This window comes from Pseudomonas sp. Marseille-Q0931 (assembly GCF_940789645.1).
Classification (GTDB): domain Bacteria; phylum Pseudomonadota; class Gammaproteobacteria; order Pseudomonadales; family Pseudomonadaceae; genus Aquipseudomonas.
In genome coordinates this window covers 1-57,671 of sequence record NZ_CALNWT010000006.1, presented here as the reverse complement: position 1 = coordinate 57,671, position 57,671 = coordinate 1, and the positions used below count along the sequence as shown (strand labels likewise).

Sequence of the window (57,671 nt, the reverse complement as noted above, 5' to 3'; positions counted from 1 at the left end):
AGGAAAAGCTGATGGTGTCGGGCATCGGATTTTCCGATCGCCAGGCGCCGGTTTTTCCCGTTGGACAGTGGCGGCCGTCGCGCTCGACAGTGAATTGGGTGAACGCTCCCTGGCGCCGTTCTGGCGCACCCCCGGTGTGTCCCGCACCCGGGGGCTTTTGCGTTCCTTTCGAGTCGACTCAGTACCTGGCCACCAGTCTACGGGGGAATCCCAGTGAAGACCGCACCCTGTCTGTCCGCGTTCTGCGCGTTGCTTGTCGCTTTACCCATGGCTTTACCCGTTTACGGCAGCGAACGCTGGTCGATGTCGGTGGAGCAGCCAGCCGGCAATTTCATCAGTCGCGTGGCGGTGGAGTTTGCCAGGAATGTTCGCCAGGCGACCAACGGCCAGCTGAACATTCGCGTTCACCCCAACTCCACGCTGTACCGCCGCCCTGAGGTGAAGGCAGCGGTGACCCGTGGTGATATTCAGCTTGGCGACGTGTTCATGTCTGCGCTGGGCAATGAGGATCCGATTTTCGAGCTGGACAGCCTGCCGTTTCTCGCCAGCGACTACGAGCAGGCCCGCAAGCTCTGGGCGGTAAGCCGTGAGGCGGTGGAGCGGCGCCTGCTGGCCGATGGCGTGCGCCTGGTTTACGCCGTGCCGTGGCCGGCACAGAGCCTGTTCAGCAATCGCCCGCTGCAGGCCGTCGAGGATGTTCGCGACCTGCGCTTTCGCAGCTACAACCCGACCATCTCGCGCCTGGCCCATTTGCTCCATGCCCAGCCGACGACCATCAACACCGAGGATGTGCCGCAGGCGTTTCGCGATGGCCTGGTGGATATCATGCTGACCTCCAGCGCCACGGGCATGGACCTGCGCGCCTGGGACTTCGTCTCGCACTTCTACGACGTGCGCGCCTTCATCCCGAAGAACATCGTCATCGTCAACGAGCGTGCCTTCCAGCGTCTACCCGAGGCACAGCGTCGCGCATTGCTGCATGCCGGTGAGCGTGCCGAGCGGGCAGGGTGGGAATTGTCCTGGGCATTGACCGGCTATCAGACGCGGATGCTCGCCAGGCGCGGCATGACCGTGGTGCAGGACATCGACCCGCAACTGCGTCGGGAGTTGACTGAGGTTGGGCAGCAGATCACCGAGGAATGGTTGGCGCGTGCCGGCGAGGAACACGCGCAGATCATCGCGGCGTATCTCGATGAGCAGCCACGCTAGTCATGTAAACATGAATGCCCGGCCGGCGGTATACCGGCCGGGCGCTCGTCTCACTCAGGCCAGGCGGAACTGACTGGCGCTGCGCCCCAAAGCATCGACCTGCGATGACAGCCCCTCGGTGTGATCACCCAGGGTATGGCGAAGATCCTTGCTTTGCCCGGTATGCACGTGGATGGTTTCCATCTTGTCGGCGATGTCCTCGGTGGTGGTCGAGACCTCCTCGATGGCCACCACGACCTGGTTCATTTCGCCTGTCAGTCGCTCCATCGCCGAGGTGATGGAGGTGATCGCATCGGCCACCTGAGCGGCATGTCGTTCGCTGTCGGCGGCCAGGTTCAGCCCGTTGCTCATCAACTGGTGCATGTGCCGGGTCTGCTGCTGGAACTCACCGACGATGGCGCTGATATCGGTGGTCGCCGCGACGGTCTTCTGCGCCAGGGAGCGCACCTCATCGGCGACCACCGAGAAGCCTCGACCGGCCTCGCCGGCACGGGCAGCCTCGATGGCCGCGTTGAGCGCGAGCAGGTTGGTCTGATCGGCGAGGCTGTTGATCACGTCGACGATGCCATTGACCCGTGCGCTGCTCTGGCCGAGGGCGTCGACCTGGCTATGGGTGTCCTGAATCAGCTGCGCCAGGCGACTCATGCTGTCGACGCTGGCGGCGATCACCTCGCCGCCGTTGCGCGCGGCATCGTAGGCGCTGGTGGTGGCGCTACCGACTTCGGCCGTACGTTGCGCCATGTCGTTGAGAGTGGCGCTGATCTGGTGCGAGGCCGAGGCAGCCTGCTCGGTCTGCATTTCCACCTGGGTGCTGTTGTCGCCCAACTGGCGCATGGCGTCGCCCAGGTGGTTATGCAGGCGGCTCAGTTCGCCATTGGCTCGCACCACTTCGGCAACGATGCCGCCGATGCCTTGAATCATGCGATTGGCAGCGTCGGCCAACTGGTTGAATTCGTCGCGCGGGTTGCTGCCCACCGGCAATTTGCCAGTGAGATCGCCGGAGGCGACCTGGCTGAGCAACTGAATGACGTTACGCAGCCGAGAGACCAGGGTGCGTGAGGCCTGAAGCAGGGTGAAGCAGAGCAGGGCGGCGACGGCGAGGAAGCTCAGCCCCATCATCCAAAGTGCCGACAGGCGCGCCTGTTCGGCCTCCTGCGTACGGCGCAGCAACAGGCCGCTTTGCAGCGCCTGCGCCTGCTCATCGATACGCGCCTGCAGTTGCTCGCCGAGCTGGCGCAGGTGCTGATTGGTCGCATTGATGCGCTCGATGCTGCCGTTGGCATCGGCGAAGGCCTGCGCGTAGCCCTGCACGTTCTTGCCGATCGGCGTGTCCTGCCATTCCAGGTCAGCGATCTGCTCCTGCAGCTTGCCGATGGCCGTCAGGGCGATCTGCGCGAACGCCGGGTCGAAGGTCGACAGATAGTCGCGCTGGCCGCTCAGGGCGCCGGTAATGAAGGGTTTGATCAGGTCGAAACTGATTGCCTCCAGAGCCTTGCCTTTCTCGCTCAGCACTTTGCGCTGGCCTTCAAAAGGCGTCAGCCCCAGCGCCTGGTTGAGGCTCAGCCATTGGCGCTGCTGGGCCAGCTCTTCCAGCAGCACGGACTGAATCTGCTGGGCATGCTGCAAGTTGGCGTCGTCTTCCAGCGCTTGCGCCTGTGTCAACAGTTGTCCGACGAGTTCCTGCAGTTCACCGAGGCCCTCATCGAAGGCTTGCTGCCGCTCTGGGGTGATCTGCTGGCGCAACGCGTTCTGCCGCCACCAGCGGTTCATCAGCTCGGTACTGGCGCTGGCGTAGGCGGCTGCCTGTTCCCTTGCCTGTAATGCACTGCTGACGCTATGGCTGGCCCACAGGGAGGCAATGGCCATGAGCATCAGGCTGATCAGGGTGAGCGCGATAAGGGCGCGGAATTTTTGTTGCCAGGACAGTAAAAAGCTCACGATAACGCCTCGCCATCTTCTTCAGGATGATTCTCAGGAATCGGCAAGTTGTCATACAACTTTATTAAAAGTCTATGGCCTTCTTGCTTTCCGAGAAATGCGAACGGGGCCGCGAGGGCCCCGTCATCGGTTGAGTGCTTACCAAAGCGGCAGGGTATAGCTGAGAATCAGGCGATTCTCGTCGAGATCGTTGGCGAAATTGGAGCGAACGGTGGCGTTACGCCATTTCAGCCCCAGATTCTTCAGCGGGCCGTTCTGCACCACATAGGCGATATCGGTATTGCGTTCCCATTCCTTGCCTTCACTGCTGCGGCCGGCGACTTCGACGTTGTCACCGTAGATATAGCGGGTCATGAAGGTCAGACCGGGTATGCCGATGCTGGCGAAGTTGTAGTCGTAGCGGACCTGCCAGGAGCGTTCCTCGACGTTGGCGAAGTCGTTGATCTGCACGAAGTTGACCAGGAACGGGTCGCTGCTGGCGATGTACGGGAACGGGTCGTCACCGCTCATGCGCTGGTAACCCGCGCCGAAGGCATGACCGCCCAGGCTGTAGGTGAACATGGCACCGAAGGCCTTGTTGTCGAGGTCGCGGAAGTTGCCGTCCTCGCGGCTTTGCGAATAGCGCAGGTCGCTCTTGAACGACTGGCCATCGCCCAGCGGCAATACATGCACCAGAGTGCCGTAGTACTGCTGGTAGATGTCCTCCAGGGTGCCGTAATGCAGGCCGGCGGTAAGCTGCGGAGTGATCTTGTACTCGCCGCCGCCGAACACGAAGGAGTCGCTGCTGCCGCCGATGCGGTTGCCGGTCATCTCGGTGTAGTCGGTGGAGCTGTTGGCCTTGATGCGGTTGATCTTGCCGCCCTGCAGGGTCAGGTTGTCGATCTCCTGAACGTTGAGCAGCGCGCCCTGGAAAGTCTGCGGCAGCAGGCGCGAGTCGTTGGCCGAGACGATCGGGCTGCGAAAGTGCAGGGCGCCAGCTTTCAGCGTGCTGTTGGAGACCTTCACTTTAGCGGTCAGGCCGAGCTTGGAATACTCGTCCTGCGAACCGCCGGAACGGTCGGCCGGGAGCAGGCCGCTGCCAGCGGTGCCGTCGCCGGAATCGAGTTTCAGGCCGAGCATCCCCAATGCATCGATACCGAAACCGACGGTGCCTTCGGTGTAGCCCGACTCCATGCGCAGCAGAAAGCCCTGCGCCCATTCCTCGGCCTTGTCACGGGCGCCGCTCTGGCGGAAATCACGATTGAAATAGAAGTTGCGCAGCTCGACGCTGGCTTTGCTGTCAGCGATGAAATCGGCATGCGCGAGGGTTGGCAGGCCGCCGCCGAGCAGCAGTGCGGATGCCAATGGGTAATGGGGTTTCATGGTGCAGTGTCTCCTGTTGGGAGCGCGCAGCCGACGTGAGCGGCTGCTTGGCAGAGCGCGTTTTGAATGATGTTGTTGTGGTCTGCGCAGAGCGCGGCGCCATTCTTCAAAGCGTTGTTCGGCGGCGTCCAACGAGAAAAAACAGGGGGCCAGCGATAGGAAAATTCATCGGCTGGGCGAAAAACCTCTGGCATACAACCTGCTACGCCTGAGGCAGCGTGGGCGCTGCCAATCAGCCCCTGAGAAGAACATTGCGAAGAGGCGTTGCGGCATGAACCTGAGATTTCTCGAAACCTTCGTTTGGGTGGCACGGCTCAAGAGTTTCCGCCTGACAGCCGAGAAGCTGTTCAGCACCCAGGCGTCCATTTCCAGCCGTATCGCTGCGCTCGAGGATGAACTCGGTACCCGCCTTTTCCTGCGCGACTCAAAGGGCGTATCGCTGACTCCGGAAGGGCAGAAGGTGCTCGAATATGCCGAGCGCATGATCGACACCATGCAGGCTCTGAAGCAGTCGATCAGCGACACCGGCAACATCCAGGGGCGCATACGTGTCGGCGCGATGGATACCGTCATTCACACCTGGTTGAGTCCGTTCGTAACACGGGTGATGGAGCGCTACCCCGCGGTGGAGATCGAACTGACGGCCGACACCGCGCGCAACCTCAACGAGCAATTGCTCAAGGGCTATCTGGATATCGTGTTCCAGACCGACATGGTCAACGGCGACAGCGTGCGCAATCTGGAGCTGGCTGCCTTTCCGGTGCGCTGGATCGTGCCGACCGGCTCGCTGTACCACCGCAGCTATGCCTCGATGGAGGAACTGGCCCGCGAGCGCATCATCACCTTCTCGAAGAATTCGCGACCGCATCAGGACATTCTCAACCTGCTGCATGCCGGCAGCGTCAGTGCGCCACGCATCAACTGCGTCAATTCCATCGCCGCGATGACCCGTCTTATCCGTGATGGTTTCGGCATCGGCGCGCTGCCGCCGGCGCTGGTGCATGACGAACTCAAGCAGGGGCTGCTGACCATTCTCGATGAGGTACCCGAGCCGCCGCCCTTGCCGGTAGTCGCCACCTGGCGCACGGGCGTGGGCCTGGAGCTCAGTGAAGACATCATCGCCCTGGCTTGCGAAGCACTCGATGTCTACGCCGAGGAAATGGGCGAGGCCTGCATGGCGCGAGTCGCGCCAGCGCCTGAGCAGCAGAGCGCCTGAACACCTTCATCGAACTGCTGCGGGCCCGGAAACGGTTGCCCGCTGCTGGTGCATTCGCAGCAGAAATGCCCCCTTTCATCCCATAACGATTTCCGATCATGCGCCTCCGGTTTTTCTAGTTGGACAGGGTAGGGCGATGCGCTGAGACTCGAAATCGTCTTCCAGCCGCGCCATGCGGCGCACAAAAAACAATGAACAGGAGAGCACCATGAAAAGCATCGCATCGCGTTTCGCCATGACCGCCCTGGCTTGCGCACTGGGCTTCGGCGCCCAGGCCGCCGAACGCTGGAACATGACCGCCGAGAACCCCGACGGCAATTTCATCACCACCGTGGCCAAGGAGTTCGCCCAGGATGTGGAGAAGGCCAGCAATGGCGAGCTGCAGATTCGTGTGCACGGCAACTCGGTGCTGTTCAAGCGTCCGGAGGTCAAGCGCGCCGTGCAGACCGGCCAGGTGCAGGTGGGTGACGTGCTGATGTCGGTGCTGGGCAACGAAGATCCGATCTTCGAGATCGACAGCGTGCCGTTCCTGGTGCGCAACTACGAGCAGGCCCAGGCCCTGTGGGCGGCGAGCCGCCCGGCGGTGGAAGAGCGCTTGAACAAGCAGGGCATCAAGCTGTTGTACGCCATGCCCTGGTCGCCGCAGAGCATCTTCACCAAAACACCGGTGACCAGCATGGATGACTTCAAGGGTATGAAATTCCGTGCCTACAACCCGGCCACCTCGCGCATGACCGAGCTGATGGGAGCCGTGCCGACGGTCATCCAGACCGGCGAAATCCCGCAGGCCTTCAGCACCGGCATGATCAACGGCATGCTCACGTCGCCGACCACTGGCGTGGACTCCCAGGCCTGGGATTTCTCCTCCTACTACTATGACGTCAAGGCCTTCATTCCGAAGAACTTCGTCATCGTCAACGCCCGTGCCTTCGCCCGCCTGCCTGAAGCGACCCAGACAGCGGTGCTGGAGGCGGCCAAGCGTGCCGAGGAACGTGGCTGGGCGATTGCCCAGGAGAAGACCGGTGAGCTGGTCAAGACCCTGGCCGACAATGGCATGCAGGTGGCCGAGCAGGCGCCCGCGGCGGTGGAGAGCGGCTTCGAGCAGATCGGCCAGACCATGACCGAAGAGTGGCTCAAGCGCGCCGGAGCCGATGGCAAGGCGATTCTCGATAGCTACCAGCGTTGATCCTGCCGCCCGCTGCGCTGATTGCGGCGGGCTTTTCTTGTGGCTTGCCCAGGGAGCCCGTAGTTCATGACCCCACTGCACAAGCTCTACACCCTGTCCGGATGGTTGTCCGGCGTGTTTCTCGTCCTGATCTGCCTGCTCGTCGTGGCGCAGATCGTCGCCCGCCAGCTGGGCACCATGGTGCCCGCTGCCGATGAGTTCGCCGCCTACGCGATGGCTGCGTCGGGCTTTCTCGCTTTGCCCTACGCGCTACAGCGCGGCGCGCACATCCGTGTGGAACTGATGTTGCGGCTGTTGCCTGCTGGCGGCCGGCGCGTGATCGATGTGCTGGCCACGTTGGTTGGTCTGGGTATCGCCGGCTATATGGCCTGGTACTGCGCGTTGTTCGTTCTGGAGTCCTACGAGTTCAAGGAGGTGTCTTCCGGTCTGTTGCCGATTCCCATGTGGTTACCGCAGCTGCCGATGTTGCTTGGCACGCTGATTCTGGTGGTGGCGATGGCCGAGCGCCTGGTGCTGACCTGCCAGGGCAAGCGCTTCGAAGCTGCCGAAGCCGGCACGGCGATGAGCGAGTGAGCCTGCGCGCTCGACCTTTAATTGCGGCCATCGCCGCACTGCATTCGTGAGTGAACCCGTGGACTACACAATCATTACAATCACCCTGCTGCTGGCGCTGTTCGTGCTGCTTGGCGGTGGCGTCTGGGTTGCCCTGTCGTTGCTTGGCGTCGGCATCATCGGCATGGAGCTGTTCGGTGGTGCGCCGGCCGGCTCGATTCTCGCTTCCACCAGTTGGGCTTCCAGCGCCAGCTGGACATTGACGGCACTGCCGCTGTTCATCTGGATGGGCGAGATTCTCTATCGCACCCGACTTTCCGAAGACATGTTTAACGGTCTGGCGCCCTGGATGCGTGGGCTACCGGGGCGGTTGCTGCACGTCAACGTGTTCGGCTGCGGCATGTTCGCGGCGGTCAGCGGCTCTTCCGCAGCGACGGCGGCCACCATCGGCCGTATCTCCCTGCCGGAGCTGAAGTCGCGCGGCTACCCCGAGTCCATCGCCATGGGCTCGCTGGCCGGTGCCGGCACGCTCGGCCTGCTGATCCCGCCTTCGATCATGATGATCGTCTACGGTGTGGCGGCGCAGGTCTCGATCTCGCGCCTGTTCGTCGCGGGCATCCTGCCGGGGCTGTTGCTGCTGGCCATCTTCAGCGGCTACCTGATGCTCTGGGCCGCCTGCAATCGCAGCAAGCTGCCGGAAGAGGACGAACGCCTGCCGTTCATGGACAAACTGCGTCGGGCCAAACTGCTGATTCCGGTATTGGGCCTGATCGTCGCGGTGATCGGATCGATCTACGGTGGCATCGCCACGGCCACCGAGGCGGCTGCAGTCGGCGTGGTTGGCGCGCTGCTGATCGCGCTTTGCTCAGGTGCGCTGACTCGTGAAACCTTCATGGCCAGCCTGATGGGGGCGGTGTCCACGTCGTGCATGATCTTCTTCATCCTGCTCGGTGCGGCGTACCTGACCTCGGCCATGAGTTTCACCGGCCTGCCGGCGGCGCTGGCTGACTGGATCATCGCCAAGCAGCTTTCGCCTTACCTGTTGCTGCTGGCGCTGACGCTGTTCTTCATCGCCCTGGGCTGCTTCCTTGACGGCATCTCCATCATCCTGCTCACCACTGCAGTGATTCTGCCGGCGGTGCAGGCCGCGGGGATCGACCTGCTGTGGTTCGGCATCTTCGTCATCCTGGTGGTGGAAATGGCGCAGATCACCCCGCCAGTGGGGTTCAACCTGTTCGTCATCCAGAACCTGACCGGGCGCAACCTGGGCGCCGTTGCGCGCGCCAGTTTTCCGTTCTTCCTGCTGCTGGTGCTGGCGGCAATCCTCATCACCCTGTTCCCGCAGATCGTGCTGGCGCTGCCCGAAGCCATGCGCGGCGCCTGACCGCTCGCCATGGCTCGTTCGCTCTCCGGTGGCGGGCCATGGCTTTTCTTTTTGCACCGTATCGGTGCAGCCTTGAAAGAAAATGTCGCAGCGCCGCAAGCGGCCTTCCGGTGTCCCTCGTTAAGCTCGTCGGCTATATGTGACCAGTCGGTCGCTCCCTTCGCCGGTCCGCATGCGACTCGCAAGTGTCATTGTCGCTTCATGGACTAACGTTGAACTAACACCCAGCGGCAGCGATCCAGACGTCCTGTCGAACCACCAGCCCAATGGAGCAAAACCATGGCGTTCTTTACGGCGGCCAGCAAAGCCGACTTCCAGCACCAACTGCAAGCGGCCCTGGCACAGCACGTGAGTGAGCAGGCGTTACCTCAAGTCGTCCTTTTCGCCGAACAGTTCTTCGGCATCGTCGCCCTCGAGGAGCTGACCCAGCGGCGGCTGTCCGATCTGGTCGGTTCCACCTTGTCGGCCTGGCGCATGCTGGAACAGTTCGATCACGCCAAGCCGCAGGTGCGCGCCTTCAACCCCGATTACGAGAAGCACGGCTGGCAGTCCACCCATACTGCGGTGGAAATCCTGCATGGCGACATTCCGTTCCTGGTCGACTCGGTGCGCATGGAGCTCAACCGCCACGGCTACAGCATTCACACGCTGCAGAACAGCGTATTCAGCGTGCGACGTGACCAGAACGGTCAGTTGCTGGAAATTCTGCCGCGCGGCACCCAGGGCGAGGGCGTGCTGCAGGAAGCGCTGATGTTCCTGGAGATCGACCGCTGCTCCAGCGCTGCCGAGCTGAAAACCCTGGAGAAAGCCATCCATGAGGTCTTCGGCGACGTGCGCATGAGCGTCGCCGACTTCCAGCCGATGAAGGCCAAGGCACGCGAGCTGCTGGCCTGGCTGGATCGCGCCAAGCTCAATGTGGACAAAACCGAGCTGGATGAAATCAAGGTCTACCTCAACTGGCTGCTGGACAACCACTTCACCTTCCTCGGTTACGAAGAGTTCACCGTCGCGCCGACCGCCGATGGCGGCACCATGGTCTATGACGAGAAATCCCTGCTCGGCCTGTCCAAGCGCCTGCGCACCGGATTGTCCGCCGAGGAACTGCATATCGAACCGGAAGCGGTGGCCTACCTGCGTGAACCGCAGCTGCTGTCGTTCGCCAAGGCTGCGGTGCCCAGCCGCGTGCATCGCCCGGCCTACCCGGATTTCGTCTCCATTCGCGAACTCGATGCCAAGGGCAACGTGGTCAAGGAATGCCGCTTCATGGGCTTGTACACCTCGGCGGTCTACGCCGAGAGCGTGTGGAACATCCCCTACATCCGCCGTAAGGTGGACGTGATCAAGCAGCGCTCGGGCTTCGACAGCAGTGCCCACCTCGGCAAGGAACTGGCCCAGGTGCTGGAAGTGCTGCCGCGCGACGATCTGTTCCAGACGCCAGTGGACGACCTGTTCAACACCGCCCTGGCCATCGTGCAGATCCAGGAGCGCAACAAGATCCGCGTGTTCCTGCGCCGCGACCCGTACGGCCGTTTCTGCTACTGCCTGGCCTACGTGCCGCGTGACGTGTACTCCACCGAAACGCGGATGAAGATCCAGCAGGTGCTGATGGAGCGCCTGCAGGCCACCGATTGCGAGTTCTGGACCTTCTTCTCCGAGTCGGTGCTGGCGCGGGTGCAGTTCATCCTGCGCGTCGACCCGAAGAACAAGACCCAGATCGACCCGGTGCGTCTGGAGAAGGAAGTCGTTCAGGCCTGCCGTTCGTGGAAAGACGACTACGCCGGCCTGATGGTGGAAAGCCTCGGCGAAGCCCAGGGCACCAGTGTATTGGCCGATTTCCCCGGCGGCTTCCCGGCCGGCTATCGCGAGCGTTTCGCCCCGCATTCGGCCGTGGTGGACATGCAGCACCTGCTCAGCCTGAGCAACGACAAGCCGCTGGTGATGAGCTTTTACCAGCCGCTGGCGCAGGGCGACCAGCAACTGCACTGCAAGCTGTATCACGCCGACACGCCGCTGCCGCTCTCCGACGTGCTGCCGATTCTGGAGAACCTCGGCCTGCGTGTGCTCGGCGAGTTCCCCTACAAGCTGCGCCGCGCCGATGGACGCGAGTTCTGGATTCATGACTTCGCCTTCACCTACGCCGAAGGCCTCGACGTCGACATCCAGCAGCTCAACGACACCCTGCAGGACGCCTTCATCCATATCGTCGGCGGCGATGCCGAGAACGATGCGTTCAACCGCCTGGTGCTCACCGCCGCCATGCCCTGGCGCGAGGTGGCGCTGCTGCGCGCCTATGCCCGCTATCTCAAGCAGATTCGCCTGGGCTTCGATCTGAGCTACATCGCCTCGACCCTGATCAACCACGCCGATATCGCCAAGGAGCTGGTGCGTCTGTTCCGCACCCGTTTCTACCTCGCGCGCAAGCTCACCGCCGAGGACCTGGAAGACAAACAGCAGAAGCTCGAGCAGGCCATCCTGGCTGCGCTGGACAACGTCGCCGTGCTCAACGAAGACCGCATCCTGCGTCGCTACCTGGACCTGATCAAGGCGACCCTGCGCACCAACTTCTTCCAGGCCGATGCCAGTGGCGCGGCCAAGTCCTATTTCAGCTTCAAGCTCAGCCCGCGCCTGATTCCGGAAATCCCGCGGCCGGTGCCGAAGTTCGAGATTTTCGTCTACAGCCCGCGCGTCGAGGGTGTGCACCTGCGTTTCGGCGACGTTGCTCGCGGCGGCCTGCGCTGGTCGGACCGCGAAGAGGACTTCCGTACCGAAGTACTCGGCCTGGTCAAGGCGCAGCAGGTGAAGAACGCGGTGATCGTACCCATGGGCGCCAAGGGCGGCTTCGTGCCGCGCCGTATGCCGGTCGGCGGTTCGCGTGACGAGGTGATGGCCGAGGGCATCGCCTGCTACCGCATCTTCATCAGCGGCCTGCTGGACATCACCGACAATCTCAAGGAAGGCGAAGTGGTGCCGCCGCAGAATGTGGTGCGTCACGACGCTGACGACCCCTACCTGGTGGTGGCGGCGGACAAGGGCACCGCGACCTTCTCCGACATTGCCAACGGCATCGCTGCCGAGTACGGCTTCTGGCTGGGCGACGCGTTTGCCTCAGGCGGCTCGGCCGGTTACGACCACAAGGGCATGGGCATCACCGCCAAGGGCGGTTGGGTTTCGGTGCAGCGTCACTTCCGCGAGCGCGGCATCGACGTGCAGAAGGACAACGTCACCGTGATCGGCATCGGCGACATGGCCGGCGACGTGTTCGGTAACGGCCTGTTGCTGTCGCAAAGCCTCCAGCTGGTGGCGGCGTTCAACCACCTGCACATCTTCATCGACCCGAACCCGGACGCAGCTAAAAGCTTCGCCGAGCGCAAGCGCCTGTTCGAGCTGCCGCGTTCGAGCTGGGCCGACTACGACAGCAAGCTGATCTCCGAAGGCGGCGGCATCTTCCTGCGCAGCGCCAAGAGCATCGCCATCACCCCGCAGATGAAGGCGCGCTTCGACATCACGGCCGACAAGCTGGCGCCCACCGAGCTGCTCAACGCGCTGCTCAAGGCACCGGTCGACCTGCTGTGGAACGGCGGTATCGGCACCTACGTCAAATCCAGCAAGGAAAGCCACGCCGACGTCGGCGACAAGGCCAACGATGCGCTGCGCGTGGACGGTCGCGAACTGCGTGCCAAGGTGGTGGGCGAGGGCGGCAATCTGGGCATGACCCAGCTCGGCCGCGTCGAGTTCGGCCTGCATGGCGGCGCCAGCAACACCGACTTCATCGACAATGCCGGCGGCGTGGACTGCTCCGACCATGAAGTGAACATCAAGATCCTGCTGGGTGAGATCGTTTCGGGCGGCGACATGACCGAGAAGCAGCGCAACAAGCTGCTGGCCGAGATGACCGATGATGTGTCCGAGCTGGTGCTGGGCAACAACTACAAGCAGACCCAGGCGCTGTCACTGGCCGAGCGTCGCGCCCGCGAGCGCGTCGGCGAGTACAAGCGCCTGATGAATGCGCTGGAAAGCGCCGGCAAGCTCGACCGCGCCCTGGAGTTCCTGCCCTCGGACGAGGAGCTGAACGAGCGCGCCACCAATGGCCAGGGCCTGACCCGTCCGGAGCTATCGGTGCTGATCTCCTACAGCAAGATCGACCTCAAGGAATCCTTGCTCAAGTCCCTGGTGCCGGACGACGACTACCTGGCGCGCGAGATGGAGACCGCCTTCCCGGAAATCCTCACCGAGAAATTCGGCGACGCCATGCGCCGTCATCGCCTCAAGCGCGAGATCGTCAGCACGCAGATCGCCAACGATCTGGTCAACCACATGGGCATCACCTTCGTGCAGCGCCTGAAGGAGTCCACCGGCATGAGCGCGGCCAACGTCGCTGGCGCCTACGTCATCGTGCGTGACCTGTTCCGCCTGCCGCACTGGTGGGCACAGATCGAGGCGCTGGACTACAAGGTGCCGGCCGAGCTGCAGCTGCAACTGATGGACGAGCTGATGCGCCTAGGCCGCCGCGCGACGCGCTGGTTCCTGCGCAGCCGCCGTAACGAGCTGGACGCGGCCCGCGATGTGGCGCACTTCGCACCGCGTATCGAAGCGCTGGTCGGTCGTCTGGACGAACTGCTCGAAGGCCCGGCCCGTGAGCAGTGGCTGGCGCGCTACCAGAGCTTCGTCGAGGCCGGCACGCCGGATGAGCTGGCGCGCTTGGTCGCCGGCACCAGCCACCTGTATACGCTGCTGCCGATCATTGAAGCGGCGGATGTCACCGGCAAGGACACCAGTGAAGTGGCGACGGCGTACTTCGCCGTTGGCGGTGCGCTGGAGCTGTCCTGGTACCTGCAGCAGATCACCAATCTGCCGGTGGAGAACAACTGGCAGGCCCTGGCTCGCGAAGCCTTCCGTGACGATCTGGACTGGCAGCAGCGAGCGATCACCGTGTCGGTGCTGCAGATGGCCGAGGGGCCGCAGGAGATCGAGGCGCGCGTTGCCCTGTGGCTCGATCAGCATCAACGCCTGGTCGACCGCTGGAAGGCGATGCTGGCCGAGCTGCGCTCGGCAACCGGCACCGACTACGCCATGTATGCGGTTGCCAACCGTGAGTTGATGGACCTGGCGCAAAGCGCCTGAGGCGTCCGCTGAAATGAAAGAGCCCCGCCAAGTGCGGGGCTTCTTTTTGTGGGGGAGAAAGCTGTGGTCCGCTGACGCTAAGGGCGGGTTTGTAGCCGCAGCCTTGTGGGAACAGGCGGCGAGGGCGGGCTCTGTGGGAGCGGACTTGTCCGCGAACAGGGTGCAGAAGAAATATCGCGGCCGAGGCCGCTCCCACAGTTTCGTAGCCGGATTAATCCGGGGATTTCCGACCGTTGCCCCGGATTGCATCCGTGCTATCCGCTTCCTTCAGTTTGGGGATGAGCTTGTCGTGCGCTGAATGTGAGGGCGGGTTTGTAGCTGCAGCCTGTGGAACAGGTTGCGAGGACGGGCTCTGTGGGAGCGGACTTGTCCGCGAACGGGGTGCAGAAGAAACATCGCGGCCAAGGCCGCTCCCACAGTTTCGTAGCCGGATCCATCCGGGGATTTCCGACCATTGCCCCGGATTGCATCCGTGCTACCCGCTTCTTTCAGTTTTGGGATGAGCCTGTCGTGCGCTGAATGTGAGGGCGGGTTTGTAGCTGCAGCCTTGTGGAACAGGTTGCGAGGACGGGCTCTGTGGGAGCGGACTTGTCCGCGAACGGGGGTGAAGAAAACATCGCGGCCAAGGCCGCTCCCACAGTTTCGTAGCCGGATCCATCCGGGGTCAGGCTCAAGACCGCCCCCGGATTTCATCCGGGCTACGCACCCAAGCTCAACGCAGCATCTGCTCGACCAGGCGTTTCTCCTCGGCGAGTTCGCGTTGCCGCGCATCGATGCGCGAGGCCAGCTGGAAGTTGTTGCTGGCGCGGCGCTTGGCGAAGTCGAGTTGCTCGATGGCCTGGTTGTAATCGCCGACCAGGGCGAAGAACTCCGCGCGTGCCTGGTGCAGGCCGATGGTGTTGCCGCTCAGGCCGCGTACCTCGGCGACCTGATACCAGATGTCCGGGTCCTTGGTGCGGCTCTTGAGCAGATCGTCCAGGGCGCGTTCGGCGTCGGCGATGCGCCGTTGCTTGAGCAGCAGGTCGATTTGCGTCTGCTGCAGCGGGTAGTTGCTCGGGTAGAGGGCGAGCAGGCGTTTTTGCCGGCGCTCGGCGGCATCCAGGCGATTGGCCGCCATGTCCAGCTCGATCTGCGCCAGGTTGTAGGTGATGTCGTCCGGGGCCTTGCTCAGCAGCGGTGCCAGGGTTTCGCCGGCCTCGGCGAGCTGGCCGGTTTTCATCTGCGCCAGTACCAGACCGTAGCGAGCGGCATCGAGGCCGGGGTTCTCGTCGAGCATGGCGCGAAAGCGCTTGGCGGCGACGCCCGGGGTTTCCTCGTAGGTCAGTTGTACGCGGGCGCGCATCAGCTGGTAGCGCAGGCTGTCTTCACGCCCCTGGGCCGGGTACTGTTCGGCACGGTTGCGGGTATCGGCGATGCGCGACTCCGACACCGGGTGAGTCAGCAGAAATTCCGGCGGCTTGGCGTCGTAGCGGTATTGACGCATCAGCCGTTCGAACATCATCGGCATGGCACGCGGGTCGTAACCGGCTTTTTCCAGGTTGACCAGGCCGATGCGGTCGGCCTCCTGCTCGTTCTGTCGGGAGAAGCGCCGTTGCTCCTGGATGGCCGCGGCCTGGGTCGACATGATGGTGGCGATACCGGCGTCACCCGCACCTGCCGCCGCGGCGACGATGCCCGCGAGCATCGCGGCCATCAGCGGCAACTGCATGCGTTGCTGGGCCTCGACGCCACGGGCGAAGTGGCGTTGCGACAAGTGCGCCAGTTCGTGCGCCATCACCGAGGCGTACTCGGCTTCGGTCTGCGCATAAAGGAACAGGCCGCCGTTGACCCCGACGATCCCGCCGGGTGCGGCAAAGGCGTTCAACTGGGGGCTGTTGAGCAGCACGAACTCCAGGCGGCGGTCCTGCAACTGGCTGGTTTCCGACAGGCGATAGACGCTGGACTCGACGAAGTCCTTGAGTTGTGGGTCGTCCAGTTGCGAAACCTGACCACGCAGCAGGCCGAGCCAGGCGCGGCCTAGCTGGTGTTCTTGCTGCGGCGAGACGATCGAGGAGCTGGCGTCGCCAAGCGACGGCAGATCACTGGCGCCCGTATGGGCGGCGAACAGGCAGGCCAGCGTCAGCAGGGTGGGGCGCAGAAAAGTCATGCACTCAGGGCTCTCGAGACAAAGTCGTTACTGTAGCCGGCCAGCTACCGCGCTGGCCAGGGTTGCGGCGCCTTGGTTATCCTAGCCGGCCGATCAGGAGTAGATGATGACAGACGTACCGGCCTTCGATGCCGAACTCGATGCCTGCGGGCTGAACTGCCCGCTGCCTTTGCTCAAAGCCAAGCTCGAGCTCAATCGCCTGGCCAGCGGCGCCGTACTCAAGGTCAGCGCCACCGATGCCGGCTCGCAGCGTGATTTTCGCGCCTTCGCCAGTCTCGCCGGGCATGCGCTGCTGCATGAAGAGGTCGAGGCGGGTATTTATCGTTACTGGTTGCGTAAGGCCTGACCCGCGCTCGGTGCAGCAGGCTAGAAGATAGCGAGCGCTCTTTTGCAGATTTAAGGATTGTTGATGGTCAAGGTTATTCGCGACTGGTTGTACCGCTACTTCTCCGATGAGCAGGCCGTGGTGCTGGCGGTGCTACTGGTGTTGGGCTTTGCGGTGGTGCTGACGCTGGGCGGCATGCTCGCGCCAGTGCTGACCGGCCTGGTGCTGGCTTTCCTCATGCAGGGTCTGGTCAACGGCCTGGAACGTCTCAAGGTGCCGCAGGTGCTGGCGGTCTGGCTGGTGTTCACCCTGTTCATGGGCGGTCTGGCGGTGTTCTTGCTGGTGCTGATGCCGCTGCTGTGGCAGCAATTGAGCACGCTGTTCAATGAACTGCCGCGCATGGCCGCCGAATGGCAGGCGGTATTCCTGCTGCTGCCGGAGCGTTACCCGAACCTGATCACTGATGCGCAAGTTGTGCAACTGATCGACAGCACGCGTGGTGAAGCCGGCAAGTTTGGCCAGTGGGCGCTGTCGTTCTCCCTGTCCAGCCTGCCGGTGCTGGTCAGCGTGATGATCTATCTGGTGCTGGTGCCGATTCTGGTGTTCTTCTTCCTCAAGGACCGCGAGCAGATCGGCCAGTGGTTCCGCGGCTACCTGCCGCGCGAGCGTGCGCTGATCACTCAGGTGGCGCAGGAGATGAACCAGCAGATCGCCAACTACATCCGCGGCAAGTTCATCGAGATCATCATCTGTGGCGTGGTCACCTACATCGCTTTCGCCTACCTGGGGCTCAACTATGCGGCGCTGTTGGCCTTGCTGGTCGGGCTGTCGGTGGTGGTGCCTTATATCGGCGCTGTGGTGGTGACGGTGCCGGTGGCGCTGATCGGCCTGTTCCAATGGGGCTGGAGCGACCAGTTTCTCTACCTGATGGTGGTCTACGGCATCATCCAGGCGCTCGACGGCAACGTACTGGTGCCGCTGCTGTTCTCCGAGGCCGTCAACCTGCATCCGGTGGCGATCATCTGCGCGGTGCTGCTGTTCGGCGGGCTGTGGGGCTTCTGGGGCGTATTCTTCGCCATTCCGCTGGCGACCCTGTTCAAGGCCGTGATCAACGCCTGGCCGCGTACCGAGCTGGTGGCTGTCGAGTAAAGGGGCAATACGCAGATAGAAAGAAGGCCGCAATAGCGGCCTTTTTTCGATAGCGGCGAGGGTCAGGCCTTGTTCAGGGCCTCGGCCGCTGCCAGCACCTTGTCGACATGGCCGGCGACCTTGAGGTTGCGCCACTCCTGACGCAGCACGCCGTCCTTGTCGATGAGGAAGGTGCTGCGCACGATGCCCATGTATTCCTTGCCGTAGTTCTTCTTCAACTGATACACGCCAAACAGGTCGCACAGCTGGTGCTCCTCGTCGCTGATCAGCTCGAAGGGGAAGGCCTGCTTACACTTGAAGCTCTCGTGCTTCTTCAGGCTATCCATCGACACGCCGAAGATCAGCGTGTTGGCTGCCTTGAACTGCTCGAAGCGGGCACTGAAGTCCATCCCTTCGGTGGTGCAGCCTGGGGTGGCGTCCTTCGGGTAGAAATACAGCACGACCTGTTGGCCCTTGAGGTCGGACAGCTTGACCTGCTGGCCGCTGGTGGCCTCGGCCTGGAAGTCGGCAACGGGTTTGTCGAGTTCAACGGACATGGAAGCTCCTTCATTCATACGTCAACGGCGATCTCGCGAGCCAGAGCCATGCAATATCGACGGCGGCCCCGAAGCCGGTGAGGGCCACTCGGCGTCACGCTCGACTCTGCGAGTTGTAATGAGCACGCCGAGCCTGTTGCTAACGCAGCAGGGCCGGCGCGCAGCAGGGCGTCAGGGATTCTGCGGGCGCCAGGGTTCGATCAGTGCATCCAGGTTCAGCGCGTCGGCGAAGTCGAGGAACTGATCTCGCAGCCAACTGATCTGCGTGCCGGCCGGCAGCGTCACGGTCAGGGTGGCGTTGAGCATGGTGCCGCCGGTCTGTGGCGCCTGGTAAGTGTCGCAGGTCAGGCTTTCCAGCTCGACGCGGTGATCGATGAAGAACTGGCACAACTCGTTGAGAATGTCCGGGCGGTACACGGCGCTGACGTAGGCCACATAAGGCAGCGCCTGCGGGCGCACTTCAGCGGCGGCGCTGCGAACCAGGTCCACGGTGAAGTCATGCTTCTTGGCCAGTAGCGGCAGGCTCGACTCCAGGCGCGCCAGTGCATCCCAGCTGCCCGACACCTGCAGCACCAGGGCGCTGAATTCACCGTGACGGCTCAGACGGGTGCCGATCACCGCGCAACGGTTCTCGTGGCTGGTGCGGCTGAGCAGATTGGTCAGGGCCATGGCATCGCGGCCGAGAGCACTGATGACGAGGAATTGTTCGCGAACGGGGGGGGTGGACATGCAGCCTTCCTAAAGCGATGAACGATCCGCGCACGAGTAGCCGCAGATCAAAGGCAGCAGGTTAGCGAAAAGCGTCGCCAAGGGGAATGGCACCGCCATGTCCATCGGACGACGGCCAGCATCTATAAGGCCTGTCCGTTGCTTGTGCCGGACTGGTGGCCCCAGTACCATTACGGCTCAATTTTTCCGGCAGGAGCGGTTGCATGATTGCGGGCAGTATGGTGGCACTGGTCACGCCCATGGATGCGCAGGGTGGTCTGGATTGGGAGGCCCTGAGCAAATTGGTGGATTTCCACCTTCAGGAGGGCACCAATGCCATCGTCGCGGTCGGCACCACTGGTGAGTCCGCCACGCTGGACGTGGGTGAACACATCGACGTGATCAAGCGCGTGGTCAAGCAGGTCGCCGGTCGTGTCCCGGTGATCGCCGGTACCGGCGGCAATTCCACCCGCGAGTCGGTCGAGCTGACCCGTGCCGCCCAGGAAGTCGGCGCCGACGCGGCCCTGCTGGTCACCCCGTACTACAACAAGCCGACTCAGGAAGGCCTGTACCTGCACTTCCGCCATATCGCCGAAGCCGTATCCATCCCGCAGATCCTCTACAACGTGCCGGGTCGCACCGTGTGCGACATGCTGCCGGAGACCGTCGAGCGCCTGTCGAAGATCGACAACATCATCGGCATCAAGGAAGCCACCGGCGATCTGCAACGCGCCCAGGATGTACTGGATCGCGTCAGCAAGGATTTCCTCGTCTACTCCGGTGACGACGCCACCGCTGTCGAGCTGATGCTGCTGGGCGGCAAGGGCAACATCTCGGTTACCGCCAACGTTGCGCCGCGCGCCATGAGCGACCTGTGCGCGGCTGCCATGCGTGGCGAGGCGGCCATCGCCCGCGCCATCAATGACCGTCTGATGCCGCTGCACAAGGCGCTATTCCTCGAATCCAACCCGATTCCGGTGAAATGGGCGCTGCACGAAATGGGCTTGATGGGCGACGGTATTCGCCTGCCGCTGACCTGGCTCAGCCCGCGCTGTCACGAACCGCTGCGCCAGGCCATGCGCCAGTGCGGTGTATTGGCTTAACTCAAGGATTCTACGCATGAAGCGACTGGCCGGATTCTCCGCCCTTGCTCTGATCGTCTCCAGCACCAGCGGTTGCGGCTGGCTCTGGGGTGAAAATGGCTACTTCCGTGATCGCGGCAGCGACTACCTGGAAGCGCGCCAGACTGCACCGATGCAATTGCCGGCCGACGTCCAGGCCAAGCGCCTCGATCCGCTGCTGCCAGTGCCTGCCCAGGTTGCCAGCAGCACCGAAACCTCCGGCAAGTTCGACGTACCACGCCCGCAAGGCCTGCAGGTACGTGCCGACGAGCGCGAGTTCAGCCTGCAGCGCAGCGGCGACTCGCGTTGGGTGGTGGCCCAGCGTGTGCCGGCCGAAGTCTGGCCGCTGGCGCGTCAGTTCTTCGAAGACAACGGCTTCCGCATCGCCAACGAGCGCCCGCAGGTCGGTGAGTTCACCACCTCCTGGCAGCGTTTCGACGAACTCGCCACTGGCATGGCCAGCCGCCTGAGCAGCCGCGTTTCCGGTGTTGCGCCGGATGCGGAAACCCGCGTGCGGGTACGCATCGAGCCGGGCGTGCAACGCAATACCAGCGAAGTCTTCGTCACCAGCGCCGAGCGTCCTGCTGGCAGCACGGCCGATGTCGATTTCGCATCGCGTAGCGGCAATGCCAGCCTCGAAGCGGCACTGCTCGACGAAATGCTGGTGAGCATGGCCCGTGGCGTGGAGCAGGGCGGTTCCGTATCGCTGCTCGCCGCGCGCGACTTCGATGCACCCAGCCGCGTCAGTCTGAGCGAAGACGGTAACGGCAACCCGGTTCTCAACCTGGGCGCCGATTTCGATCGCGCCTGGTCCGGTGTCGGTCGCTCGCTGGAGCTTGGCGACGTACGCGTCGACGACCTCAACCGCAGCCTCGGCCTGTACTACATCAACATGGCCGAAGGCGCCCAGGTCAACGAGGAGAAGCCCGGCTTCTTCGGTCGCCTGTTCGGCAGCGCGCCGAGCAAGGAAGAGATCGAAGCCCGCGCCGAGCGCTATCAGGTGCGCCTGACTCCGGTAGGTGATGGCGTCCAGGTCACTGTGGAAAAAGATCTCAACACCATTGCCCCGGCCGATGTATCGCGCCGCGTGCTGAGCCTGATTCAGGATAATCTTGGCTGATCGGGTGCAACGCGCCTCCAGCCGTTAATCGATGGGCGAAACCCTACAAGGTTTCGCCTGTTTTGTTTGCCAGAAACGGAAATGCCGACATGAGCACACCCACCACCCTGAGCCTGAAGAAGATCTACTCGGGCAAGGTCCGCGACCTCTACGAAATCGACGACAAGCGCATGCTGATGGTGGCCACCGATCGTCTGTCGGCATTCGACGTCATCCTCGAACAGCCGATCCCGGAGAAGGGCAAGATCCTCACCGCGATTTCCAACTTCTGGTTCGACAAGCTGGCTGACGTGGTGCCCAACCACTTCACCGGTGACAAGGTCGAAGACGTCGTATCAGCTGCCGAGCTGCCACTGGTCGAAGGCCGCGCGGTCGTCGCCAAGCGCCTTAAACCCGTCGCCGTGGAGGCCATCGTGCGTGGCTACATCGTCGGTTCCGGTTGGAAGGAATACCAGAAGAGCGGCACCGTCTGCGGCATCGTGCTGCCGGCTGGCCTGAAGGAAGCGGCCAAGCTGCCGCAACCGATCTTCACCCCCTCGACCAAGGCCGCCGTGGGCGACCATGACGAGAACATCAGCTTCGAACAGTGCGAAGCCATCATCGGCGCCGAACTGGCCGCCAAGGTGCGTGACACGGCGATCAAGCTGTACACCACGGCAGTGGAATACGCCGCTACCCGCGGCATCATCATCGCCGATACCAAGTTCGAATTCGGCCTGGACGAAGACGGCACCCTGACCCTGATGGACGAAGTGCTGACCCCGGATTCCAGCCGCTTCTGGCCGGCTGACAGCTATGCCGAAGGCAGCAACCCGCCGAGCTTCGACAAGCAGTTCGTGCGCGACTGGCTGGAGTCCACCGGCTGGAACAAGCAGGCCCCGGCCCCGGCCGTACCGGCAGACGTGGCGCAGAAAACCGCTGACAAGTACCGCGAAGCGCTGACTCGCCTGACGGCCTGAGGCTGAAGCCATCAACTGAAAAGGCCGAGCACTGCTCGGTTTTTTCACAAGCGCCTGATAGAACAAGAAAAATTTTAAAAATAAGCTTCGCCAAAGCGTAATCAGCTGTTATCATGCGCGCCGCTTGGGAAGATGCCGGAGTGGTCGAACGGGACGGATTCGAAATCCGTTGTGTCAGCAATGGCACCTAGGGTTCAAATCCCTATCTTCCCGCCACATCAAAAGCCCCGAACCGTAATACGGTTCGGGGCTTTTTCGTGTCTGGGAATCAGCAGCCTTTGTTCCGGTGCTTTCCCGTATCAGTTGTTAATCCAAATCAGCAGGCTGATGCCGTTCGGGCACTTGCTCTGATTGGTCGCCCCATGTGCGATTGACGCGGCGGCCGCGTTGTACGGCTTCGCGTTTGGCGATCTCTTCGGCCCAGCGCAGTACGTGCGGGTATTCATGAACAGCGAGGAACTCCGCTGCCGAGTAGACGTTGTTCCTGACCACTTCGCCGTACCAGGGCCATACGGCGATATCGGCGATGGTATAGGTGTCGCCGGCCAGGTAGCGGTTATTGGCGAGGCGCTGGTTAAGCACGTCGAGCTGACGCTTGGCTTCCATGGTGAAGCGGTTGATGGCGTATTCGAACTTCTCCGGGGCATAGACGTAAAAGTGCCCGAAGCCGCCGCCCAGGTAGGGCGCCGAGCCCATTTGCCAGAACAGCCAGTTGAGGGCTTCGGTGCGGCCTGCCGGATCTGTTGGCAGAAAGGCGCCGAATTTCTCCGCTAGGTAGAGCAGGATCGAGCCGGATTCGAACACGCGGATCGGTGTAGCTGTGCTGCGGTCGAGCAGGGCGGGGATCTTCGAGTTTGGATTGACTCCGACGAAGCCGCTGGAGAACTGGTCGCCCTCGCCAATGCGGATGAGCCAGGCATCGTATTCGGCACCGCTGTGTCCCTGCGCGAGCAGCTCTTCCAGCAGGATGGTCACCTTCACGCCGTTAGGGGTGGCCAGGGAGTAGAGCTGCAGCGAGTGCTTGCCGACCGGCAGTTCCTTCTCGTGGGTGGCGCCTGCGACAGGGCGGTTGATCTTGGAGAACTGGCCGCCGGACGCTTCCAGATGTTGCCAGACCTTCGGCGGTACGTAGGTGGATTGGGTCATCGCTGCCTCGCTTTGTCGACGTGTGAGGGGTGCTGCCGCAGCCAAGACTATCTGGATTGCGCCCGACATTTGAATGCTGTCGGTGCATTTGAATCATCGGCTTGGTGATAGCGCATGTCGGCATAGATATCAGCAGGCGTTGGCAATCGCGGCTAGGCAGGAAAATGGCCGCGCGTTCGACCTGATCGGCTTCGGATCCTGTATGCGCAGCTGCTGCAGGAGTTTTGTGTTGCGCAGAGCAGTTTCAAGCTTCTCTCGACAGGCTTCGCCCCAAAGACATTGGCACAATGCCGCCGTCTGGACTAATCTCTGGTCAACCGGGCTAACGAAGTGGCCTACAGGCAGGACGCCGACCCCACACACTTCGTTAGCTCGGTGTTCATTGCTTGCGCTGGCCGATGTGAGGCGAGCGGAAAAACAAAGCCCTCCGAGAGAGGGCTTTGTCGTTTCTGCGATGCGCATCGTGTTGATAAAGCATCCCTGCTGCTTTTCCATTCCCGCCCTTAACCGTCATTGCTGATTAGCTTAGGCGATATCTGGCGTTTTGCCGTCTATCGTATGGCGGCATCAATCGGTGCGTTGCAGGTGCGACTTTCCCTCGCCACGGGCAATGAGATGTTCGGGCAGGTCGAGCAGGTCGGTGTCGTAGCTCTCCAGCGGTGGCGGGCGGCGTTCGAAGCGGGCACCCAGTACCAAGAGGCAGGGTGTCAGCAGCAGGGTCAGCACCGTGGCGAAGGCCAGGCCGCCGGCGATGGCGCTCGACAGTTGCGTCCACCACTGAGTCGAGGGGGCACCAAAGCCAAGGCTTGGGGTTACCAGGTCGACGTTGATGCTGAGCACCATCGGCATCAGGCCGAGGATGGTGGTCACCGCGGTGAGCAGCACCGGGCGCAGGCGCAGGCAGCCGGTTTCCAGCGCCGCTTCGCGCGGCTGCAGGCCCTGAAGGCGTAGCTGGTTGTAAGTGTCGATCAGGATGATGTTGTTGTTCACCACGATGCCGGCCAGGGCGATCAGGCCCATGCCGACCATGACGATGCCGAACGACTGGCCGTTGACCAGCAGCCCCATCAGCACGCCGGCGGTGGACAGGACGATGGCCGACAGTACCAGCGCCGCCTGGTAGAGACTGTTGAACTGGGTCACCAGGATGATCGCCATGAGGAAGATGGCGACGACGAAGGCGGTCATCAGGAAGGTGGCGGCCTCACGCTGGTCGGCATCTTCGCCGGCAAATTGCACCTTGACCTCGGCCGGTACATCGCCAAGTGCTTCGCGCAGCGCCCTGAGACGTTCGTCGAGGCGGGCGCCTTCAGCCAGATCGGCCTGCAGGGTGATGGTGCGATCGCCATCGACGCGGCGCAGAGTGCCGACCTTGGGTGCCGGCTGCAGGTCGACGAAGTTGCTCAGCGGCACCTGGCCGGAAGGCGTGTTGAGCGTCAGGCGGCCGAGTTGGTCGAGCGAACGCCAGTTGCCGGGCAGGCGCACGCGGATGTCGACCTCATCGGTGGCATCTTCAGGCCGGTAGGTGGCCAGCTTCAGGCCGTTGGTGATCATCTGCACCGCGTTGCCGACGCTGAGCACATCGGCGCCGAAGCGCGCGGCGGCCTCGCGATCGACCTTGATGCGCCACTCGATGCCGGGCAGGGCGCGGTCGTCCTCGATATCGACGAAACCGCCGAGACGCTGCATTTCGCCGCGGATGCGTTCGACCCATTGCTCGCCCAGCGCCGGGTCCAGCGAGCTGATCTGCAGCTTCACCGGCTTGCCCTCCGTGGGCCCCTGTTCCTGCTTGCGAAATTCCAGAATGACGCCAGGAATACCTGCGGTGCGCTGGCTCATTTCGGCGAGAATCTCCTTGGCTGGCCGGCGCTGGTGCCAGTCGACGAACTGGAACTGCAGGGTGCCGATCACGTCGGCGCCGAGCTGGCCCTGCTGGCCTTCCGGCTGGGCCAGAGAGCGTGCATACAGCGCCTTGACCTCACGCATGCCGATTACCTGTTTTTCCACCTGCTGGAGCAGGGCGTCCTTCTCCTGCACCGACAGATCACCGCGGGCGCGCAGCCAGATCTGCGCGCTTTCCGGCTCGACGTCGGGGAAGAACTCCACGCCATGGTTGAAACGCCCGTAGCCGACATAGATCAGGGCGATCAGCGCCAGCATGCCGAGTAGGGTCAGGCCTGGGCGCTTGAGCAGCGTCGCAAGCAGGTTACGGTAGGCGTTACCGGCGCGGTTGGCGGCGGGGGCTTGTGGACGCGCCTGGCCGCCAGTGACGGCACCGAGCACCGGCAGGAACACCAGCGCCATGGCCAGCGATGCCAGCAGGCAAAGAATTACCGTCGCCGGCAGGTACTTCATGAACTGGCCGACCACGCCGGGCCAGAACAGCAGCGGCAGGAACACCACCAGGGTGGTGGCGGTGGAAGCGATTACCGGCCAGGCCATCCGAGTGGCCGCGTTGGCCCAGGCCTGGCGCGGTGTCTGGCCCTGTTGCAGATAGCGGTCGGCCAGCTCGGAAACGACGATGGCGCCATCCACCAGCATGCCCGCCACCAGAATCAGGCTGAACAGCACGACGATATTTAGGGTGAAGCCGAGCATCCAGATCAGCAGGATGCCGCTGAGGAAGGCGCCGGGAATGGTCAGGCCGACCAGCAGCGCCGAGCGCATACCCATGCTCGCCACGACCAGAATCAGCACCAGAACGATGGCGGTCAGCACGTTGTTGAGGAGGTCGCCGAGCATGCTCTGCACCTCCTGCGACTGGTCCATGATGTAGCTGACTTCCACGCCCGGCGGCAGCAGGGGTTTGGCCTGTTCCATCAGCGCCTTGACCTGGTCGATGGTCTCGATGATGTTGGCGCCGCTGCGCTTGGCCACTTCCAGCACGATGGCCGGCTGGCCGTTGATGCGGGCGAAGCCGGTGGGGTCCTTGAAGGTGCGGCGGATGGTGGCGACGTCGGCAAAGGTGACCACGCTGGTGCCGACCACCTTGATGGGCATGCGCATCACGTCTTCGAGGTCTTCGATGACGCCGGGTACCTTCATGCTCATGCGCCCGGCGCCGGTATCCAGGCTGCCGGCGGCGACCAGACGGTTGTTGCGGCTGACCAGATTGAACAGCTCGTTGTAGTCGATGCCGTAGCTGTCCAGCACCTGCGGGTCGACGACGATTTCCAGCAGGTCTTCGCGGTCGCCACCGATTTCCACCGACAGCACCTCGGCGATGCCCTCGATGTTCTCCTTCAGGCGCCGGGCGATGTACACCAGTTCGGTTTCGGCAATCGGCCCGGACAAGCCCACCGACAGCACCGGGAACAGCGCCACGTTGACCTCGGTGACGGTCGGCTCGTCGGCCTCCTCGGGCAGCTTGCTGCGCGCGGTGTCGACCTTCTCGCGCACGTCGGCCAGCGCCACCTTGGCGTCGAAGCCGGCATCGAACTCCAGGATCACCGAGGCGTGACCCTCGCTGGACATCGAGCGCATTTCCTTGACCCCTTCCAGGCTGCGCAGCTCCTGCTCCAGCGGGCGCACCAGCAGGCGCTCGCCATCTTCCGGGCTGATGCCTTCGAGGGTCACCGAGACGTAGATCATCGGGATGGTGACGTCGGGATTGGATTCCTTGGGCATGGCGACGTAGGCCACCAGCCCGCCGCAGAGCAGGAACAATAGGATCAGGATGGTGGTGCGGCTGCGGTCGAGCGCGGCGGCGATCAGTGCGTGCATTTCAACTGCCCTCTGCCGCGAGTTGCGCATTCACCTGCTGGCCGGGCTGGACGAAGCCCTGGCCAAGGGTGATCAACGCCACCTTGGACGGCAGGCCGCTGACCCAGGCGCCCTGGTTGTCGACGCTGATCAGCTCGACCGGGGTGAACTCCACGCGCTGTGCATCGTTGACCCACTTGACGCCGTGGCGGCCGTTTTCGTCCAGGCTGAGCAGGGCGGGGGAAAGACGATGAGCCATGGCTTCGCCGGTCTGGATATGCAGGGTGGCGCTGGCCCCGGCCAGCCGCAGGCCGTCCGGGTTGTCCACCTTGACCTCGATGCGGAAGCTGCGCGAGCCCGGGTCGGCGGCGGCAGCGATGAAGTGCAGTTCGCCCTGCAGCGTGCGGCCATCAAGCAGCTCCACTTTCACCGGCTGGCCCAATTCGAGCTGGGTCACCTGCTGCTGGGCGATCTGCGCGCTGACCTTGAGGCGGTCGATGTCCACCAGGGTCAGCAGGCTCTGGCCGGGTTGAACGAAGTCGCCCAGCTCGACCATGCGCTGGTCGTAGATGCCGGCGAACGGTGCCCTGATCTTGGTGTTGCGTTGCTGCAAGCGGGCGCTGTCGAGTTCGGCGCGGGCCTTGGCCAGCTCGCTCTCCAGGCGCATCAGTTCGTTGGCCGAAACCAGGCTGCGCTCACGCAGGCGTTTGGCCGCGGTGACGTCGCTTTGCCGCTGACGAACATCGGCCTCGCTGCGCGCGACCTGGGCCGGACGGTCATCAGGCGAGAGGCTGAGCAGCACCTGGTCGGCGGCGACGCGGTTGCCCTTGTCCTGATCCAGATTCTGCACGCTGCCGCTGACCTGGGCGCGCAGTTCCACGCGGCGCCAAGCCTCGATCTGTCCCTGCACCACATGCTGGCGCTGCATGGGCTGAGCTGCCAGCCACGTCACTTCTACACGGGCCGGTTCGGCGCTCGTGGCCGGTTTATCGGGGTCGGCCTGTACCTCGTCGCGCGCGACGAAGCGGTCGCCGCTGAGCAGCCAGAGCAGCAGCACGATGGCGATAATGACGGCGATGATCCAGGGACGTTTGCTGAGTTGCGCGAACATGGCGATGGCTTACTCGTTGGTGGCGGGCGCTGCCAGCAGCGCGGCAGCCTGGCCCTGCAGGCCGGCGATGATGAAGTCGGTAACGCGGTCGAAGTACGCGCCCAGTTCGATGTATTCGGCCCAGTGCGCGAAACCGCCGGAGGCGATGCGCGTCATGACGCCGTTAACGCAGGCCTCCACGCCCCACAAAAGGTGTTGGCAGTGCGCGGGGGAGAGCTGCAGGTCGCTGAAGCTGTCTTGCAGAAGGCCGCTGAACAGCTTCATGTAAAGGCCTTCCAACTCGACGAACTGGGCGCGGTAGGGCGCTTCCAGGCGCTCCTGAAAGGCCGGGCGGTCACACAGCAGGCAAAGCTGCGCCTGCAGCGGGTCTGCCTGCAGCAATTCGAAGGCGCGGCGAATGACCCGGCGCATGGCAGTTTCTGTGGGCGCGTTGCGGGCGATGTCCTGCAGCTCGGCCAGATGCTGGCGCGAACAATCCAGCACCAGGCGCGCATAGAGCGCTTCCTTGCTGGAGAAGTGCTTGTAAACGGTGCCCTTGCCGATGCCGGCATGGCGCGCCACCTCGGCAATAGTGACGCGATCCCAGGAGTGATTCTGGAACAGCTGGCGGGCGGCTTCGAGCAGAGCGCTTTCGCGTTGCTGGAAGAGTTGATCCTGGTAGCGCATGGGCTTTCCACCAAAGATTGTGACCGGTGGTCATGCTATGACTGTTGGTCACGATGCGGCAAGGTGGGAGTTGTAACAAGGAAATTGCGGCTAGCGAATCAAACGCTTTCGTGTAGGAACCCGCCTCGGGGCGAAGTTGTGGTTTTGCGGGGTATTGCCGAACGCTTCGCAGCGGGGCGCCGGTTCCACACGTCAGTGGCGCCTGCGCTGTTCTTGTGTGGCAGTCCCGCCAAGGGGCGGATGCAGCTTTTCATCGGCGTGAACCAGCGTTCTGCCTAGCTGGCTCAGCGCGCCACGCTGACACCCTCAAGGCTGGCGAAGGAGGTGTCCTTGGCGGTCAGCAGGAAGTCGCGCATGAAGGGCGCGTCGAGCATGTCGCTGCGGATCGCCGCGTACAGCGTGCAGTACAGGCCTTTTTCGCCCAGACGCTTGGCGCTGACGTAGCCCCGCGAGCTGTATTCGTGCAGCGCCCAGTTGGGTAGGCCGCAGACGCCACGGCCGCTGGCCACCAGTTGCATCATCATCACCGTCAGCTCGGAGGTACGAACCTGCGCCGGCTCGACGTCGGCTGGTTCGAGAAAGCGGGTGAAGATGTCCAGGCGGTCGCGCTCGATGGGGTAGGTGATCAGGGTTTCACTGGCCAGGTCCTCGGGCTGGATAAAGGCCCTGGAGGCCAGGCGATGCTGATTGGCGACCGCCAGCTGGGCTTCGTAGGTGAACAGCGGCACGTATGTGATGCCGGCCAGCTCGATCGGATCTGAGGTCACCACCAGATCCAGGTCGCCACGGGCCAATGCCGGTAGCGGGGCGAAGGAGAAACCCGAGGCCAGGTCCAGCTCCACTTCCGGCCAGGCATCGCGAAACTGATCGATGGTCGGCATCAGCCACTGGAAGCAGCTGTGGCATTCGATGGCCATATGCAGGCGGCCGGCAGTGCCGCCGGCCAGACGCGCCAGGTCGCGTTCGGCGCCGCGCAGCAGGGGCAGGGTAGCGTCGGCCAGCTGCAGCAGGCGCAGGCCGGCACTGGTGAAGCGCACCGGCTTGGTCTTGCGCACGAACAACTGCAGGCCAAGGCGCTCCTCCAGCTCCTTGAACTGGTGTGACAGTGCCGACTGGGTCAGATGCAAGCGCTCGGCTGCCTCTACCAGGCTGTCGGTTTCGCGCAGGGCGTGCAGGGTCTTCAGGTGGCGTAGCTCGAGCATGGCGGTCTCTGTGAAGGTTTCACTCATCCAGCTTCGGAACTGGATGAATATGCTTCATACAGCCTACATGAGTAAATCTATAGATCAAGGCGAAAATCTTGAGTTTGTCTCACTCATGGCCGATGCCGAAAATGGCGCCATCTCGATTCATTGTGGAGCGTCAAGTCATGGCCCTGTCTCATTCCCTCGGTTTCCCGCGCATCGGTCGTGACCGTGAACTGAAAAAAGCTCTCGAAGCGCACTGGCAAGGCGAGCTGGATGAAGCCGGGCTGCGTGCGGTCGGTCAGCGCCTGCGCGCCGAGCACTGGCAGTTGCAAAAGGACGCCGGCATCGACCTGTTGCCGGTGGGCGACTTTGCCTGGTACGACCAGGTGCTCGGTCATTCGCTGGCTTTCGGCGTGATTCCCGAGCGCTTCCGTCCGGCGGACGGCAAGCCGACACTGGAGACGCTGTTCGCCATGGCCCGCGGCGTCACAAACAGCTGCTGCGGCGGCGCTCATGCGCAGGAGCTGACCAAGTGGTTCGACACCAACTACCACTACCTGGTACCGGAATTCAGCGCTGACCAGCAGTTCGCCTTGAGCTGGGAGCAGTTGTTCGAAGAGGTGGAGGAGGCGCATGCCCTTGGCCATCGGGTCAAACCGATACTCATCGGCCCGCTGACCTATTTATGGCTGGGCAAGGCCAAAGGCGCTGATTTTGACAAGCTGGAGCTGCTCGAGCGTCTGCTGCCGGTGTATGGCGAGATTCTCCAGCGCCTGGCTGCGCAAGGCGTGGAGTGGGTGCAGATCGACGAACCGATTCTGGTGCTGGATTTGCCGCAGGACTGGAAGAACGCCTTCGAGCGCGCCTACAACCTGATCCAGCGCGAACCCTGCAAGAAGCTGATCGCCACCTATTTCGGCGGCCTGGAAGACAACCTCGGCCTGGCAGCCAACCTCCCGGTGGATGGCCTGCATATCGACCTGGTGCGGGCGCCGGAGCAGTACCCGACCATTCTCGATCGCCTGCCGGCCTACAAGGTGCTGTCGCTGGGCGTAGTCAACGGCCGCAATGTCTGGCGCTGCGATCTGGACAAGGCCCTGGAGGTGTTGCGTCACGCTCACGAACGTCTGGGCGGGCGGTTGTGGGTGGCGCCGTCCTGCTCGCTGCTGCACAGCCCGGTGGACCTGGCGCGCGAGGATCAACTCGACGCCGAACTGAAGGGCTGGCTCGCCTTCGCCGTACAGAAATGCGCGGAGGTTGCCGTGCTCGGCAGGGCACTGGAGGCGCCGGATGATGCCTCTGTACAGGCTGCACTGGAGGCCAGCCGTGCGGTACAGGCTGCTCGCGCTGCATCGACGCGCATTCACAAGCCCGAGGTTCAGGCGCGTTTGGCGGCGACTCGCCCGCGTCATGCCCAGCGTCAGTCGCCATTCGCCGAGCGTATCGGCAAACAGCGCGAGCGCCTGCAGTTGCCGGTGCTGCCGACTACCAGCATCGGCTCCTTCCCGCAGACTTCGGCCATCCGCCTGGCACGCCAGGCGTTCAGGCAGGGCAAACTCGGCGCCGCCGATTACCTTGACGCCATGCACGGCGAAATACGTGAAGCCGTGAGTGTGCAGGAACGCCTTGGCCTGGATGTTCTGGTGCACGGCGAGGCCGAGCGCAATGACATGGTCGAGTACTTCGCCGAGCAGCTCGACGGCTACGCCTTCACCCGCTTCGGCTGGGTGCAGAGCTATGGCTCGCGTTGCGTCAAGCCGGCGGTCATCGTCGGCGACCTGAGTCGTCCGCAGGCGATGACCGTGGAATGGATTCGCTATGCCCAGAGCCTGACCGACAAGGTGGTGAAGGCCATGTTGACCGGCCCGGTGACCATGCTGATGTGGTCCTTCCCGCGCGAGGACGTATCCCGCGAAGTGCAGGCCAGGCAACTGGCGCTGGCGATTCGCGACGAGGTGGTGGATCTGGAGGCCGCGGGCATCAGGATCATCCAGATCGACGAAGCTGCGTTCCGCGAAGGCCTGCCGCTGCGCAAGGCCGCCTGGCAGCATTACCTGGACTGGGCCACCGAAGCCTTTCGCTTGACCGCCAGTGGCGTGCGTGACGAAACCCAGATCCACACTCACATGTGCTACAGCGAGTTCAACGACGTGATCGAGTCCATCGCGGCGATGGATGCCGACGTGATCACCATCGAGACGTCACGTTCGGACATGGAGTTGCTGGAGGCCTTCGAGCGCTTCGATTATCCCAACGAGATCGGCCCGGGCGTCTATGACATTCACTCGCCACGTGTGCCAGACAGCACTGAGATGCTCGGCCTGCTGCGCAAGGCGGCGCAGCGCATTCCACTGGAGCGGTTGTGGGTCAACCCCGATTGCGGCCTGAAAACCCGCGCCTGGCCGGAGACCGAGGCAGCACTGGTGAATATGGTCGCGGCGGCCAGGCAATTGCGTGCCGAGCTGGCCTGATGTTCCAGGTTGCCGTGGCTGAAGCTCCTCCCGCGTAGCGAGGGGCTTCATGGCGCGACGCTATGGCCGGCCGCTGTCGTCACCTGGCCGCCGACCGTTCGTCCTCCTTCATCAAACTGTCATGCTTGTGTGGCAGCGCAGTCGAACAACTTTCACCAGAATCGCGTTCCAGTGGGGTTCTGCGTTTCTGGTGTTTTCATGCGTGCATTCATTTTTTTGGTCGCGATGCTGTGCGGCCTGCCGTCTTTTGCGGCCAACCGTTGTGATATTTCCGGGCCAACCCGGTATGCCGACGTCGGCGACGTGCGCCTGGCCTACCAGAGTGTCGGTAGCGAGCGCGACCCGACGCTGCTGCTGGTCATGGGCCTGGGCGGACAGCTGATCCACTGGCCTGACGAAGTGGTCGAGCGCCTGTGTCAGCAGGGCTTTCGCGTCGTGCGTTTCGACAACCGCGATGTGGGGCTGAGCAGCTGGCGCAAGCCAGCACCGAGCATCAACCTGCCTTACGAAGTGCTGCGTTACCGTCTGGGGCTGTCGCTCGGCGCGCCTTATCACCTGCGTGACATGGCGGGCGATGCCCTGGCGTTGATGGATAGTCTCGGTGTCGATGCCTTTCACGTCCTGGGCGCGAGCATGGGCGGAATGATCGCCCAGCACCTGGCCGATCTGTCGCCGCAGCGCGTCCTCAGCCTGACGTTGGTGATGACCAGTTCGGGCGCGCAAGGCTTGCCGGCGCCCAGCGATGCCCTGGTGGCCCTGCTGGCGCGGCGTGAGGCGGGCAGTCGTGAGGCCGCTCTGCAGCAGCAGGCCGATCTGCTCGCGGCGCTCGGCAGTCCTTCGGTACATGATGATCGCGCCTTGCTGCTGCACCAGGCCGAAGTGGCCTATGACCGGTCGTTCAATCCCGAAGGCGTGCAACGTCAGTTGCTGGCGATTCTCGCCGAGTCGAGCCGGGTCGAGTTGCTAAATCGTCTGAAAGTGCCGACGCTGGTGGTGCATGGTACGGCCGACCCGCTGTTGCCGGTGATGCATGGCGTGCATGTGGCGGCGCATATCAAGGGCGCCGAACTCAAGCTGATTCCGGGTTTGGCGCATCGCTTTCAGGATGCCTTCAAGGAGCCACTGCTGGCCGCGGTGCTGCCGCATCTTGCGGCGCATCGGGAAGATCTGGGGCTGGCACGTTTGTAGCGATCGAGCGTTCAGAGCTCCTGATTGTGCTTGATCGCTTCGCGGCGCTGCAGGTTGTCGATGTGTTCGCTGCTGTGGCGCAGCAGCTTGTCGGACATGGCCATGCGCTCGATATAGCGCGTGATGCTCTGCTCTGCATCGTGTCGGGAGAGAAATGGACCTTCCAGCGTGCCTTCGCGGGTGGCAAAGAAATACTGGCCATTGACGGCGCTGACGCGAGAACTGCGGTAATGCGTGCCGGGTTGCGAGTCAGCGATACGTTGGCCGAACATGATGAAAGCTCCATCTGAGGGGCTGGATGATTCAAGCCTAATACAAGCGAAACGGCGCGCTTGGCAAAACGACAAATGGTCGATTTTGGCCGCATTTTTTTGCAGATTTAAGCGATTTTTTTGGATATTTGGCGCCAACCTGCCGGCAGGTCTGAATCTTGGGCAGTACAGTTGGGCTCGTCTGCCAGGCCGAACTGTTGCTGTGTCGATAACCTCACCTCTCCTAGAATGGTCGGCTGCGGACGACGTGCTCTGTCGACCGCTTGCCTGAGGTCACCATGCACATTTCCTCCGGCCGTTGGATGTACGGCCTGCTGCTCGCCCTGATCACTTCCGTGCTCTGGGGCATCCTGCCAATCAAGCTCAAAGAAGTTCTCCAGGTGATGGACCCGGTAACCGTCACCTGGTATCGCCTGGCCGTGGCGGGCTCCTTGTTGTTCGCCTATCTGGCTGCGACTCGGCGCTTACCGCGTTTTCGCCCGCTCGGGCGCAAGGGCGGCTGGCTGCTGGCGCTGGCCGTCGGTGGGCTGACGTGCAACTACGTGCTGTATCTGGTCGGGCTCAATCTGCTGAGTCCAGGAACCACGCAGCTGGTGATTCAGGTGGCGCCGATCCTGTTGCTGATCAGCAGTCTGTTCGTCTTTCGCGAGCGTTTCAGTCTGGGCCAGGCGCTGGGCCTGATGGTGATGCTGCTGGGCTTCGGTCTGTTCTTCAATCAGCGCCTGGGTGAGCTGCTGACCTCGCTCACGACCTACACCACCGGCGTGCTGACCGTGCTGGCTGCGGCCTTCGTCTGGACCTTCTATGGCCTGGCACAGAAGCAACTGCTCACCTCGTGGAGCTCCGTGCAGGTGATGATGGTCATCTACCTGGCCTGCGCGCTGCTGCTGACGCCCTGGGCGCATCCCTTGCAAGTGCTGGAGCTGAGCCCGCTGCAGGGGTGGCTGCTGCTGGCCTGCTGCCTGAATACTCTGGTGGCTTATGGCGCCTTCGCCGAAGCATTGGCGCACTGGGAGGCTTCAAGAGTCAGCGCGACCCTGGCGCTGACCCCGCTGGTGACTTTCGTTTCCGTAGCCCTGGCTTCGACCTGGTGGCCGGACCATGTGCTGCCCGAACAGGTCAACTGGATCGCCTATGCCGGTGCGGTGGTGGTCGTGCTCGGCTCGGCACTCACCGCGCTTGGCCCGTCGCTGATGGCGGCTCTGCGGGCGCGCAAGGCCAGGTCCTGACGACGTTTAAACGCTGCTTCCCAGCGTTTCAGCCTTGCGCAGCCAGCTCTGACGCTGCTCTTCGCCGGACGGGCGCACCGGGGCGAACTCGTTCAGGCGGCGGGTCTTGATACCGCAGAAACCGAGGATGGTGCGCACCATCTGCCGATGCGCCGGGGCACCGTAGATCCAGCGGAAGTACCAGCGTGGCGTGTCCATGGTCACCAGCAGGTCGGCGCTGCGGCCGCTGAGCAGCTTGTCCCAGAGCTGCGAGCGGTTGCGGTACTTGAAGGCGAAACCGGGCAGGAATACCCGGTCGAAGAAGCCCTTGAGCAAGGCCGGTATGCCGCCCCACCACACCGGGTAGACGAATACCAGATGTTCGGCCCAGTGGATCAGGCGCTGTGCTTCGAGCAGGTCCGGCTCCAGGTTCTGGCTCTGTTCGTAACCGTCGCGCAGTATCGGGTCGAACTGCATTTCACCCAGCCTCAACTGGCGGACTACATGGCCCTTGCTGCGTGCGCCGTGGGTATAGGCCTCAGCCAGGGCATGGCAGAGGCTGTTCTTTTTCGGCGTGCCGAGAATCAGCAGGATTCGTTTGCCATCGCCTTCCAGCGGTGTGGCGCCGCTCTTGCCCTCACTCATGCCGCCCGGCTCCGAGCATGTCTTGCGGCCTGACCCATTGGTCGAATTCCTCTTCATTCAGATAACCGAGTTGCAGTGCTGCCTGGCGCAACGTGCTGCCTTCGGCATAGGCTTTCTTGGCGATCTCAGCGGCTTTGTCGTAGCCGATGTGGGGATTGAGCGCTGTCACCAGCATCAGGCCGTTTTCCAGATGCGCGGCCATCTGTGCAGCATCCGGCTGCAGGTCGGCCACACAGTGCTGCTGGAAGTTACGGCAGCCGTCGGCAAGCAGGCGGATCGACTGCAGCAGGTTATGGATGATCACTGGCTTGAACACGTTGAGCTGCAAGTGCCCCTGGCTGGCGGCGAAGCTGATGGTGGCGTCGTTGCCCAGCACCTGGCAGGCGAGCATCGACAGCGCTTCGCACTGGGTCGGGTTGACCTTGCCGGGCATGATCGAACTGCCCGGCTCGTTGGCCGGCAGGCGTACCTCGGCGAAGCCGGCGCGCGGGCCCGAGCCGAGCAGGCGCAGGTCGTTGGCCAGTTTCATCAAGGCCACGGCGAGGGTTTTCAGTGCGCCGGAGAGCTGCACCAGCGGCTCATGCCCGGACAGTGCGGCGAACTTGTTCGGTGCGCTGGTCAGCGGCAGGCCGGAGAGGGCCGCCAATTCGGCGGCGATGGCCTCGGCAAAACCGGCCGGCGCATTCAAACCCGTGCCGACGGCGGTGCCACCCTGGGCCAGTTCACAGACGGCGGGCAGGGCGGCGCGAATTGCCGCTTCGGCATGCCCGAGCTGGGCGACGAAGGCAGACAGCTCCTGACCGAAGGTGATTGGCGTGGCGTCCATCATATGGGTGCGCCCGGTCTTGACCAGGTTGGCGTGGCGCTGCGCCTGCTCCTGCAGACCGTCACGCAGCTCGGCCAGCGCCGGCAGCAGGCAATGGCGAACGCCCTGGACGGCGGCAATATGCATGGCCGTGGGGAAGCAGTCGTTGGAGCTCTGCGCGCGGTTGACGTGGTCGTTGGGGTGGACCGGAGTCTTGCCGCCGCGCTGGCCACCAGCCAATTCGTTGGCGCGGCCGGCGATCACCTCGTTGACGTTCATGTTGCTCTGCGTGCCGCTGCCGGTCTGCCAGACCACCAGGGGGAACTGCGAGTCGTGCTGGCCTTCGAGCACTTCGTCGGCGGCCTGCTCGATAAGCCGGGCGATATCGGCCGGCAGCTCTCCGCTGCGGCTGTTGACCCGTGCAGCGGCTTTCTTGATCAGCGCCAGCGCGTGCAGCACAGCCAGCGGCATGCGCTCCTGGCCGATGGCGAAGTTGATCAGCGAACGTTGGGTCTGTGCGCCCCAATAGGCGTCGTTGGGGACTTCGATGGGGCCGATGCTGTCAGTTTCGGTGCGGCTCATGGCGTTCTCCGGGCATGTTCGAGGTTGCTGGCAGTTTAGGTCGCGCCGCCGGAGACTGGTTCCGCAACTTATCTATCGCGCCGATTACCAGCGGGCGTGGGTTTCGCCCAGCCAGCCCAGCGCGCCATCTACCGGAACACGCTCGCCCTTCGGGCCGCGCAGCACACCATCATAGTGGCCGAAGCGCTGTGCGGTGTTGGCGCGGAAGGGGCCAAACTTGGGACAGGCTCTATGTAACTGGCGAGGGGTGAAGCGCAGGGACACGCGGTCGTCTTCGCTGTCCAGGCGCCAGGGGGCCAGCGGCGCCTGCGAGCTGCGGACGATATGCAGCGGGCTGTCGAGCAGCTGTACTTCACCGCCGAACCACAGGGCGTTTTCCGACAGGCCGCTGTGATCCAGCCAGCCCGTACCGAAATTGCCGGCGATACCGCCCGCGGCGGCGAAAGCGGCTCGCTGCCAGTGACTGTGCAGCGGCCAGACGCCACGACCGAAATCCAGCGCGGCGAAGCTCTGGCCAGGCACGCAGCTGTAATGCTTGTTTCCCAGTTGCAGGCTGCCGGCGGTGGGCAGCCCAAGGTGGCGACTGGTGGCATGGAAACCACCATTTTTCAGTGGCGCCACCAGATTGACCGATTGCAGGTGCGCAGGTCGCTGAATGTCCAGGGCGATCTGCAGCGGTTGGCCGCCGATATCGGGCGCTGATGCGGTAAGACGCAAACGCCCGGGATGTTCGTCGGCACGCAGCTGCAGACGAGAGTGGTTGAAGGCGTGACTCTCCTGCGGCAGGTCGGGCAGTTGGCAGCCCAGGGCGAAAAGGCGGAACCGAGCGTGGGCGACCGACTGGCCGGACTCCAGATCGAGAAAATAGGCGGCGCCGTAACCAAGGTAGTCAAGGTCGGCCAGGGTCAGCGCGAGCATCCATTGCGGAGTGGTGATGCACCAGTGGTTCCAGCGTTTGCGCCGTCCCAGATGGCCGCGTAGGGCGCAGTCCACTTGCGGGCGGCTGGACCAGCCGATGGCCTCGTCCAGCAAGCGGCCCTTGCTGTCGCAGAGTGGCTGGCGCGGAAGCGGCTCATGTGAGGTGAGACTGGTCATCGGGCACGTCCATGTTTGTGCGCAGGCTGGCTATCAATTGCCGAGTCCGGGGAGTGCGCACACCTTGATAAGAATGGTGAATATCACGCAGGATGCCGAGCTCGCCCAAGCATGAGCAAGTACTGGCATTTTGGCAACTGACCAGCGGGTGCGCCGGTCTGCATGGCTGCTGTGAGCCAGTGCACAACTCGCATCGCTTGAGGGTTTTGGGCGCAGGGCACAAAATGCCGCCACCGCAGTCTACCCAGACTCATTCATAACCCTGGACGCCTCCCATGCTCCGTTTCTCCACACTCTGCACCGCCATACTGCTCAGCGCGAGCGCATCCCTGGCCATGGCCGATGCCGCCAGCCACGCCGCCGATGCCGAGCGTTTTCTCAAGCTGGCCCATGCCGACAAGCTGACCGTGCCCGTGTACGGCCAGGTGCAGCAGATGTTCGCCCAGCGTTTCGCCGAGGCGCCGGACGGCAAGAAGGCGGTGCTGGAGAGCTATCAGGCCAAGGCCAATGCCGCGCTGGACAAGGCGGTAGGCTGGGACAAGCTGAAGCCGGACATGGTCAAGCTCTACACCAGCAACTTCAACGAGCAGGAGCTCAAGGATCTGATTGCCTTTTACGAGTCGCCGCTGGGGCAGAAGGTGCTGCAGAAGATGCCGACTTTGACCGCGCAATCCGCGCAGATCACCCAGAGCAAGCTGGAAGCCGCGGTGCCTGAGGTGAACAAGCTGCTGGCCGACATGAGCGGCGAGCTCGGACTGCCGAAACAACCCTGATGGAGCTCAAGATGTCCAAGCAAGACCTGATCACCGCTGCCCTCGCTGCGCTGGAGCCCGAGCATCTCGAGGTGCTGGACGAGAGCCATATGCACAGCCGCGGCCTGGAAACCCACTACAAGGCGGTGATCGTCAGCCCGGCGTTTGCCGGGCTCAATGCGGTCAAGCGACATCAGAAGGTCTATGCCACCGTCGGCGAGCTTATGGAGCAGATCCACGCGCTGGCGCTGCACACCTACACGCCGCAGGAGTGGGCAGCGCAAGGCGTGGCACCGGCCTCGCCGACCTGCCGTGGTGGTCATTGAGGTAGCCCGGATGAAATCCGGGGAAACCCATCGGCAGTTCCCGGATCGCATCCGGGCTACGTGACAGGCTGTCGCGCCTTGTCGCCAACCCGCCCCGGCGATTCTCTGCTTTGTTACAATCCCTCCGCGCCGGCCATGCCGGCGTTTTTCATGTCACGCCAGTCCGCCCTTTACGTGGGCGACTACTGAGAGAATATTCATGACCGACAAGATCGTCGTCGCGGCGCTGTATAAATTCGTCTCCCTGCCGGATTACCAGGCGCTGCGCGAGCCTTTGCTGCAAACCCTCATCGACAATGGCATCAAGGGCACGCTGTTGCTCGCCGAAGAAGGCATCAACGGCACCGTGTCCGGCAGCCGCGCCGGCATCGATGCGCTGCTCGCCTGGTTCCACCTGGATGCTCGCCTGGCCGATATCGACCACAAGGAATCCTATTGCGATGAACAGCCGTTCTATCGCACCAAGGTCAAGCTGAAGAAGGAAATCGTCACCCTCGGCGTGCCGGGCGTTGACCCCAACCAGCGCGTCGGCACCTACGTCGAACCACAGGACTGGAACGCTCTGATCAGCGACCCGGAAGTATTGCTGATCGATACGCGTAACGACTACGAGGTAGCCATCGGTACCTTCGAGGGTGCCATCGACCCCAGGACCAAGTCGTTCCGCGAGTTCCCCGAGTACATCAAGGCCCACTTCGACCCGAGCAAACACAAGAAGGTGGCGATGTTCTGCACCGGCGGTATCCGCTGCGAGAAAGCCTCCAGCTACATGCTCGGCGAAGGCTTCGAGGAGGTCTATCACCTCAAGGGCGGCATCCTCAAGTACCTCGAGGAAGTGCCGCAGGATCAGACCAAGTGGCAAGGCGACTGCTTCGTCTTCGACAACCGTGTGACCGTGCGCCACGACCTGTCCGAAGGCGACTACGATCAGTGTCATGCCTGTCGCACCCCGATCTCCGTTGAGGACCGCCAGTCCGAGTTCTACAGCCCCGGCGTCAGTTGCCCGCACTGCTGGGATTCGCTGCCGGAAAAGACCCGCGAGAGCGCCCGCGAGCGGCAGAAGCAGATCGAACTGGCGCGCCAGCGAAACCAGCCGCATCCCATCGGCCGTGATCCCCGCCAACTGAACGAGGCCTGACCCATGGCGAGCCGCCTGCTCTACGTAATGGACCCGATGTGCTCCTGGTGCTGGGGCTTCGCACCTGTGGTCGAGGAACTGGCGGAGCAGGCGGCGGCAGCCGGCGTGCCGTTGCAGATCGTGGTGGGCGGCCTGCGCCGCGATCAGGTGGCGATCGATGCCGCCGCGCGCGTGCGTTACCTGGGTTATTGGCAGGCGGTGAATGCCAGCACCGGGCAGCTGTTCGATTTCGACCGAGGCCTGCCCGAGGGGCTGGTGTATGACACCGAGCCGGCCTGCCGCGCGCTGGTCACTGCACGCAACCTCGATACGCCCAGCGCCTGGACCCTGCTCAAGCTGATCCAGCGTGCCTTTTACACCGAGGGCGCCGACGTCACCCAGGCCAGCGTGCTGGTACAGCTGGCCGAGCAGGCCGGGATTCCGCGCATCGAGTTCGCCGAGGCCTTCGACAGCCAGGCCATGCATGAGGCCACGGCCGCGGACTTCAGCTGGGTGCAGGATCTGGGCATCGCCGGTTTCCCTACCTTGCTGGCCGAGCGCGACGGTCAGCTGGCGCTGCTGACCAATGGCTACCAGCCACTCGATGCCTTGTCTCCGCTGCTGGGCCGCTGGCTGGAGCGCGCCGCCAATGCCTGATCGGTTGAGCTGGGCAGAAATCCGTCGCCTGGCCCTGCGTCACAAGAAAGCGCTGATTCTGGCCAACCTGGTCGCCGTGCTGGCGACCTTGTGCAGCGTGCCGATCCCGTTGCTGTTGCCGTTGCTGGTGGACGAAGTGCTGCTGCACGACGGCGATGCGGCGCTCAAGGTGATGGACAACTTCCTGCCCGCCGACTGGGAAACGGCCGCCGGCTATATCGGTCTGATGCTGTTGCTGACCCTGCTGCTGCGCGGCTCGGCGCTGATCTTCAACGTGCTGCAGGCACGCCTGTTCGCCAGGCTGTCAAAGGACATTGTCTACCGCATCCGCATGCGCCTGATCGAACGGCTCAAGCGCATCTCCCTCGGCGAATACGAGAGTTTGGGCGGCGGCACGGTGACCACTCACTTGGTTACCGATCTGGATACCCTCGACAAGTTCGTCGGCGAGACCCTGAGCCGCTTTCTGGTGGCGATCCTGACCCTGGTCGGCACCTCGGCCATCCTGATCTGGATGCACTGGCAACTGGCCCTGCTGATCCTGCTGTTCAACCCGCTGGTGATCTACGCCACCGTGCTGCTGGGCAAGAAGGTCAAGCACCTGAAGAAGCTGGAGAATGACAGCACCTCGCGCTTCACCCAGGCGCTGACTGAGACCCTAGAAGCGATCCAGGAAGTGCGTGCCGGCAACCGCCAGGGCTATTTCCTCGGTCGCCTTGGCGGTCGGGCGCGTGAGGTGCGCGATTACGCCGTAGCCTCGCAATGGAAGAGCGACGCGTCGAACCGTGCCAGCGGCCTGCTGTTCCAGTTCGGCATCGATGTGTTCCGCGCCGCGGCGATGCTCACCGTGCTGTTCTCTGACCTGTCCATCGGCCAGATGCTCGCGGTGTTCAGCTACCTGTGGTTCATGATCGGCCCGGTGGAGCAACTGCTCAGCCTGCAGTACGCCTTCTATGCAGCCGGTGGTGCGCTGACGCGGATCAACGAGCTGCTGGCGCGCAAGGATGAGCCGCAGTACGAAGGGCGCGTCGATCCCTTCAAGGGCCGTGACACGGTGGGCATCGAGGTGCGCGGGCTGACCTTCGGCTATGGCGACGAGCCGGTGCTGGATCGTCTCGACCTGTCCATTGGCCCAGGCGAGAAGGTCGCCATCGTTGGCGCATCGGGCGGCGGCAAGAGCACGTTGGTGCAACTGCTGTTGGGGCTGTATACGCCGCAGGCCGGCAGCATCCGCTTCGGCGGCAGCAGGCTGGAGGAGATCGGCCTGGACGGTGTGCGTGACAACGTTGCGGTGGTGCTGCAGCACCCGGCGCTGTTCAACGACACGGTGCGCGCCAACCTCACCATGGGCCGCGAGCGCAGCGACGAGGCCTGCTGGCAGGCGCTGCGCATCGCCCAGTTGCACGACACCATTGCGCAACTGCCGCAGGGGCTGGACAGCGTTGTCGGACGCAGTGGCGTGCGCTTGTCCGGCGGCCAGCGCCAGCGCCTGGCCATCGCCCGCATGGTGCTCGCAGAACCCAAGGTGGTGATCCTCGACGAAGCCACTTCGGCGCTGGATGCGGCGACCGAGTACGCCCTGCACGAAGCGCTGGCGCAATTTCTCGAAGGCCGCACCACGCTGATCATCGCCCACCGCCTGAGTGCGGTGAAGCAGGCCGATCGGGTATTGGTGTTCGATGGCGGCAGCGTTGCCGAGGATGGCGACCATCAGCAACTGATCGCCGAAGGCGGGCTGTACGCCAAGCTGTATGGGCATTTGCAGCAGGGGTGAGTTGCTACTTCGCGGTTGAATCGGAATGACGCTCGGCCGTTCCAAGGAATGACAGTTGTAGGGCGGGTGCAACCCGCCATCAGCGGCCTGGCGGGTTGCACCCGCCCTACGGGCCTTCTACGGGATAGGTAGGGGCGGCTTCAGCCGCGATGCTCTTTTGCGCAACCAATGTCCCCGGATTGCATCCGGGCTACGCAGCTTCCTGGACAGTCGCGGCTAAAGCCCCTCCCACAAGATTCCACCGCTACAACGACTGCCTCTCCTGCTCTGTGGGAGGCGCTTTAGCGGCGACGTTCCGCCTCAGCTATCGCTCATCAACGCTTCGCTCAACTCCTCGAACAGCGTCTGCACCGAGCGCAACGCCCGGCAGTCGGGGCGGGTCAGCAGCCAAAGTTCGGTGTCGCAGCCGGCCAGGGGCGGGCCGAGTGCCTTGAGCTCCGGATGGGCACGCAGCACGAAGTCGGGCAGGGCAGCAACGCCCAAGCCGGCGCGCGCCAGTTGTGCTACGGCGTACATGCTGCTGCAGCGGTAATTGGGCGTGACGCCTGGCAATTCGCGCAGGCGCCACAGTACCGTGGCGTGATCCGGCATCGCCTCGTCCGGGGCGATCCAGATCTGACGGGCCAGGTCGCTGCGATCCTGACCATCATCGCGCGCACAAACCAGATAGGACACCTTGGCCAGACGCCGGCCCACCAGGTGCTCCGGTGGCTCGTTGGTCAGGCGTAGGGCAAGGTCGGCGTCGCGCCGGCTGAGGTTGGCGAAGTCATTAGACGTTACCAACTCCAGCGCCAGGGCCGGGTAATTGGGCATGAAACGCGCCATGGCCGGTAGCAGCAGGCTGCTCAGTACGGCGTCGGTGCAGGTCAGGCGCACCGTGCCACTGACCACCTGCTTGCCCAGCTCCAGCGCCACTCGCGCGGCATCCAGCGCCTGTTCGGCGCGTTCGGCCTGTTCCGCCAGGGCGCGTGCGGTTTCGCTGGGTTCGTAGCCGCGCCGACTCTTTTCAAACAGCGCCACACCCAATGCGGCTTCCAGCCGGCGTACGGCGCGAAATACGGTGGAGACGTCCACCTGCAGCAGTTCTGCGGCCCGCGCCAGGGAGCGGCCGCGCACCAGAGCGAGTACCAGCGAGAGGTCGGTGTGGTCAATTTGATATTGCATGGCTGCAATCTCTGCTTGTCTATTCGCCAATTATTATTGCGCGAGCGCCATCTTATAGTGGCAAGGAGGCTGCCATGCAAGTTGGAGGGAAAGCGTATGTACAGCAAGTGTCGAGTCAGGGTTGCGCTGGTCGGTGATTACGATCCGGCGATCACCGCGCACCGGGCCATCCCCGAGGCGTTGCGCCTGGCCAGTGAAGCCCTGGGAGTGGCGGTCGAGCATGATTGGCTGGCCACTGACGGCATTCTCGAGGATGCCGCCCTGATGGCCTATGACGGCATCTGGTGCGTGCCTGGCAGCCCCTATGTCGCGACCGAGGGCGCGCTACGCGCCATTAATTTTGCCCGCGAGCAGGGGGTGCCATTCCTCGGCACCTGTGGCGGCTTCCAGCACGCGCTGCTCGAATACGCGCGTAACCGCCTGGGTTGGGTCGATGCCGAGCACGCCGAACTGTCGCCGCAGGCGCAGACTCAGCTGATCGCGCCGCTGACTTGTGCACTGCTGGACGTCAGCGAGCATGTGCACCTGGTTTCTGGTTCTCGCATCGCCGAGTTGTACGGCGTGCGCGAGATCAGTGAGCAGTATCTGTGCCGCTACGGCTTGAGTGACGCTTTCGTCGAGCCGCTGATGGCGCAGGCGCTGAAGGCCTCCGGGCATGACGAAGCGGGCGCAGTACGCGCCATCGAGCTTGAGGATCATCCTTTCTTCATCGCGACCCTGTTCCAGCCCGAGCGTGCGGCGTTGGAAGGCCGTCTGCCGCCGGTTGTGGCCGGTTTGGTCGGCGCCTGTGCGGTGCAGTCGGTGCACGAAGCCCATCTGGCCGTGGCCTCGTGATCGCCGCTACGCCGGAGCCATCCTATTACGTGGTGATCTTCACCTCCCAGCGCACGGAGATGGACACCGGCTACGCCGAGGCCGCGCAACGCATGCTGGAACTGGCCGCGCAACAACCCGGTTTTCTCGGCGTGGAGTCGGCGCGCAGCGATGGCCTGGGTATCACCCTGTCCTATTGGCAGAGCGAGGAGGCAATCCGCGCCTGGCGTGAGCATGCCGAGCACAGCATTGTGCGTGAACAGGGGCGAGCCGATTGGTACGCCGCTTTCGCCACACGCGTGGCCAAGGTCGAACGCGCCTACACCTTCTCACGTTCTGGCTGAGTGCCAGCGGCAAGCCGGCAGACCGGTGTGTAAGGTTTCCTTTACGCCAAGCGGGGCGATGTCTGCATGAATGGCCTGGCGTAACGAAAATTTGCCGGTGCTGCGCTTGGCTACTGTGTCGAAGTGTCGCAAGCCATCTTGAGAGCGGGTCTGCGCTCGGTTGTCATGAGGTTGTCCGCAGCGCATTCGTGCGTTCGCCATAACAATGACAATCAGGAGGCAAGATGAACGCCGTGAACAAGATCGAGCAGCACAATCCCATCGGCACCGACGGCTTCGAGTTCGTTGAATTCACCGCACCGACTGCCGAAGGCATCGAGCAACTGCGCGGGTTGTTCACCGCCATGGGCTTTACCGAAACTGCCAAGCACCGCTCCAAAGAGGTGTGGCTGTTCCAGCAGAACGACATCAACATCGTGCTTAATGGCAGCCCCACCGGGCATGTGCGTGCCTTTGGCGAGAAGCACGGCCCCAGCGCCTGCGCCATGGCCTTCCGGGTCAAGAACGCCGCGCAGGCCGCTGCTTACGTCGAGCAGCAGGGCGCCAAACTGGTGGGCAGCCACGCCAACTTCGGCGAGCTGAACATTCCCTGCGTCGAAGGCATCGGCGGCTCGCTGCTGTATCTCGTCGATCGCTATGGCGACAAGACCATCTACGACGTCGACTTCGAGTACGTCGAAGGCCGCAGCCCCAACGACAACGCCGTCGGCCTGCAGTGCATCGACCACCTGACCCACAACGTGCGCCGTGGGCAGATGGATGTCTGGTCCGGTTTCTACGAGCGTATCGCCAACTTCCGCGAGATCCGCTACTTCGACATCGAAGGCAAGCTCACCGGCCTGTTCTCCCGCGCCATGACCGCGCCGTGCGGCAAGATCCGCATCCCGATCAACGAGTCGGCCGACGACAAATCGCAGATCGAGGAATTCATCCGTGAATACCACGGTGAAGGCATCCAGCATATAGCGCTGTCCACCGACGACATCTACGCCACCGTTCGCCAGCTGCGTGCCAATGGCGTCGACTTCATGACCACCCCGGACACTTACTACGAGAAGGTTGATACCCGCGTCGCCGGGCATGGCGAGCCGACCGACGTATTGCGCGAGCTGAACATCCTGATAGATGGCGCGCCTGGCGATGACGGCATCCTGCTGCAAATCTTCACCAACACGGTGATCGGCCCGATCTTCTTCGAGATCATCCAGCGCAAGGGCAACCAGGGCTTCGGCGAGGGCAACTTCAAGGCGCTGTTCGAGTCGATCGAGGAAGACCAGCTGCGTCGCGGTGTGATCTCCGAGGAGTGATGCCATGAGCCGTCAATGGATCCGCTTTCCCCTGCGTGAAGGCGAGTGCTCACGCCAGGCGCACTGCGATCTGCCGCAGGGCACCTACGAGCGCGAAATGGGCCGCGAGGGCTTCTTCGGCCCCACCGCGCACCTGCACCACAAGCATCCGCCCACCGGCTGGATCGACTGGCAAGGCCCGCTGCGCCCGCACGCGTTCAACTTCAACGACATCCCCAGCGAGCGCGATTGCCCGCTGGCGGCGCCGCTGACGCTGCACAACGCCGACGTCAAGCTGCGCGTCTGGCGCACCCACGGCGCCATGCGCCATCTGGTGCGCAATGCCGACGGCGACGAGCTGCTGTTCGTCCATGAAGGCAGTGGGCATTTCTATTGCGACTTCGGCCACCTGGAGTATCGCGACGGCGACTACCTGCTGATCCCCCGCGGCACCGCCTGGCGTATCGAAGCCAGCACGCCGAGTTACTTCCTGCTGATCGAGAACACCGACGGCGCCTACCAGTTGCCGGACAAGGGTCTGCTCGGCCCGCAGGCAATCTTCGACCTGGCGGTGCTGGAGCATCCGCATATCGATGACGCCTTCAAGGCGCAGCAGGACGAAAACACCTGGCAGATTCGCATCAAGCGGCGCGGCCAGATCAGTACCGTGACCTATCCCTACAATCCACTGGACGTGGTCGGCTGGCACGGCGACAACACCGTGGTGCGCCTGAACTGGCGCGACATTCGTCCGCTGATCAGCCATCGCTACCACCTGCCGCCCTCGGTGCACACCACCTTCGTCGCCAATGGCTTCGTGATCTGCACCTTCACCCCGCGGCCGGTGGAATCCGACCCCGGCGCGCTCAAGGTGCCGTTCTTTCACAACAACGACGACTACGACGAAGTGCTGTTCTACCACCGTGGCAACTTCTTCAGCCGCGACAACATCGAGCAGGGCATGGTTACCCTGCACCCCTGTGGCTTCCCACACGGTCCGCATCCCAAGGCGTTGAAGAAGAGTCAGGAGGACCCGGCCACCTTCATCGACGAGGTGGCGGTGATGATCGACACCCGCCGCGCCCTGGAGGTGGCCGATGCCGCCGGTGCGGTGGATGTCGCCGAGTACGTCAATTCCTGGCGCGCGCCGGGGCTGTAGGGTTAAACAAACCTGTAGTAGCGAGCTCTGCTCGCGAAGCTTTTTATTCGGTCCGGGTTCGCGAGCAGAGCTCGCTCCTACCTCAGAATTCGAAGGATTACCGATGAAACTCGCATCACTGAACCAAGGCCGCGATGGCGTGCTGATCGTGGTTTCCCGCGATCTGACCCGCGCCGTGCTTGCGCCGCAGATCGCCATCACCCTGCAGGCCGCGCTGGACGACTGGGCTGTCGCTCGGCCCAGGCTGGAGGCGGTCTATCAGCGCCTCAACGATGGCCTGGAGGAGGGCGCGTTCGCTTTCGATCAGGCGGCCTGCCACAGCCCCCTGCCACGCGCCTACCATTGGGCCGACGGCAGCGCCTACGTCAATCACGTCGAGCTGGTGCGCAAGGCCCGTGGCGCCGAGATGCCCGAATCCTTCTGGCACGACCCGCTGATGTATCAGGGCGGCGCCGATGCCTTCATCCCGCCGCATAGCCCGATCTGCCTGGCTGACGAAGCCTGGGGCATCGACCTGGAGGCAGAGCTGGCGGTGATCACCGATGACGTGCCGATGGGCGCCACGCCAGCCGAGGCGGGCGGACACATCCGTCTGCTGATGCTGGTCAACGACGTTTCGCTGCGCAACCTGATCCCTGGCGAGCTGGCCAAGGGCTTTGGGTTCTACCAGAGCAAGCCGTCGTCGAGCTTCTCCCCGGTCGCCATCACCCCGGACGAGCTGGGTGAGAGCTGGAAGGACGGCAAGGTGCACCGGCCGCTGGTCTCGCATATCAACGGCGCGCTGTTCGGCCAGCCGGATGCTGGCGTGGACATGACCTTCAACTTCCCGACCCTCGTGGCGCACGCCGCCAAGACCCGCCCGCTGGGCGCCGGCACCATCATCGGTTCGGGCACCGTGTCCAACTATGACCGTAGCGCCGGCTCCAGCTGCCTGGCGGAGAAACGCATGCTGGAAATCGTCGAGCAGGGCGAGGCGAAAACGCCGTTCCTCAAGTTCGGCGACCGGGTGCGCATCGAGATGTTCGACGCAGCTGGCCAGAGCATTTTCGGCGCCATCGACCAGGTGGTGGAACGTTATGAGCCATAAGCTGCAAGCCACAAGCTGCAAGCGGTGTGCGCGCAGGCTTTTGCTTGAGGCTTGTCGCTTGCAGCTTGCCGCTGGAGGCGCAGCCTCATGTTGAAACTCTACGGCTACTGGCGCTCCAGCGCCGCCTACCGTGTGCGCATCGCCCTGAACCTCAAGGGCCTGGCCTTCGAACAAGTGCCGGTGCATCTGGTAAAGGATGGCGGCCAGCAGCATGGCGCCGACTACCGCACGCTGAACCCGCAGGGCCTGCTACCGCTTTTGCTGGACGAGAAAAACGGTGGCGTACGCATCGCCCAGTCCCTGGCGATCATCGAGTACCTTGAGGAAATCTTCCCGGTGCCGGCGCTGTTGCCGGCCGATCCGGCCGAGCGTGCGCAGGTACGGGCGCTGGCGCTGCATCTGGCCTGCGACGTGCACCCGCTGAACAACCTGCGCGTGCTGCAGTACTTGTCCAGTGAACTGGGCGCCTCCGACGAGGCGAAGAGCGCCTGGTATCAGCACTGGGTCGCGCTCGGTCTTACAGCGGTGGAGGAGGGCCTGGCCGTATTCGACGGCCGCCTGTCGCTCGGCGAGCGCCCCGGATATCTGGAAGCCTGTCTGGTTCCGCAGCTGTATAATGCGCGGCGTTTTAACTGTGACCTTGCCGCGTATCCACGCATTGTCGCCATGGCGGCGCGCTGCGAACTCCTGGAGGCCTTCCAACTGGCCGCGCCGGAGGTGCAAGCCGACGCCCAGTGACATCTCCGGCTTCAACCCAAGCCTTGCATTCCGCTGCGCCACGAGCGCGGCGGGTCCGATTCCGTCACAGATAAAAACAAGCAGGTGACGCATGACTCGTGAAAAACCGAAGAACCTCTGGCTCTCGCGCTGGGGCTTCATTCTCGCAGCAACCGGCTCGGCCGTTGGCCTGGGCAATATCTGGAAATTCCCCTACATCACCGGTGAGTACGGCGGCGGCGCCTTCGTGCTGATGTACCTGGCGTGCATCCTGGCCATCGGTATTCCGGTGATGATGACCGAGATCGCCATTGGCCGTCGTGGCCGTGGCAGCCCGATCGACGCCATTGGCCGCGTGGTCCGCGAGAACGGTGGCAACCCGTTGTGGAAGGCCGTCGGCGGCATGGCCATGCTCGCCGGCTTCATGATCCTGTGCTTCTACGTGGTCGTCGCCGGCTGGGCATTCGCCTACACCTGGAAGATGCTCGACGGCTCACTGGCTGCCACCAGCGTCGAGGCCCTCGGTGGGGTGTTCGAGGCGCACAATGCCAACCCCTGGCAACTCGGTGGCTGGAGCGTGCTGGTGGCGTTGCTGACCCTGTGGATCGTGGCCAAGGGTGTACAGAAGGGCATCGAGAACGCGGTGCGCTGGATGATGCCGGGCCTGGCCCTGATGCTCATCGTACTGGTCGGCTACGCCTTCACCAGCGGCAGTTTCAAGGCCGGTTTCGATTTCCTGTTCCATTTCGATGCCTCGAAGATCACCGGCGAGGCGCTGCTGGCCGCATTGGGGCATGCCTTCTTCACCCTGAGTCTGGCGTCGGGTGCCATCCTTACATACGGCTCGTACATTCCCGATGGCCAGTCCATCGCTCGCACGACTTTCCTGGTGGCGATCTGCGACACCTGCGTGGCCTTGCTCGCCGGCCTGGCGATTTTCCCGATCATCTTCGCCAACGGCATGAGCCCCGGGGCAGGACCAGGTTTGATCTTCATGAGCCTGCCGCTTGCCTTCCAGCAGATGCCATTGGGTACCGCGTTCGGCGTGCTGTTCTTCGCCATGGTGTCGATCGCCGCGCTGACCTCGGCCATCTCGATGATCGAAGCCACGGTCGCCTATCTGAATGAGAAACACGGCATCAGCCGTCTGCGTGCCGCCCTGGCTTCCGGCGCTGTGCTGCTGGTGATCAGCCTGCTGGCGATGCTGTCGTTCAACCTGCTGTCGGGCTGGACGCCTTTGGGCAAGAACCTCTTCGACTGGCTGGACTACCTCACCTCGCGCTGGATGATGCCGCTGGGTGGCATCCTCATCGTGCTGCTGGCCGGCTACGCGCTGCGCAGCGAAATCATGCGCGAGGAACTGGACCTGCCGCCGGCTGGCTACGCCCTGTGGCTGTTCATGGCGCGCTACGTCAGCCCGGTGCTGATCATGGTGGTGTTCCTGCATGCGCTGGGCTGGCTGCTGTTCGACCCGGTCGCGCAGTGGTACTGGATCGCGGGTGCCATCGGCCTGCTGACTGTGGCCGGGGAAATGCTGCGACCGCGGGTGGTGCCAGTGCTCGCCGGACGTTGATGCACAGCGAGTCGATAAAGGCGCAGTTTCGTCAGAAGCTGCGCTTTTTTCTGGATTAAGGATTGCCTCAGCCATCGGCGGTTAATCGCCAGCAATTGGGCATCGATAAGCGGATAATTGCCGAATATTCCTTTTTCCATGTAAGACATTGGCTATGCGGCCAGTAATTTATTGGCGAATTGCCAGCACTCAAGCGGCTCCCACTTCCTGCCGATAGGCTGTATGCGCAATGGCACAGCTGTTGCCTAGTCAGTCGAATAAAGTCGAGCCCACGAGGCGCGGCTGCAATAAGAAGAACTCGGAGCTATCCCCTTATGTTCACGTCTGCCACACGCTTTTTCGCCAACCTTGCCGTGGGCAAGAAGCTTTTCATCGGTTTCGGTTTGGTCCTGTTGCTTACCGCTGCCATGACGGTCATTGGCTATCTGGCCGTGCAGGCGGTGTTGAAGGGGCACGAGCAGGTCGGACAACTGGCCCAGGTAAACCAGGAAATTCTCCAGGCACGTCGCCTCGAGCGCAGTTTCGCCATCGAGCAGACTCAGGAGAGCGCGGCGCAAGTGCGCGAAAGCCTGCTCAAGGTGCAAGGCATGCTGGAGCGCCTGAGTCAGAATGCGGCCGAAGGTACGCGCGTAAAGACCATGCAGCAGGCCACGGCCGAGTACCTGAAACAGTTCGACAATTATGTCGAGCAGCAGGACAAGGCGCGCGAAGCCCGTCAGGACATGCGCACCGCCGCAGCAGAAACCCGTGACCAGTTCGAGGTGATCGAGCTGGACATGTACGACGCCGTGCGTGAGCTGCGCCTGCAGGGTGACAACCTGCGCGGCAGCGACCCGCTGACTCTGGCGGAAACCGCCTCCGGCCTGAGCAAGCGCATGCTCGACCTGCGAGGCCACGAGAGCCTGTACATCATCGACGGCTCCGCTGAAGCGCTGGAAGAGTGGGAATACGTCAGCGAAGACCTGCAAACCGTTGCCGGCAGCCTGAAGGTCTGGCTCGACGATGATCAGAAAGCCGCCATCGACACCGCCTTGCAGGCGCTGACCCTGTATCAGCGCTCCTTCCTCTACTACCAGCAGCTTCGTGAGCAGAACCAGGCAACCGAAAAAGCCATGATCGAGCGCGCGCGCTCGGTGGTCGACCTGGCCGAGTCGGCTGAAGCCAGCGCCGACGAACACATGCTCGTCGACACGCGGCGTGCGCTGGTAATGCTCGGCATCATGGGCGCTGCGGCAGTGGTGCTGGGCTTGTGCGCCGCATTGTTGATCACCCGCCTGATCGTCGCACCGCTGCGCCAGACCGTGACCTTTGCCCAGCGTATCGCCGCCGGCGATCTCAGCCAGGACATACCGCTGGATCGCCGCGACGAAGTCGGGCAACTGCTCGCCGCCATGCAGGACATGACCGTCAGCCTGCGCAATCTGGTCAGTCGCATTGGTGGCGGCGTCGGGCAGATCGCCGCGGCTGCCGAGCAGTTGTCAGCGATCACCGCGCAGACCAGTGCCGGTGTGCAGACGCAGAAACTGGAGACCGAACAAACCGCCACGGCCATGCACCAGATGGCGGCCACCGTGCAGGAAGTGGCGCAGAACGCCGAGCAGGCCTCGCTGGCGGCGCGTGATGCCGACCTCGAGGCACAGCAGGGCAACCGCGTGGTGCAACAGGCCGTGGATCAGATCGACAGCCTGGCCAGCGAAGTGGAGCAGTCGGCCAAGGCCATTGCCGACCTGAATCAGGAGAGCGTGTGTATCGGTACCGTGCTGGAGGTGATTCGCAACGTTGCCGAGCAGACCAACCTGCTGGCGCTCAATGCGGCCATCGAAGCGGCGCGGGCGGGCGAGCAGGGTCGCGGTTTTGCCGTGGTCGCCGATGAGGTACGGGCACTGGCCAAGCGCGCTCAGGACAGCACCGAGGAGATCGAAAGCCTGATTGCCGGCCTGCAGCGCATGGCCAAGGGCGCGGTGCAGCAGATGGACAGCAGCCGCGATCTGACCCGCCGCACTGTCGAGCTTGCCGGTGAGGCAGGCGATGCGCTCGGCCGTATCACCCAGGCGGTCAGCACCATCGAACAGATGAATCAGCAGATTGCCGCTGCCGCCGAAGAGCAAAGCGCAGTAGCCGAGGCGATCAACGAAAGCGTGACCCGTGTGCGTGACATCGGCGAACAGAGCGCTACCGCCAGCGAGCAGACTGCCGCTTCCAGCGCCGAGCTGGCGCGCCTGGGTGTGGAGTTGCAGGGGTTGGTGCGACAGTTCCGCACCTGACCCTCAGCCCAGGTGAAAACCGCCGTCGATGGGGATGATGGCGCCGGTCATGTAGGCGCCGGCGCTGCCGGCCAGGCTCAGCGCCAGGGCGGCCATTTCCTCTTCACGGCCCCAACGCCTCATCGGAATCACCGCGGTGTCGGCGGCCAGCGCGGCTTCGTCCTCGGCGATGAAGCGGGTCATCTTGCTCGGGAAGCGCCCCGGTGCGATCACATTGACGTTGATGTGTTCGCTCACCAGCTCCTTGGCCAGCATGCGCGACAGCTGATGCAGTGCGGCCTTGCTGGGGCCGTATGCGTAGGCCTGTTCGCCCATGGCGCTAAATGCCGGCTACCGAGCCGATATTGATTACACGCGCCGGGCATTGCGTAGAGCCTGCCTTGCGCAGCAGCGGTAGCAACTGCTGGATGCAGCCGAACACCGAGGTGACGTTGAGCTGCATGACTTTATCCCAGCCCTTGGCCGGATAGCTTTCCAGCGGCGCGCCCCAGGTGGTGCCGGCGTTGTTGACCAGAATATCCAGCTGATCGATGCGCCCGGTCAGTTCGGCAGCCAGCGCCTGCACACCTTCCTCGCTGGCCAGGTTGGCTGCTATGCCGGTGCATTGGCCCAGCGCCGACAGCTCGCTGGCGGTTTGCGCGCAGGCTTCGCCGTCACGGGCACAAACATAGACATGAGCGCCTGCCTCGACGAAAGCCTTGGCGATCATCAGGCCAATACCGCGGGTGCCGCCAGTGACCAGGGCGGTGCGGCCGACAAGGGAAAAATACGGATGCATGAGAAGGCCTCGATGAATGTGAGGTCTTCACCCTAGGGCCTGGCTCCGAGGAAAGCAGGCATCATTGCCGGCCGAAATGACGCTTCATGCGCTCAGTTGGCTGTAGCCAATTGCATATCCAGTACGCGGATGTGCCCTGGCTCCGGGTAATGCCAGTGCACGTCCAGATCCCAGAAGCGCGCGCCGTAGCGTCGTTCGGGTTGCGGTTGCTGATAGGCCGGGCGCGGGTCCTGCGCCAGGCATTGCTCTATCAGTTCCACCAGGGGCTCGGCCAGACGCAGCGCATGCTGACGCGCCAACGCTAGCGCATCTTCCTGCCAGTCCACCGCGATCAGCGGTGGCGGCGCCTCGGCCATGTGATTGCGTGCATCGGCCACGGCATCGGCGTAGGGCACATAGGGCTTGATATCCAGCACCGGCGTGCCGTCGAGCAGATCGATACCGGACAGGTGCAGGCGGCCCGGCTCCACGCGCTCCAGGCGCACCACCGACTGGCCGATGCCGTTGGGCCGATGGGTTGCACGGGTGCTGAACACGCCAACCGACTGATTGCCGCCCAGGCGCGGCGGACGCACCTTCAGACGCGGCTTGTCTTCCAGCGCCTGGTGGAACAAAAACAGCAGCCAGATATGGCTGACCTGCTCAAGCCCCTGAACGGCTTCGCCCTGATCGAAGGGCGGCAGCAGTTCCAGCACGCCACGCGCGGCGGGAGCGAGATGCGGCTGGCGGGGAATGGCGAACTTTTCCTTGAAACAGGAACGGACGATACCGACCGGGGAGACCAGATGCTGCATGGCGTCCTGCTTAGCGGCGGTTGACGGGCGCGTCGTGTGCCACCCGGCAACCGGCGTCGCGGAACGGGCCGGTGAAACGAATCCAGCCTTCGCCAGGGCTGGTCTGGGCGCAGGTCAGGTGGCCGTCGACCTTGCTCTGCCAGAGAAAGAAGGGCGCTGGCGCGGCGAGGCTCGGCAGGCTCATGGCGAGGAGGGCGGTAAGGAGCAGGGTGCGCATGATGGTGGTCTCGAGAGCGTGGCGGGCACAGCCTAACACGGCCTTAGAATCGTTCCTTCTCACCCAGATAGCGCCATTGCCCGGACGGTAGCTTGGCCATCGGCACGCCGCCGATACGGATGCGCTTCATGCCCAGCACTTTCAGGCCCAGTGCCGTGCAGATCTGCCGCAGCAGGTCGGGTGCCGGGTTCTTCAGGGCGAAGCGCAGACGCTGTTCGCTCTGCCAACTGGCCTTGCACGGTGGAAACTGCGTGCCCTTGTGGATCAGGCCCTTCTTCAGGCGCTCGAAGGTGCTGGCTGGCAGTTCGCCGGTGACATCGACCAGGTATTCCTGCTCCAACTTGGCGCCGTCTTCACGCAGCTTGCGCTGGGCGCGCCAATCCTGGCTGAGCACCACCAGGCCGCTGGCGCCGTTCTGTAGCGGCAAGCTCTGTTCCTGACGCAGGAAGTGACCATGCAGAATGCGCTGGGCGTGCGGATCGTCCTCCCAGTGCCGCTCGCGCACGAGCAGGTGCTGCAGTTGCGCGGCGCTGCTACCGGCCGGGCAATGCACCAGCAGGGTGACCGGGTCTACCGGCTCGAGGCTGGCGCCGGGCAGCAGTTCGACACGCTGATCCTCGACCTTGAACTGGGGCGCCTCGACCACTTCGCCATCCACCGTGACCCAGCCACCAGTGATGTACAGGTCAGCCTCGCGTCGGGAGCAGCCGAACAGTTCGATGACGCGTTTGGACAGGCGGGTGGGTTCGCTCATAGGCTGGCTCGGCAGGAAAAGGAGGCCATTGTACCGGTGATGGTGCAGGCTGGGGGTGAGAAAGCTGCGTCCGGAGTGTGACATCCGGAGGAGTGGCTTCAGCCACGAACAGGCGCACCATGAATTTCGCGGCTGAAGCCAGTGCGGTGCATCGGTTTTTTGTGGGAGGGACTTTAGCCGCGATCAGTGGTGTTACCGCTGAAAAAAGCTCGCCACTGAAGCGTCTCCCACAGGTGCCGTAGCCAGTCGGTTCAGCGGTTATCAGAATGCTGCGCTGGACAAAAAAGCCCCGCACTGACGGTAATGCTGTTCACATAAGAATGGGTTGAACGCAATCAGTCCCCTCGCCCCTCTGGGGAGAGGGTTAGGGCGGGCCGCGTTCGGCGAGGGGGAAATGGCAGTCTCGCGGTGTTTTCGGCCCTCTCCCCCAACCCTTTCCTATAAATGGGAGAGGGGAGCGAAGCGTGTGCAACCTTAAGTGAACAGCATTACCGCACTGAGCGGGGCTCCTGCAAGGCGTGGTCGATCAGACCAGCTCGCCCCACATGTCGTACTCGTCGGCATCGACGATACGCACGCGCACCTTGTCGCCCGGCTTGACGCTGGTGGAGTCGATGAACACGCTGCCGTCGATTTCCGGGGCATCGGCCCAGGAGCGGGCCACGGCGCCTTCGCCGTCTACTTCGTCGACCAATACGTCCATTTCCAGGCCGATCTTGGCCTGCAGGCGCGCCGAGCTGATCGCCTGTTGGTGCGCCATAAAGCGCTCCCAGCGTTCCTGCTTGACGTCCTCCGGCACCGGCTCCAGGCCCAGGTCGTTGGCCGGTGCACCTTCTACCGGGGAATACTGGAAGCAGCCGACGCGGTCGAGCTGGGCTTCGGTCAGCCAGTCCAGCAGGTACTGGAAGTCTTCTTCGGTCTCGCCCGGGAAGCCGACGATGAATGTAGAGCGAATGGTCAGCTCAGGGCAGATTTCGCGCCATTTCTTGATGCGTGCCAGGGTCTTGTCTTCGAAGGCGGGACGCTTCATCGACTTGAGCACTTTCGGGCTGGCGTGCTGGAAGGGGATGTCCAGATATGGCAGCAGCTTGCCGGCGGCCATCAGCGGGATCACGTCGTCGACGTTGGGGTAGGGGTAGACGTAGTGCAGACGTACCCAGACGCCCATCGACGACAGCGCCTCGCACAGCTCGAGCATGCGCGTCTTCACTGGCTGGCCGTTCCAGAAGTCGAGTTTGTATTTCATGTCGACGCCGTAGGCGCTGGTGTCCTGGCTGATCACCAACAGCTCTTTCACGCCGGCCTTGACCAGACGCTCGGCTTCGCTGAGCACGTCGCCCACCGGGCGGCTGACCAGCTTGCCGCGCATCGACGGGATGATGCAGAAGCTGCAGGTATGGTTGCAGCCTTCGGAAATCTTCAGGTAGGCGTAGTGACGCGGGGTCAGCTTGATGCCCTGCGGCGGCACCAGATCGATCAGCGGGTTGTGCTCGGTCTTCGGTGGAATCACCTCGTGCACAGCGCTGACCACTTGCTCGTACTGCTGCGGGCCGGTGACGGCCAGCACGCTCGGGTGCACGTCGCGGATGCTGTCCTCGGCCACGCCCATGCAGCCGGTGACGATCACCTTGCCGTTCTCGGCCAGCGCCTCACCAATGGCGTCCAGCGACTCGGCCTTGGCGCTGTCGATAAAGCCGCAGGTATTGACCACCACTACGTCGGCATCCTGGTAGGTCGGTACGATCTCGTAACCTTCCATGCGCAGCTGGGTCAGGATGCGTTCGGAGTCGACAGTTGCTTTCGGGCAACCAAGGCTGACGAATCCGACTTTCGGGGTGGCGGTGGACATGCGGGCTAACCTCTAAGGGCGCCTGGGTGGCGCCTCTGATCAAAAAGTGCGCAATTCTAGCGATGGATCATACGCTTGACCAGTGCTGGTCAACGGGCGCAAACGAAAAAGGCCACTCGTTTGAGTGGCCTTTTTC

Annotated in this window: 46 protein-coding genes, 1 tRNA gene and 1 pseudogene; 28 read left to right on the top strand and 20 right to left on the bottom strand. The window is 63.4% G+C overall.

The genetic code is table 11. The features are described 5' to 3' along the window. Positions 1-267 precede the first annotated feature (267 nt). Positions 268-1,209 (top strand): TRAP transporter substrate-binding protein, encoded by a 942-nt coding sequence (locus P3C50_RS12370; RefSeq protein WP_275546233.1) that lies wholly within the window; start codon positions 268-270, stop codon positions 1,207-1,209. A 54-nt stretch (positions 1,210-1,263) separates the two neighbouring features. Here the strand turns inward: P3C50_RS12370 and P3C50_RS12365 are convergent, their stop codons facing one another. Together P3C50_RS12365 and P3C50_RS12360 are read right to left on the bottom strand one after the other, a co-directional pair. Further along, positions 1,264-3,147, bottom strand: a complete 1,884-nt coding sequence (locus P3C50_RS12365; protein ID WP_275546232.1) for a methyl-accepting chemotaxis protein — start codon at positions 3,145-3,147, stop codon at positions 1,264-1,266. A 138-nt stretch (positions 3,148-3,285) separates the two neighbouring features. Continuing rightward, positions 3,286-4,509 carry an OprD family porin gene (locus P3C50_RS12360; RefSeq protein ID WP_275546231.1) on the bottom strand — a complete coding sequence of 408 codons (1,224 nt, stop codon included), beginning with the start codon at positions 4,507-4,509 and terminating at the stop codon, positions 3,286-3,288. A 271-nt stretch (positions 4,510-4,780) separates the two neighbouring features. On the opposite strand from P3C50_RS12360, the gene P3C50_RS12355 reads away from it, so the two are divergent. The 5 genes from P3C50_RS12355 (at position 4,781) to P3C50_RS12335 (ending at position 13,968) form a co-directional block, all read left to right on the top strand. Continuing rightward, complete coding sequence (locus P3C50_RS12355; protein WP_197857949.1) at positions 4,781-5,725, top strand: LysR family transcriptional regulator; 945 nt, start codon at positions 4,781-4,783, stop codon at positions 5,723-5,725. A gap of 208 nt (positions 5,726-5,933) precedes the next feature. Continuing rightward, a complete protein-coding gene (locus P3C50_RS12350) occupies positions 5,934-6,911 on the top strand; it encodes a TRAP transporter substrate-binding protein (RefSeq protein ID WP_275546230.1) in 978 nt (325 codons plus the stop codon). A 66-nt stretch (positions 6,912-6,977) separates the two neighbouring features. Next, on the top strand, positions 6,978-7,484 hold the full coding sequence (locus P3C50_RS12345; protein WP_197857951.1) for a TRAP transporter small permease: 507 nt from the start codon (positions 6,978-6,980) through the stop codon (positions 7,482-7,484). A 58-nt stretch (positions 7,485-7,542) separates the two neighbouring features. Continuing rightward, the gene (locus tag P3C50_RS12340; protein ID WP_275546229.1) at positions 7,543-8,847 is read left to right on the top strand and encodes a TRAP transporter large permease; all 1,305 of its coding nucleotides are present in this window, start codon (positions 7,543-7,545) and stop codon (positions 8,845-8,847) included. A gap of 279 nt (positions 8,848-9,126) precedes the next feature. Then, complete coding sequence (locus tag P3C50_RS12335; protein WP_275546228.1) at positions 9,127-13,968, top strand: NAD-glutamate dehydrogenase; 4,842 nt, start codon at positions 9,127-9,129, stop codon at positions 13,966-13,968. A gap of 712 nt (positions 13,969-14,680) precedes the next feature. Here P3C50_RS12335 and P3C50_RS12330 read toward each other — a convergent pair. Continuing rightward, positions 14,681-16,114 carry a M48 family metalloprotease gene (locus P3C50_RS12330; RefSeq protein WP_197857954.1) on the bottom strand — a complete coding sequence of 478 codons (1,434 nt, stop codon included), beginning with the start codon at positions 16,112-16,114 and terminating at the stop codon, positions 14,681-14,683. 106 nt (positions 16,115-16,220) lie between these two features. Between P3C50_RS12330 and P3C50_RS12325 the strand changes: the two genes are divergently transcribed. Continuing rightward, positions 16,221-16,460: a sulfurtransferase TusA family protein gene (locus P3C50_RS12325; protein ID WP_074681423.1), complete on the top strand. Its 240-nt coding sequence runs from the start codon at positions 16,221-16,223 to the stop codon at positions 16,458-16,460. 63 nt (positions 16,461-16,523) lie between these two features. Beyond that, on the top strand, positions 16,524-17,588 hold the full coding sequence (locus P3C50_RS12320; protein WP_197857955.1) for an AI-2E family transporter: 1,065 nt from the start codon (positions 16,524-16,526) through the stop codon (positions 17,586-17,588). 62 nt (positions 17,589-17,650) lie between these two features. Here the strand turns inward: P3C50_RS12320 and P3C50_RS12315 are convergent, their stop codons facing one another. Together P3C50_RS12315 and P3C50_RS12310 are read right to left on the bottom strand one after the other, a co-directional pair. Next, positions 17,651-18,124 (bottom strand): peroxiredoxin, encoded by a 474-nt coding sequence (locus tag P3C50_RS12315; RefSeq protein ID WP_197857956.1) that lies wholly within the window; start codon positions 18,122-18,124, stop codon positions 17,651-17,653. Between the two features lie 171 nt (positions 18,125-18,295). Continuing rightward, on the bottom strand, positions 18,296-18,853 hold the full coding sequence (locus P3C50_RS12310; protein WP_275546227.1) for a glycine cleavage system protein R: 558 nt from the start codon (positions 18,851-18,853) through the stop codon (positions 18,296-18,298). Between the two features lie 203 nt (positions 18,854-19,056). On the opposite strand from P3C50_RS12310, the gene dapA reads away from it, so the two are divergent. From dapA to P3C50_RS12290, 4 genes are all read left to right on the top strand, one after another. Next, on the top strand, positions 19,057-19,935 hold the full coding sequence (gene dapA, locus P3C50_RS12305) for a 4-hydroxy-tetrahydrodipicolinate synthase (RefSeq protein WP_275546226.1): 879 nt from the start codon (positions 19,057-19,059) through the stop codon (positions 19,933-19,935). Between the two features lie 16 nt (positions 19,936-19,951). Continuing rightward, positions 19,952-21,073 carry an outer membrane protein assembly factor BamC gene (gene bamC, locus P3C50_RS12300; protein WP_275546225.1) on the top strand — a complete coding sequence of 374 codons (1,122 nt, stop codon included), beginning with the start codon at positions 19,952-19,954 and terminating at the stop codon, positions 21,071-21,073. An 89-nt stretch (positions 21,074-21,162) separates the two neighbouring features. Continuing rightward, positions 21,163-22,032, top strand: coding sequence for a phosphoribosylaminoimidazolesuccinocarboxamide synthase (locus tag P3C50_RS12295; protein ID WP_275546224.1), 870 nt, complete (start codon positions 21,163-21,165; stop codon positions 22,030-22,032). A gap of 126 nt (positions 22,033-22,158) precedes the next feature. After that, positions 22,159-22,248, top strand: a tRNA-Ser gene (locus P3C50_RS12290). A gap of 90 nt (positions 22,249-22,338) precedes the next feature. Here P3C50_RS12290 and yghU read toward each other — a convergent pair. From yghU to metR, 5 genes are all read right to left on the bottom strand, one after another. After that, positions 22,339-23,178, bottom strand: coding sequence for a glutathione-dependent disulfide-bond oxidoreductase (gene yghU / locus P3C50_RS12285; RefSeq protein WP_275546223.1), 840 nt, complete (start codon positions 23,176-23,178; stop codon positions 22,339-22,341). A gap of 567 nt (positions 23,179-23,745) precedes the next feature. Beyond that, entirely contained in the window at positions 23,746-26,901 is a 3,156-nt protein-coding gene (locus tag P3C50_RS12280) for an efflux RND transporter permease subunit (RefSeq protein ID WP_275546222.1), read from the bottom strand. 1 nt (position 26,902) lies between these two features. Continuing rightward, complete coding sequence (locus P3C50_RS12275; RefSeq protein WP_275546221.1) at positions 26,903-27,991, bottom strand: efflux RND transporter periplasmic adaptor subunit; 1,089 nt, start codon at positions 27,989-27,991, stop codon at positions 26,903-26,905. 9 nt (positions 27,992-28,000) lie between these two features. Then, the gene (locus P3C50_RS12270) at positions 28,001-28,657 is read right to left on the bottom strand and encodes a TetR/AcrR family transcriptional regulator (RefSeq protein WP_275546220.1); all 657 of its coding nucleotides are present in this window, start codon (positions 28,655-28,657) and stop codon (positions 28,001-28,003) included. A 284-nt stretch (positions 28,658-28,941) separates the two neighbouring features. Then, complete coding sequence (metR, locus tag P3C50_RS12265) at positions 28,942-29,859, bottom strand: transcriptional regulator MetR (RefSeq protein ID WP_197856742.1); 918 nt, start codon at positions 29,857-29,859, stop codon at positions 28,942-28,944. A 167-nt stretch (positions 29,860-30,026) separates the two neighbouring features. Here metR and metE point away from each other — a divergent pair, with 167 nt between their 5' ends. Both metE and P3C50_RS12255 read left to right on the top strand, forming a co-directional pair. Then, entirely contained in the window at positions 30,027-32,315 is a 2,289-nt protein-coding gene (metE, locus tag P3C50_RS12260) for a 5-methyltetrahydropteroyltriglutamate--homocysteine S-methyltransferase (RefSeq protein WP_275546219.1), read from the top strand. Between the two features lie 198 nt (positions 32,316-32,513). Then, complete coding sequence (locus P3C50_RS12255) at positions 32,514-33,503, top strand: alpha/beta fold hydrolase (protein ID WP_275546218.1); 990 nt, start codon at positions 32,514-32,516, stop codon at positions 33,501-33,503. A gap of 11 nt (positions 33,504-33,514) precedes the next feature. Here P3C50_RS12255 and P3C50_RS12250 read toward each other — a convergent pair whose 3' ends face one another. Then, entirely contained in the window at positions 33,515-33,775 is a 261-nt protein-coding gene (locus P3C50_RS12250) for a DUF6316 family protein (protein ID WP_275546217.1), read from the bottom strand. Between the two features lie 278 nt (positions 33,776-34,053). Here P3C50_RS12250 and P3C50_RS12245 point away from each other — a divergent pair, with 278 nt between their 5' ends. After that, positions 34,054-35,004: a DMT family transporter gene (locus tag P3C50_RS12245; protein WP_197856731.1), complete on the top strand. Its 951-nt coding sequence runs from the start codon at positions 34,054-34,056 to the stop codon at positions 35,002-35,004. A 6-nt stretch (positions 35,005-35,010) separates the two neighbouring features. On the opposite strand, the gene P3C50_RS12240 is transcribed toward P3C50_RS12245, so the two are convergent. The 3 genes from P3C50_RS12240 to P3C50_RS12230 all read right to left on the bottom strand — a co-directional run bounded on the left by P3C50_RS12240 (position 35,011) and on the right by P3C50_RS12230 (position 38,110). Further along, positions 35,011-35,628, bottom strand: a complete 618-nt coding sequence (locus P3C50_RS12240) for an NAD(P)H-dependent oxidoreductase (protein ID WP_275546216.1) — start codon at positions 35,626-35,628, stop codon at positions 35,011-35,013. After that, positions 35,621-37,015, bottom strand: a complete 1,395-nt coding sequence (locus P3C50_RS12235) for a class II fumarate hydratase (RefSeq protein ID WP_197856729.1) — start codon at positions 37,013-37,015, stop codon at positions 35,621-35,623. The genes P3C50_RS12240 and P3C50_RS12235 overlap by 8 nt, the downstream gene beginning before the upstream one ends. 84 nt (positions 37,016-37,099) lie before the next feature. Continuing rightward, complete coding sequence (locus P3C50_RS12230; RefSeq protein WP_197856728.1) at positions 37,100-38,110, bottom strand: DUF2804 domain-containing protein; 1,011 nt, start codon at positions 38,108-38,110, stop codon at positions 37,100-37,102. Between the two features lie 275 nt (positions 38,111-38,385). Here P3C50_RS12230 and P3C50_RS12225 point away from each other — a divergent pair, with 275 nt between their 5' ends. The 5 genes from P3C50_RS12225 to P3C50_RS12205 all read left to right on the top strand — a co-directional run bounded on the left by P3C50_RS12225 (position 38,386) and on the right by P3C50_RS12205 (position 42,736). Next, complete coding sequence (locus P3C50_RS12225) at positions 38,386-38,883, top strand: DUF2059 domain-containing protein (protein ID WP_275546215.1); 498 nt, start codon at positions 38,386-38,388, stop codon at positions 38,881-38,883. A gap of 11 nt (positions 38,884-38,894) precedes the next feature. Continuing rightward, a complete protein-coding gene (locus P3C50_RS12220; RefSeq protein ID WP_275546214.1) occupies positions 38,895-39,188 on the top strand; it encodes a BolA family protein in 294 nt (97 codons plus the stop codon). Between the two features lie 199 nt (positions 39,189-39,387). Further along, positions 39,388-40,326, top strand: a complete 939-nt coding sequence (locus P3C50_RS12215; RefSeq protein WP_197856725.1) for a rhodanese-related sulfurtransferase — start codon at positions 39,388-39,390, stop codon at positions 40,324-40,326. 3 nt (positions 40,327-40,329) lie between these two features. Continuing rightward, positions 40,330-40,962, top strand: coding sequence for a DsbA family protein (locus P3C50_RS12210; RefSeq protein WP_275546213.1), 633 nt, complete (start codon positions 40,330-40,332; stop codon positions 40,960-40,962). Continuing rightward, a complete protein-coding gene (locus tag P3C50_RS12205; protein ID WP_275546212.1) occupies positions 40,955-42,736 on the top strand; it encodes an ABC transporter ATP-binding protein in 1,782 nt (593 codons plus the stop codon). The genes P3C50_RS12210 and P3C50_RS12205 overlap by 8 nt, the downstream gene beginning before the upstream one ends. A gap of 300 nt (positions 42,737-43,036) precedes the next feature. Here the strand turns inward: P3C50_RS12205 and P3C50_RS12200 are convergent, their stop codons facing one another. Next, positions 43,037-43,900 carry a LysR family transcriptional regulator gene (locus P3C50_RS12200; protein WP_275546211.1) on the bottom strand — a complete coding sequence of 288 codons (864 nt, stop codon included), beginning with the start codon at positions 43,898-43,900 and terminating at the stop codon, positions 43,037-43,039. Positions 43,901-43,996: 96 nt separating this feature from the next. Between P3C50_RS12200 and P3C50_RS12195 the strand changes: the two genes are divergently transcribed. The 8 genes from P3C50_RS12195 to P3C50_RS12160 all read left to right on the top strand — a co-directional run bounded on the left by P3C50_RS12195 (position 43,997) and on the right by P3C50_RS12160 (position 53,143). Then, positions 43,997-44,734, top strand: a complete 738-nt coding sequence (locus P3C50_RS12195; RefSeq protein WP_275546210.1) for a CTP synthase — start codon at positions 43,997-43,999, stop codon at positions 44,732-44,734. Further along, positions 44,731-45,057 (top strand): antibiotic biosynthesis monooxygenase family protein, encoded by a 327-nt coding sequence (locus tag P3C50_RS12190; protein ID WP_275546209.1) that lies wholly within the window; start codon positions 44,731-44,733, stop codon positions 45,055-45,057. Before P3C50_RS12195 ends, P3C50_RS12190 begins: the two co-directional genes overlap by 4 nt. Before the next feature lie 224 nt (positions 45,058-45,281). Next, a complete protein-coding gene (gene hppD / locus P3C50_RS12185) occupies positions 45,282-46,364 on the top strand; it encodes a 4-hydroxyphenylpyruvate dioxygenase (RefSeq protein WP_275546208.1) in 1,083 nt (360 codons plus the stop codon). A 4-nt stretch (positions 46,365-46,368) separates the two neighbouring features. Then, on the top strand, positions 46,369-47,502 hold the full coding sequence (locus P3C50_RS12180) for a homogentisate 1,2-dioxygenase (RefSeq protein ID WP_275546207.1): 1,134 nt from the start codon (positions 46,369-46,371) through the stop codon (positions 47,500-47,502). Positions 47,503-47,605: 103 nt separating this feature from the next. Continuing rightward, the gene (locus tag P3C50_RS12175) at positions 47,606-48,589 is read left to right on the top strand and encodes a fumarylacetoacetate hydrolase family protein (protein WP_197856717.1); all 984 of its coding nucleotides are present in this window, start codon (positions 47,606-47,608) and stop codon (positions 48,587-48,589) included. A gap of 87 nt (positions 48,590-48,676) precedes the next feature. Then, the gene (maiA, locus tag P3C50_RS12170) at positions 48,677-49,327 is read left to right on the top strand and encodes a maleylacetoacetate isomerase (protein ID WP_275546206.1); all 651 of its coding nucleotides are present in this window, start codon (positions 48,677-48,679) and stop codon (positions 49,325-49,327) included. Between the two features lie 91 nt (positions 49,328-49,418). Beyond that, positions 49,419-50,879 carry a sodium-dependent transporter gene (locus tag P3C50_RS12165; protein WP_275546205.1) on the top strand — a complete coding sequence of 487 codons (1,461 nt, stop codon included), beginning with the start codon at positions 49,419-49,421 and terminating at the stop codon, positions 50,877-50,879. A gap of 314 nt (positions 50,880-51,193) precedes the next feature. Continuing rightward, a complete protein-coding gene (locus P3C50_RS12160; protein WP_275546204.1) occupies positions 51,194-53,143 on the top strand; it encodes a methyl-accepting chemotaxis protein in 1,950 nt (649 codons plus the stop codon). Positions 53,144-53,146: 3 nt separating this feature from the next. Here P3C50_RS12160 and P3C50_RS12155 read toward each other — a convergent pair. The 5 genes and pseudogenes from P3C50_RS12155 to rimO form a co-directional block, all read right to left on the bottom strand. After that, positions 53,147-53,921, bottom strand: a pseudogene (locus P3C50_RS12155) (SDR family oxidoreductase). Between the two features lie 92 nt (positions 53,922-54,013). Further along, complete coding sequence (gene tsaA / locus P3C50_RS12150; RefSeq protein ID WP_275546203.1) at positions 54,014-54,715, bottom strand: tRNA (N6-threonylcarbamoyladenosine(37)-N6)-methyltransferase TrmO; 702 nt, start codon at positions 54,713-54,715, stop codon at positions 54,014-54,016. 10 nt (positions 54,716-54,725) lie between these two features. Further along, positions 54,726-54,932, bottom strand: a complete 207-nt coding sequence (locus P3C50_RS12145; RefSeq protein ID WP_197856711.1) for a hypothetical protein — start codon at positions 54,930-54,932, stop codon at positions 54,726-54,728. Positions 54,933-54,975: 43 nt separating this feature from the next. After that, the gene (locus P3C50_RS12140) at positions 54,976-55,686 is read right to left on the bottom strand and encodes an rRNA pseudouridine synthase (RefSeq protein WP_275546202.1); all 711 of its coding nucleotides are present in this window, start codon (positions 55,684-55,686) and stop codon (positions 54,976-54,978) included. 526 nt (positions 55,687-56,212) lie between these two features. Then, entirely contained in the window at positions 56,213-57,535 is a 1,323-nt protein-coding gene (rimO, locus tag P3C50_RS12135) for a 30S ribosomal protein S12 methylthiotransferase RimO (RefSeq protein ID WP_275546201.1), read from the bottom strand. Between the last annotated feature and the right edge of the window lie 136 nt (positions 57,536-57,671).

Bases quoted from the DNA above. Each gene is read 5' to 3' on its own strand.
- P3C50_RS12370 (WP_275546233.1), top strand. From the start codon at position 268: ATGGCTTTACCCGTTTACGGCAGCGAACGCTGGTCGATGTCGGTGGAG.
- P3C50_RS12360 (WP_275546231.1), bottom strand. From the start codon at position 4,509: ATGAAACCCCATTACCCATTGGCATCCGCACTGCTGCTCGGCGGCGGC.
- P3C50_RS12355 (WP_197857949.1), top strand. From the start codon at position 4,781: ATGAACCTGAGATTTCTCGAAACCTTCGTTTGGGTGGCACGGCTCAAG.
- P3C50_RS12350 (WP_275546230.1), top strand. From the start codon at position 5,934: ATGAAAAGCATCGCATCGCGTTTCGCCATGACCGCCCTGGCTTGCGCA.
- P3C50_RS12345 (WP_197857951.1), top strand. From the start codon at position 6,978: ATGACCCCACTGCACAAGCTCTACACCCTGTCCGGATGGTTGTCCGGC.
- P3C50_RS12335 (WP_275546228.1), top strand. From the start codon at position 9,127: ATGGCGTTCTTTACGGCGGCCAGCAAAGCCGACTTCCAGCACCAACTG.
- P3C50_RS12330 (WP_197857954.1), bottom strand. From the start codon at position 16,114: ATGACTTTTCTGCGCCCCACCCTGCTGACGCTGGCCTGCCTGTTCGCC.
- P3C50_RS12325 (WP_074681423.1), top strand. From the start codon at position 16,221: ATGACAGACGTACCGGCCTTCGATGCCGAACTCGATGCCTGCGGGCTG.
- P3C50_RS12320 (WP_197857955.1), top strand. From the start codon at position 16,524: ATGGTCAAGGTTATTCGCGACTGGTTGTACCGCTACTTCTCCGATGAG.
- P3C50_RS12315 (WP_197857956.1), bottom strand. From the start codon at position 18,124: ATGTCCGTTGAACTCGACAAACCCGTTGCCGACTTCCAGGCCGAGGCC.
- P3C50_RS12310 (WP_275546227.1), bottom strand. From the start codon at position 18,853: ATGTCCACCCCCCCCGTTCGCGAACAATTCCTCGTCATCAGTGCTCTC.
- dapA (WP_275546226.1), top strand. From the start codon at position 19,057: ATGATTGCGGGCAGTATGGTGGCACTGGTCACGCCCATGGATGCGCAG.
- bamC (WP_275546225.1), top strand. From the start codon at position 19,952: ATGAAGCGACTGGCCGGATTCTCCGCCCTTGCTCTGATCGTCTCCAGC.
- P3C50_RS12295 (WP_275546224.1), top strand. From the start codon at position 21,163: ATGAGCACACCCACCACCCTGAGCCTGAAGAAGATCTACTCGGGCAAG.
- yghU (WP_275546223.1), bottom strand. From the start codon at position 23,178: ATGACCCAATCCACCTACGTACCGCCGAAGGTCTGGCAACATCTGGAA.
- P3C50_RS12280 (WP_275546222.1), bottom strand. From the start codon at position 26,901: ATGCACGCACTGATCGCCGCCGCGCTCGACCGCAGCCGCACCACCATC.
- P3C50_RS12275 (WP_275546221.1), bottom strand. From the start codon at position 27,991: ATGTTCGCGCAACTCAGCAAACGTCCCTGGATCATCGCCGTCATTATC.
- P3C50_RS12270 (WP_275546220.1), bottom strand. From the start codon at position 28,657: ATGCGCTACCAGGATCAACTCTTCCAGCAACGCGAAAGCGCTCTGCTC.
- metR (WP_197856742.1), bottom strand. From the start codon at position 29,859: ATGCTCGAGCTACGCCACCTGAAGACCCTGCACGCCCTGCGCGAAACC.
- metE (WP_275546219.1), top strand. From the start codon at position 30,027: ATGGCCCTGTCTCATTCCCTCGGTTTCCCGCGCATCGGTCGTGACCGT.
- P3C50_RS12255 (WP_275546218.1), top strand. From the start codon at position 32,514: ATGCGTGCATTCATTTTTTTGGTCGCGATGCTGTGCGGCCTGCCGTCT.
- P3C50_RS12250 (WP_275546217.1), bottom strand. From the start codon at position 33,775: ATGTTCGGCCAACGTATCGCTGACTCGCAACCCGGCACGCATTACCGC.
- P3C50_RS12245 (WP_197856731.1), top strand. From the start codon at position 34,054: ATGCACATTTCCTCCGGCCGTTGGATGTACGGCCTGCTGCTCGCCCTG.
- P3C50_RS12240 (WP_275546216.1), bottom strand. From the start codon at position 35,628: ATGAGTGAGGGCAAGAGCGGCGCCACACCGCTGGAAGGCGATGGCAAA.
- P3C50_RS12235 (WP_197856729.1), bottom strand. From the start codon at position 37,015: ATGAGCCGCACCGAAACTGACAGCATCGGCCCCATCGAAGTCCCCAAC.
- P3C50_RS12230 (WP_197856728.1), bottom strand. From the start codon at position 38,110: ATGACCAGTCTCACCTCACATGAGCCGCTTCCGCGCCAGCCACTCTGC.
- P3C50_RS12225 (WP_275546215.1), top strand. From the start codon at position 38,386: ATGCTCCGTTTCTCCACACTCTGCACCGCCATACTGCTCAGCGCGAGC.
- P3C50_RS12220 (WP_275546214.1), top strand. From the start codon at position 38,895: ATGTCCAAGCAAGACCTGATCACCGCTGCCCTCGCTGCGCTGGAGCCC.
- P3C50_RS12215 (WP_197856725.1), top strand. From the start codon at position 39,388: ATGACCGACAAGATCGTCGTCGCGGCGCTGTATAAATTCGTCTCCCTG.
- P3C50_RS12210 (WP_275546213.1), top strand. From the start codon at position 40,330: ATGGCGAGCCGCCTGCTCTACGTAATGGACCCGATGTGCTCCTGGTGC.
- P3C50_RS12205 (WP_275546212.1), top strand. From the start codon at position 40,955: ATGCCTGATCGGTTGAGCTGGGCAGAAATCCGTCGCCTGGCCCTGCGT.
- P3C50_RS12200 (WP_275546211.1), bottom strand. From the start codon at position 43,900: ATGCAATATCAAATTGACCACACCGACCTCTCGCTGGTACTCGCTCTG.
- P3C50_RS12195 (WP_275546210.1), top strand. From the start codon at position 43,997: ATGTACAGCAAGTGTCGAGTCAGGGTTGCGCTGGTCGGTGATTACGAT.
- hppD (WP_275546208.1), top strand. From the start codon at position 45,282: ATGAACGCCGTGAACAAGATCGAGCAGCACAATCCCATCGGCACCGAC.
- P3C50_RS12180 (WP_275546207.1), top strand. From the start codon at position 46,369: ATGAGCCGTCAATGGATCCGCTTTCCCCTGCGTGAAGGCGAGTGCTCA.
- P3C50_RS12175 (WP_197856717.1), top strand. From the start codon at position 47,606: ATGAAACTCGCATCACTGAACCAAGGCCGCGATGGCGTGCTGATCGTG.
- maiA (WP_275546206.1), top strand. From the start codon at position 48,677: ATGTTGAAACTCTACGGCTACTGGCGCTCCAGCGCCGCCTACCGTGTG.
- P3C50_RS12165 (WP_275546205.1), top strand. From the start codon at position 49,419: ATGACTCGTGAAAAACCGAAGAACCTCTGGCTCTCGCGCTGGGGCTTC.
- P3C50_RS12160 (WP_275546204.1), top strand. From the start codon at position 51,194: ATGTTCACGTCTGCCACACGCTTTTTCGCCAACCTTGCCGTGGGCAAG.
- tsaA (WP_275546203.1), bottom strand. From the start codon at position 54,715: ATGCAGCATCTGGTCTCCCCGGTCGGTATCGTCCGTTCCTGTTTCAAG.
- P3C50_RS12145 (WP_197856711.1), bottom strand. From the start codon at position 54,932: ATGCGCACCCTGCTCCTTACCGCCCTCCTCGCCATGAGCCTGCCGAGC.
- P3C50_RS12140 (WP_275546202.1), bottom strand. From the start codon at position 55,686: ATGAGCGAACCCACCCGCCTGTCCAAACGCGTCATCGAACTGTTCGGC.
- rimO (WP_275546201.1), bottom strand. From the start codon at position 57,535: ATGTCCACCGCCACCCCGAAAGTCGGATTCGTCAGCCTTGGTTGCCCG.